This window comes from Kineococcus gypseus (assembly GCF_050871305.1).
GTDB classification, from domain to species: Bacteria; Actinomycetota; Actinomycetes; order Actinomycetales; family Kineococcaceae; genus Kineococcus; species Kineococcus gypseus.
Window position 1 is genome coordinate 1 of the sequence record NZ_JBJLRD010000022.1, and the last position, 57671, is coordinate 57671.

The 57671-nt window shown below is 71.5% G+C and carries 54 protein-coding genes and 1 pseudogene (1 of these 55 running past the window's edge); 35 read left to right on the forward strand and 20 right to left on the reverse strand.

Features of this window, described 5'->3' with window-relative positions; genetic code table 11:
* Positions 1 to 369: 369 nt before the first annotated feature.
* From ACRYMN_RS10270 to ACRYMN_RS10290, 5 genes are all read left to right on the forward strand, one after another.
* On the forward strand, positions 370 to 1458 hold the full coding sequence (locus ACRYMN_RS10270; RefSeq protein ID WP_432494635.1) for a ParA family protein: 1089 nt from the start codon (positions 370 to 372) through the stop codon (positions 1456 to 1458).
* The gene (locus ACRYMN_RS10275) at positions 1455 to 2552 is read left to right on the forward strand and encodes a hypothetical protein (RefSeq protein WP_432494637.1); all 1098 of its coding nucleotides are present in this window, start codon (positions 1455 to 1457) and stop codon (positions 2550 to 2552) included. The genes ACRYMN_RS10270 and ACRYMN_RS10275 overlap by 4 nt, the downstream gene beginning before the upstream one ends.
* A 165-nt stretch (positions 2553 to 2717) precedes the next feature.
* Entirely contained in the window at positions 2718 to 3359 is a 642-nt protein-coding gene (locus ACRYMN_RS10280) for a prepilin peptidase (protein ID WP_432494639.1), read from the forward strand.
* Positions 3360 to 3760: 401 nt separating this feature from the next.
* Positions 3761 to 3997 carry a hypothetical protein gene (locus ACRYMN_RS10285; RefSeq protein ID WP_432494641.1) on the forward strand — a complete coding sequence of 79 codons (237 nt, stop codon included), beginning with the start codon at positions 3761 to 3763 and terminating at the stop codon, positions 3995 to 3997.
* 403 nt (positions 3998 to 4400) lie between these two features.
* Positions 4401 to 5579, forward strand: a complete 1179-nt coding sequence (locus tag ACRYMN_RS10290; RefSeq protein WP_432494643.1) for a helix-turn-helix domain-containing protein — start codon at positions 4401 to 4403, stop codon at positions 5577 to 5579.
* A 259-nt stretch (positions 5580 to 5838) separates the two neighbouring features.
* Here the strand turns inward: ACRYMN_RS10290 and ACRYMN_RS10295 are convergent, their stop codons facing one another.
* On the reverse strand, positions 5839 to 6156 hold the full coding sequence (locus ACRYMN_RS10295; RefSeq protein ID WP_432494645.1) for a hypothetical protein: 318 nt from the start codon (positions 6154 to 6156) through the stop codon (positions 5839 to 5841).
* Positions 6157 to 6648: 492 nt separating this feature from the next.
* Here ACRYMN_RS10295 and ACRYMN_RS10300 point away from each other — a divergent pair, with 492 nt between their 5' ends.
* The 16 genes from ACRYMN_RS10300 (at position 6649) to ACRYMN_RS10375 (ending at position 22707) form a co-directional block, all read left to right on the forward strand.
* Positions 6649 to 7380, forward strand: coding sequence for a hypothetical protein (locus tag ACRYMN_RS10300; RefSeq protein ID WP_432494647.1), 732 nt, complete (start codon positions 6649 to 6651; stop codon positions 7378 to 7380).
* Between the two features lie 128 nt (positions 7381 to 7508).
* Positions 7509 to 8276: an SAF domain-containing protein gene (locus ACRYMN_RS10305; protein ID WP_432494649.1), complete on the forward strand. Its 768-nt coding sequence runs from the start codon at positions 7509 to 7511 to the stop codon at positions 8274 to 8276.
* The gene (locus ACRYMN_RS10310) at positions 8276 to 9178 is read left to right on the forward strand and encodes a CpaE/TadZ family protein (protein ID WP_432494651.1); all 903 of its coding nucleotides are present in this window, start codon (positions 8276 to 8278) and stop codon (positions 9176 to 9178) included. Before ACRYMN_RS10305 ends, ACRYMN_RS10310 begins: the two co-directional genes overlap by 1 nt.
* A complete protein-coding gene (locus tag ACRYMN_RS10315; protein WP_432494653.1) occupies positions 9171 to 12170 on the forward strand; it encodes an ATPase, T2SS/T4P/T4SS family in 3000 nt (999 codons plus the stop codon). Before ACRYMN_RS10310 ends, ACRYMN_RS10315 begins: the two co-directional genes overlap by 8 nt.
* Entirely contained in the window at positions 12167 to 13141 is a 975-nt protein-coding gene (locus tag ACRYMN_RS10320; protein ID WP_432494655.1) for a type II secretion system F family protein, read from the forward strand. Before ACRYMN_RS10315 ends, ACRYMN_RS10320 begins: the two co-directional genes overlap by 4 nt.
* Positions 13142 to 13149: 8 nt before the next feature.
* The gene (locus ACRYMN_RS10325; RefSeq protein ID WP_432494657.1) at positions 13150 to 14049 is read left to right on the forward strand and encodes a type II secretion system F family protein; all 900 of its coding nucleotides are present in this window, start codon (positions 13150 to 13152) and stop codon (positions 14047 to 14049) included.
* Positions 14050 to 14091: 42 nt separating this feature from the next.
* Positions 14092 to 14433, forward strand: a complete 342-nt coding sequence (locus tag ACRYMN_RS10330; RefSeq protein WP_432494659.1) for a hypothetical protein — start codon at positions 14092 to 14094, stop codon at positions 14431 to 14433.
* A 7-nt stretch (positions 14434 to 14440) separates the two neighbouring features.
* Entirely contained in the window at positions 14441 to 14890 is a 450-nt protein-coding gene (locus tag ACRYMN_RS10335; RefSeq protein ID WP_432494661.1) for a TadE family protein, read from the forward strand.
* Positions 14891 to 15034: 144 nt separating this feature from the next.
* A complete protein-coding gene (locus ACRYMN_RS10340) occupies positions 15035 to 15433 on the forward strand; it encodes a TadE/TadG family type IV pilus assembly protein (protein ID WP_432494663.1) in 399 nt (132 codons plus the stop codon).
* 2 nt (positions 15434 to 15435) lie between these two features.
* A complete protein-coding gene (locus tag ACRYMN_RS10345) occupies positions 15436 to 15936 on the forward strand; it encodes a hypothetical protein (RefSeq protein ID WP_432494665.1) in 501 nt (166 codons plus the stop codon).
* 80 nt (positions 15937 to 16016) lie between these two features.
* Positions 16017 to 16157: a hypothetical protein gene (locus tag ACRYMN_RS10350; RefSeq protein WP_432494666.1), complete on the forward strand. Its 141-nt coding sequence runs from the start codon at positions 16017 to 16019 to the stop codon at positions 16155 to 16157.
* Positions 16158 to 16178: 21 nt separating this feature from the next.
* Entirely contained in the window at positions 16179 to 19454 is a 3276-nt protein-coding gene (locus ACRYMN_RS10355) for a LysM peptidoglycan-binding domain-containing protein (protein WP_432494668.1), read from the forward strand.
* Positions 19455 to 19552: 98 nt separating this feature from the next.
* Positions 19553 to 20209 carry a hypothetical protein gene (locus tag ACRYMN_RS10360; protein WP_432494670.1) on the forward strand — a complete coding sequence of 219 codons (657 nt, stop codon included), beginning with the start codon at positions 19553 to 19555 and terminating at the stop codon, positions 20207 to 20209.
* Between the two features lie 131 nt (positions 20210 to 20340).
* Positions 20341 to 21084, forward strand: a complete 744-nt coding sequence (locus ACRYMN_RS10365) for a hypothetical protein (protein ID WP_432494672.1) — start codon at positions 20341 to 20343, stop codon at positions 21082 to 21084.
* An 82-nt stretch (positions 21085 to 21166) separates the two neighbouring features.
* Entirely contained in the window at positions 21167 to 21763 is a 597-nt protein-coding gene (locus ACRYMN_RS10370; RefSeq protein WP_432494674.1) for a prepilin peptidase, read from the forward strand.
* The gene (locus ACRYMN_RS10375) at positions 21760 to 22707 is read left to right on the forward strand and encodes an ABC transporter ATP-binding protein (RefSeq protein ID WP_432494676.1); all 948 of its coding nucleotides are present in this window, start codon (positions 21760 to 21762) and stop codon (positions 22705 to 22707) included. The genes ACRYMN_RS10370 and ACRYMN_RS10375 overlap by 4 nt, the downstream gene beginning before the upstream one ends.
* Positions 22708 to 22774: 67 nt before the next feature.
* Here the strand turns inward: ACRYMN_RS10375 and ACRYMN_RS10380 are convergent, their stop codons facing one another.
* From ACRYMN_RS10380 to ACRYMN_RS10410, 7 genes and pseudogenes are all read right to left on the reverse strand, one after another.
* Positions 22775 to 23869, reverse strand: a complete 1095-nt coding sequence (locus tag ACRYMN_RS10380; protein ID WP_432494678.1) for an LGFP repeat-containing protein — start codon at positions 23867 to 23869, stop codon at positions 22775 to 22777.
* Positions 23870 to 24212: 343 nt separating this feature from the next.
* A complete protein-coding gene (locus tag ACRYMN_RS10385) occupies positions 24213 to 24485 on the reverse strand; it encodes a hypothetical protein (RefSeq protein ID WP_432494680.1) in 273 nt (90 codons plus the stop codon).
* 19 nt (positions 24486 to 24504) lie between these two features.
* A complete protein-coding gene (locus ACRYMN_RS10390; RefSeq protein WP_432494682.1) occupies positions 24505 to 25863 on the reverse strand; it encodes an outer membrane protein assembly factor BamB family protein in 1359 nt (452 codons plus the stop codon).
* Positions 25864 to 26211: 348 nt separating this feature from the next.
* Positions 26212 to 26343 (reverse strand): annotated as a pseudogene (locus ACRYMN_RS10395) (NAD(P)-dependent oxidoreductase); the annotation flags it as partial.
* 83 nt (positions 26344 to 26426) lie between these two features.
* Positions 26427 to 28319 (reverse strand): hypothetical protein, encoded by a 1893-nt coding sequence (locus tag ACRYMN_RS10400; protein WP_432494684.1) that lies wholly within the window; start codon positions 28317 to 28319, stop codon positions 26427 to 26429.
* Positions 28316 to 28792, reverse strand: a complete 477-nt coding sequence (locus ACRYMN_RS10405) for an ABC-three component system middle component 2 (RefSeq protein WP_432494686.1) — start codon at positions 28790 to 28792, stop codon at positions 28316 to 28318. The genes ACRYMN_RS10400 and ACRYMN_RS10405 overlap by 4 nt, the downstream gene beginning before the upstream one ends.
* Positions 28776 to 29924 (reverse strand): ABC-three component system protein, encoded by a 1149-nt coding sequence (locus tag ACRYMN_RS10410; protein ID WP_432494688.1) that lies wholly within the window; start codon positions 29922 to 29924, stop codon positions 28776 to 28778. Before ACRYMN_RS10410 ends, ACRYMN_RS10405 begins: the two co-directional genes overlap by 17 nt.
* A gap of 251 nt (positions 29925 to 30175) precedes the next feature.
* Between ACRYMN_RS10410 and ACRYMN_RS10415 the strand changes: the two genes are divergently transcribed.
* A complete protein-coding gene (locus tag ACRYMN_RS10415) occupies positions 30176 to 31714 on the forward strand; it encodes a competence protein CoiA family protein (RefSeq protein ID WP_432494690.1) in 1539 nt (512 codons plus the stop codon).
* Between the two features lie 187 nt (positions 31715 to 31901).
* Here the strand turns inward: ACRYMN_RS10415 and ACRYMN_RS10420 are convergent, their stop codons facing one another.
* Positions 31902 to 32132 (reverse strand): hypothetical protein, encoded by a 231-nt coding sequence (locus tag ACRYMN_RS10420; RefSeq protein ID WP_432494692.1) that lies wholly within the window; start codon positions 32130 to 32132, stop codon positions 31902 to 31904.
* Between the two features lie 20 nt (positions 32133 to 32152).
* Positions 32153 to 32554 (reverse strand): hypothetical protein, encoded by a 402-nt coding sequence (locus ACRYMN_RS10425; RefSeq protein ID WP_432494694.1) that lies wholly within the window; start codon positions 32552 to 32554, stop codon positions 32153 to 32155.
* A 572-nt stretch (positions 32555 to 33126) separates the two neighbouring features.
* Here ACRYMN_RS10425 and ACRYMN_RS10430 point away from each other — a divergent pair.
* The gene (locus ACRYMN_RS10430; RefSeq protein ID WP_432494696.1) at positions 33127 to 33654 is read left to right on the forward strand and encodes a hypothetical protein; all 528 of its coding nucleotides are present in this window, start codon (positions 33127 to 33129) and stop codon (positions 33652 to 33654) included.
* Here ACRYMN_RS10430 and ACRYMN_RS10435 read toward each other — a convergent pair.
* From ACRYMN_RS10435 to ACRYMN_RS10450, 4 genes are all read right to left on the reverse strand, one after another.
* Positions 33616 to 33999 carry a hypothetical protein gene (locus ACRYMN_RS10435; RefSeq protein WP_432494698.1) on the reverse strand — a complete coding sequence of 128 codons (384 nt, stop codon included), beginning with the start codon at positions 33997 to 33999 and terminating at the stop codon, positions 33616 to 33618. The genes ACRYMN_RS10430 and ACRYMN_RS10435 overlap by 39 nt on opposite strands.
* Positions 34000 to 34275: 276 nt before the next feature.
* Positions 34276 to 35181: a permease-like cell division protein FtsX gene (ftsX, locus tag ACRYMN_RS10440; RefSeq protein WP_432494700.1), complete on the reverse strand. Its 906-nt coding sequence runs from the start codon at positions 35179 to 35181 to the stop codon at positions 34276 to 34278.
* A gap of 216 nt (positions 35182 to 35397) precedes the next feature.
* Positions 35398 to 36168: a hypothetical protein gene (locus ACRYMN_RS10445; protein ID WP_432494702.1), complete on the reverse strand. Its 771-nt coding sequence runs from the start codon at positions 36166 to 36168 to the stop codon at positions 35398 to 35400.
* Positions 36169 to 36416: 248 nt separating this feature from the next.
* Positions 36417 to 36914, reverse strand: a complete 498-nt coding sequence (locus tag ACRYMN_RS10450; protein ID WP_432494704.1) for an RNA polymerase sigma factor — start codon at positions 36912 to 36914, stop codon at positions 36417 to 36419.
* 391 nt (positions 36915 to 37305) lie between these two features.
* Between ACRYMN_RS10450 and ACRYMN_RS10455 the strand changes: the two genes are divergently transcribed.
* The 3 genes from ACRYMN_RS10455 to ACRYMN_RS10465 all read left to right on the forward strand — a co-directional run bounded on the left by ACRYMN_RS10455 (position 37306) and on the right by ACRYMN_RS10465 (position 38609).
* Positions 37306 to 37755, forward strand: a complete 450-nt coding sequence (locus ACRYMN_RS10455) for a hypothetical protein (RefSeq protein ID WP_432494706.1) — start codon at positions 37306 to 37308, stop codon at positions 37753 to 37755.
* 156 nt (positions 37756 to 37911) lie between these two features.
* Complete coding sequence (locus ACRYMN_RS10460) at positions 37912 to 38121, forward strand: hypothetical protein (RefSeq protein WP_432494708.1); 210 nt, start codon at positions 37912 to 37914, stop codon at positions 38119 to 38121.
* 62 nt (positions 38122 to 38183) lie between these two features.
* Entirely contained in the window at positions 38184 to 38609 is a 426-nt protein-coding gene (locus ACRYMN_RS10465; protein ID WP_432494710.1) for a transposase, read from the forward strand.
* A gap of 7 nt (positions 38610 to 38616) precedes the next feature.
* On the opposite strand, the gene uxaC is transcribed toward ACRYMN_RS10465, so the two are convergent.
* The 4 genes from uxaC to ACRYMN_RS10485 form a co-directional block, all read right to left on the reverse strand.
* The gene (uxaC, locus tag ACRYMN_RS10470) at positions 38617 to 40044 is read right to left on the reverse strand and encodes a glucuronate isomerase (protein WP_432494712.1); all 1428 of its coding nucleotides are present in this window, start codon (positions 40042 to 40044) and stop codon (positions 38617 to 38619) included.
* Positions 40045 to 40125: 81 nt separating this feature from the next.
* Positions 40126 to 41217, reverse strand: a complete 1092-nt coding sequence (locus ACRYMN_RS10475) for a Gfo/Idh/MocA family protein (RefSeq protein ID WP_432494714.1) — start codon at positions 41215 to 41217, stop codon at positions 40126 to 40128.
* Positions 41214 to 42443 (reverse strand): Gfo/Idh/MocA family protein, encoded by a 1230-nt coding sequence (locus ACRYMN_RS10480; protein WP_432494716.1) that lies wholly within the window; start codon positions 42441 to 42443, stop codon positions 41214 to 41216. The genes ACRYMN_RS10475 and ACRYMN_RS10480 overlap by 4 nt, the downstream gene beginning before the upstream one ends.
* Before the next feature lie 197 nt (positions 42444 to 42640).
* Complete coding sequence (locus ACRYMN_RS10485; RefSeq protein WP_432494718.1) at positions 42641 to 43738, reverse strand: Gfo/Idh/MocA family oxidoreductase; 1098 nt, start codon at positions 43736 to 43738, stop codon at positions 42641 to 42643.
* A gap of 178 nt (positions 43739 to 43916) precedes the next feature.
* Here ACRYMN_RS10485 and manD point away from each other — a divergent pair, with 178 nt between their 5' ends.
* Genes manD through eda form a run of 4 tightly spaced genes read left to right on the forward strand, consistent with a single transcriptional unit; the run spans position 43917 to position 48221 of the window.
* The gene (manD, locus tag ACRYMN_RS10490) at positions 43917 to 45128 is read left to right on the forward strand and encodes a D-mannonate dehydratase ManD (protein WP_432494720.1); all 1212 of its coding nucleotides are present in this window, start codon (positions 43917 to 43919) and stop codon (positions 45126 to 45128) included.
* Complete coding sequence (locus tag ACRYMN_RS10495) at positions 45125 to 46183, forward strand: PfkB family carbohydrate kinase (RefSeq protein ID WP_432494722.1); 1059 nt, start codon at positions 45125 to 45127, stop codon at positions 46181 to 46183. Before manD ends, ACRYMN_RS10495 begins: the two co-directional genes overlap by 4 nt.
* Positions 46180 to 47601, forward strand: a complete 1422-nt coding sequence (locus ACRYMN_RS10500; RefSeq protein WP_432494724.1) for a mannitol dehydrogenase family protein — start codon at positions 46180 to 46182, stop codon at positions 47599 to 47601. The genes ACRYMN_RS10495 and ACRYMN_RS10500 overlap by 4 nt, the downstream gene beginning before the upstream one ends.
* On the forward strand, positions 47598 to 48221 hold the full coding sequence (eda, locus tag ACRYMN_RS10505; RefSeq protein WP_432494726.1) for a bifunctional 4-hydroxy-2-oxoglutarate aldolase/2-dehydro-3-deoxy-phosphogluconate aldolase: 624 nt from the start codon (positions 47598 to 47600) through the stop codon (positions 48219 to 48221). The genes ACRYMN_RS10500 and eda overlap by 4 nt, the downstream gene beginning before the upstream one ends.
* A gap of 165 nt (positions 48222 to 48386) precedes the next feature.
* Here eda and ACRYMN_RS10510 read toward each other — a convergent pair whose 3' ends face one another.
* A complete protein-coding gene (locus tag ACRYMN_RS10510; protein WP_432494728.1) occupies positions 48387 to 49028 on the reverse strand; it encodes a GntR family transcriptional regulator in 642 nt (213 codons plus the stop codon).
* Between the two features lie 740 nt (positions 49029 to 49768).
* Between ACRYMN_RS10510 and ACRYMN_RS10515 the strand changes: the two genes are divergently transcribed.
* From ACRYMN_RS10515 to ACRYMN_RS10530, 4 genes are all read left to right on the forward strand, one after another.
* On the forward strand, positions 49769 to 50770 hold the full coding sequence (locus ACRYMN_RS10515) for an ABC transporter permease (RefSeq protein ID WP_432494730.1): 1002 nt from the start codon (positions 49769 to 49771) through the stop codon (positions 50768 to 50770).
* The gene (locus ACRYMN_RS10520; protein ID WP_432494732.1) at positions 50767 to 51696 is read left to right on the forward strand and encodes a carbohydrate ABC transporter permease; all 930 of its coding nucleotides are present in this window, start codon (positions 50767 to 50769) and stop codon (positions 51694 to 51696) included. Before ACRYMN_RS10515 ends, ACRYMN_RS10520 begins: the two co-directional genes overlap by 4 nt.
* Positions 51697 to 51750: 54 nt before the next feature.
* Complete coding sequence (locus tag ACRYMN_RS10525) at positions 51751 to 53394, forward strand: ABC transporter substrate-binding protein (protein ID WP_432494734.1); 1644 nt, start codon at positions 51751 to 51753, stop codon at positions 53392 to 53394.
* 240 nt (positions 53395 to 53634) lie between these two features.
* Complete coding sequence (locus ACRYMN_RS10530; RefSeq protein WP_432494736.1) at positions 53635 to 54261, forward strand: glycosyl transferase; 627 nt, start codon at positions 53635 to 53637, stop codon at positions 54259 to 54261.
* Positions 54262 to 54305: 44 nt separating this feature from the next.
* Here ACRYMN_RS10530 and ACRYMN_RS10535 read toward each other — a convergent pair whose 3' ends face one another.
* The gene (locus tag ACRYMN_RS10535; protein ID WP_432494738.1) at positions 54306 to 56372 is read right to left on the reverse strand and encodes an alpha-glucuronidase; all 2067 of its coding nucleotides are present in this window, start codon (positions 56370 to 56372) and stop codon (positions 54306 to 54308) included.
* A 306-nt stretch (positions 56373 to 56678) separates the two neighbouring features.
* On the opposite strand from ACRYMN_RS10535, the gene ACRYMN_RS10540 reads away from it, so the two are divergent.
* Positions 56679 to 57671 carry the 5' portion of an SGNH/GDSL hydrolase family protein gene (locus tag ACRYMN_RS10540; RefSeq protein WP_432494740.1) on the forward strand. It continues 222 nt past the right edge of the window, so 993 of the gene's 1215 nt are visible here — the first part of the coding sequence; its start codon is at positions 56679 to 56681; the stop codon falls past the right edge of the window.

Sequence of the window (57671 nt, forward strand, 5' to 3'; positions counted from 1 at the left end):
CCCGACAGCCGCGCTGATGCACCGACCCGACAGCCGCGCTGATGCACCGACCCGACAGCCGCGCTGATGCACCGACCCGACAGCCGCGCTGATGCACCGACCCGACAGCCGCGCTGATGCACCGACCCGACAGCCGCGCTGATGCACCGACCGGACAGCCGCGCTGATGCACCGACCCGACAGCCGCGCTGATGCACCGACCCGACAGCCGCGCTGATGCACCGCGTTGATGCGCGTGTCGACAGCCAGGTTGGTGCACCAGCTCGCTAGCCTCCAGCACATGCTGGGCAGCCGAGGCCTGTGGACAAACATCCCGACCACCGCCGGAGGTGCCCGTCACGGCACTGACACGGGCGCAACGCTGGCGGAGTGGTCCCGGTGAGGGCTGCTGCTGACGCCATCGACTGGGAGGCCCTCGACCGCGTCGTCGCGGTCATCAACGGCAAAGGCGGGGTGCTCAAGACAGCCCTGACGGCGCACCTGGCCGGCTTGACCGCGCAAGCTCCGGACTACCGCGTGCTGGCCGTCGACCTCGACGTGCAGGGCAACCTGGCGCTCGACTTCGGCGTGCAGTCGAGCAGCGATCAGGGACAGGGCTTGATGCAGTCGGTCTTCCTCGGCAAGCCGTTGGAACCGCTGCGCGAGGTGCGCCCCGACCTAGACCTGGTCACCGGTGGGCGCGAGCTGGGTACGCTGTCGGCCTTCATCGCCCAGCAAGCCATGAGCCAGCGGGACCCCGATCTGCCGCTGCGGGCCCTGGCCACGAGCCTGGCGCCCATCGCCGGCGACTACGACTTCATCTTCATCGACTGCCCTCCCGGTGAGGAGGTACTGCAGCAGATGGCGCTGGGCGCCGCCCGGTGGGTCCTGATCCCGACCCGCACCGACAAGGCGAGCCGGGAGGGGATGGTCGCGGTCGCCGAGCGGTTCATCCGGGCCCGGGAAGGCAAGGCGCCGCAAGCCCTGGATCTGCTGGCTGTGGTCCTAGCCGGGGTCAACCCGTCGGCGAGCGCGTTGCGGGCGAACGCCCTGGCGGCCATGAAGGAAGACCTGGAAGCCTTTGGCGCCGACGCCGAGCGCCTGCTGACGGCGACGATCGTGCGCTACGCCGAGACGGTGGCGGTCGGTGCCCGCGATCGCGGCCTGCTGGTGCCCGAGCTGGTCAACGTCGCCGCCGAGGCGGAGCCGTGGTGGCAGGCGCTGCGCGATGGACGACCGCGATCGGACGTAGGGCGCTACCAGTCGGCCTCCGGCGAAGGGCTGGCGGACGACTACTTCGCCCTGGCCGCCGAGGTCCTCGGGCGCATCGGGGAGGAAGAGGCCGCTCAGCGCGCTGGCGTCCAGGACGAGCAGCTGCAGGATGGCGCTGAGGAGACTGATGGCGAGGCGGGCCCGCGAGCGCCGGAGCACGCCGAGGTGGGGCAGCTGCCCACGCAGACGCAGGGGGTGCGGGCGTGAGTGAGCCGAACCCGACGCTGGTGCGCCGTCCGGCGCCCAGCCGTGAGGAGATGAGGGCTGCCTTCAAGCGCAGCAGCCCGCCGCAGCCGTCGGGGGCGCCGCGTGCTGCGCGGGAGATCCCGGCAGGGATGGCGCGTGCCCGCAGGAGCGCCGGCTCGAGCGCCGCGCAGCAGTCGGGCGCCGGAGAGGCAAAAGAGGTGCTGGACGCGGCCGGCGAGGCTTCGCCGCCCACCGCTCCCACTGCGTCTTCTGCATCGTCTTCCCCATCGTCCGTGCGCGAGGAGCAGGCGTCGCTGGCATCGACGGCGCTGGCGCCGGGGGAGACGGTGCCGCGGGAGACGGTGCTGGGGGAGCGGGGCAGCGCCCCGGCGGCTGAGGCGCCGTCGCGGCCGCCGGCTGATCACCCGGTCGATCACGATGACGAGCGCGCTTCCGCTGGGGCGAAGAGCGCTGTGGACGGCTCGACGGGTGCTGGCGCTGGCGCGCTCGGTGCGGCAGCGGTAGAGGGTGTACCGGTCGATGCGGGGCGCTTCGAGGGGGCGTCTGAGGCCCTGACGGCGCCGGTGCCGGCGGGGCGCGGTGGTGTCCAGGCGCCGCTCGCCTCGGACAGCGAGGTCAGCGCACCCGCGGGCTCGGCTGCGCCGGCGCGCACCACGTCGCGCCCGTCACCGGAGAAGGCGCCGGGCAAGGCGCGAGGGCAGCGGGCGGTGGCGGCACGCACCTCCAGCGCTGCGTCAGCCGGCGAGGGTGCCTCCGGTGGGCACCGGACCGTCAGCAAGCTGCTGGTGAGCACGCACGCGCTGCTCAGCTCGGCGCGCAAGGCGACAGGGCGCACCAACACGGCCCTGGCGCTGCTGGCCATCGACCGCCAGGCCGAGCACCTGGTGCGCCTGCTGCGGGCGAGCCGCCCGACGCGCAGCGGCTCGCTGTTCAAGGAGTTGCCCGCCGAGGTAGAGCCCCGCGTGCGCGTGACCTTGGACTTCACCCCGGCGCAGGTGGAGGTGATCGACGAGCTGGCGCGGCGCCACGGCACTACCCGCCAGCAGCTCATCGACGTCAGCGTGGCCGCCGAGTACGGCGCCTCACCCCGGTGAGCACCAGCGGGCGCTGCCGCCTCGAGCCGGCGGCGCCCGGACGCAGGGGCAGCGCCGGCGGGCACGAGCAGCGGGGGAGTGGCGCGGCGGGGCAGCGGCGCAGGCGGTCAGTGCCGTGTCATGAGGCGCTGCTGTGCTCGTGACTCGGCGCGGCCGGAGGCGTTCGTGACGTCGTTCGCCGCGGCGCTGCCGGTGGCGCTGGCCGCCGCGGCAGCGTCCGTGCTCGTCGACCGGCGCCCCGGCACCGTGCCCGTGCGGCGGGGCCGCTGGTGGGCCCACGGGGCGGGCGCGGTGCTCGCGGGGCTGTTCGCCGCGTGCGCCGCGAGGGTGCTGCTCGAGCCGTGGGCGTGGGTGCCGTTCGCCTACCTGGCGGTGGCTGGTGTGGCGATGGCGCGCATCGACTTGCTCGAGCTGCGCCTGCCGGACCGGCTGGTGCTGCCGGCGTACCCGATCACGGCCCTCTGCTTCGGCGCTGCGGCTGCGGTGGGGGAGGGCTGGGCGGCACTGGCGCGGGCCGTGGGTGGGGCGGTGCTGCTGTGGGCGCTGTACCGCCTGCTGCGGGCGCTGCGCCCCGGTGAGCTCGGTCGCGGTGACGTCAAGCTCGCCGGCGTCCTGGGCGCGCAGCTGGGTTGGCTGGGGTGGGGCACGTGGCAGGCCGGGGCCGTGCTCGGCTTCGTCCTCTTCGTGGTGGGCGCTGTGCCCGCCGTGCGCTCGAAGCGCACCAGCTGGCACGCCAGGCGTGCTTTCGGCCCGTACATGCTCGCCGGCACGTTGGCCGCGGTCTACGGCCTCGCACTGAGCTCCTGACACTGCTCGTGTAACGCGCATCACGTGGTGTCCGCGATGAGGTGTGTCCGGTTCCGCCGCTGAGGCATACCTGGTCGTGGTGTGAAGAGCTACTTCCGTCCGCTGACCGCACGATCGACGACCACGACAGCTGCGCCGACCACGACAGCTGCGCCGACCACGACAGCTGCGCCGACCAGGACGGGTGGGCCGACCAGGACGGGTGGGCCGACGACGCCGACCGAGCCGGCCCAGCCGGCTACGACGCCTGCTGTGCCCAGCGCCGCCCTCAGCAGTGGGGGCGTTCGGTGCAGGAGTGGCTGCGGGGGCGTCGGGCGCGCCGTGTCGCAGAAGATCGACACGCTGCGCGCGTCGCGCGCCACATCCACGATTCGGAGTCGGCGTTGCTGTAGACCATGCGCATGGCTGAACGCAGAAAGCCCGGCCCCGTCCCCCGCGGGGTGCGCGAGCAGGTCACTATCCGCGTCCCCGTCGACCACAAGCGCGCCTACGAGCAGCGCGCCAGGGAGCTCGGCATCCCTCTCACTGACTACTTCACGCTGGTCATGGCGCGCGCGCACGACTTCGGCGACCCGGACTTCATCCGTCCGATCGGCGCCGGCGGCCCACAGCAGCAGGAGCTGCGCATCAGCGCCTAGCCCCACACGCGACGACGGCGGCTTCGCCGGTCGGGAGCGCCAACTCCCGTACTGACCGACTCCGCCGCCGTCCGGCCCCTTGATCGCATTGGCTACCCAGCCGCAATACCACTCAGGAGCTAGTCATGAGCGTAGACGCTCACCCCGCGTTTCGTGTAGTCCGAACCGGGCGACACGCCGTGCCGGAGGCCGAGCGTGGTACGGGCGTGACCTCCCGCGACCGTCCTGCGCACCTGAGTGGCCCGCCCGGTGGCCCCAGATGTGATGGCCGCGCCTCGCCACGACGTGCCGCAGAGCGCCACCTCGGCGCGCGCCTGGCGCCCGCCGGCCGCCTCGCGGCGATGCCGAGCGCAGCCCACACCCGCCTCGGGGACTGCTCGCAGGTGCTGGGCGGTGCCGCCCGATGAGCATCGTCCGCGGCGCCTACGCCGCTCCGCACTGGGCCAACTCCCAACGGGTGGGCGACGTCGGCACCAAGGCGACGCTGATGCTGCTGGCTGCCTACGCCGATGAGGACTTCTCCTGCTTCCCCGGCCAGGAGCGCATCGCCGAGGAGACCGAGCAGTCGGTGCGCACCGTGCGCCGCCAGCTCGACGTCCTCGAGGAGGTCGGTCTAATCTCGCGCGAGCCGCGCTACGTCTTCTCGGAGGCCTCCGGCAAGCGCGTGCGCACCAGCGACCGCTTCGTGCTGCACCTCGATGTCACCGCCACCAAGGCCGACGTCAAGGCCGCCCAGGAGCGCATCGCGGCGGGGGAGCAGACCAAGAAGACGGCCCGGTCGAAGGCCACCGCAGGGTCCGAAGACCTACCGGTCAATCTGGCCGGTAGGTACGAAGTCGACCTACCGGCCAACGTGACCGGTAGGTCGGATGAGGACCTACCGGTCAATCTGGCCGGTAGGTCCGAGCGGGCACCTACCGGCCACAGCGAGCGGACCTACCGGCCAAATTCGACGAGTACACCGGTCACCAGTGACCGGGTAACTCCTAGAAGAACTCCTAAGAAGATCAACACCTACGTCACGTCCACGTCCGCACGTGACGTGACGTCGGCCGCGGATCGAGGGAGAGGGGCAGGTACCCCGGCGCGGGACCTGGTCGAGGTCAGTCCCACCGACAGCAGCCGTGACGCCGTCCGCAGCGGCGGTGCCGTCGGTACCGGTGCTGATGTCGGTGCTGATGTCCTCGTCGACGTCGACGAGGTCGAACGCACGGTGGTGCAGCTGCCGCAGCAGCTGCACCCCACCGTCGGGGACGCCATGCGCCTGGGGCGCCTCGTCGAGCAGCGGATGCGGCGCGGGTGGACGCGCCAGGACATCCTCGACGTGGTGGAGAGCCGGCTGCGTCCGGGCGCCTTGGACAACCCCTGCGGCTTGTTCGCCAAGACGCTCATCCCGCTGGAGGAGGCTCCTCCGCGCCCGCACCAGGCCCAGTTGACCCTGGTCAAGCCCTGGTGCGGGCAGTGCGACGAGAGGACCCGACGCGTACTGGACGAGAGCGGCTTCCCCGACTTCACCGTGCCGCCGTGCATCGAGTGCGAGCAGCTGCTCTTCGCCCAGCACATGGAGCGGGGAGCCTCGTGACCCGGCTGCCGTGCGCGGTGCACGTCATCGACAGCCGTACCTCTGGGGTGGGGACTTCGACCCTCAGGCTCGTGCCGGCCTGCACGCCCGCCGACGGCTCACCGCCGCTCGCGCGCCCTCGTCGAGCGCCCACCCCGCCTCCGCTGCCGTGGCCGCACCCGTCCTGGACCGAGTCGCTGCCTCGCAGGGCGCTCGCACGAGGCAGCGATGCTCCCCGTGCTGGTGCGCGGGTGCAGCACCGGTGCCCCGCCGGCGTCCGTCAGCCGCGGCGCAGGTTGTTGTCGATGGCCAGGAAGCCGATGGCCGGGTCGGGGTCCGGCCCCCTCCAGTCCTTGATGCAGATGACACCATCGCCGTTGCGGTCGATCCGGGCGAAGAAGCCCGGGTCCTGCGGGTTGCTCAGCTGGGTGCTGGCAAACCACGGCGCGTGGCAGGCACCCAGCGGCACCGGCGTCGCTGCCGCCGTCCCGGCCCCGGCGGCGCCCAGCGCGACCACGACCGCCGCTCCCGCCGCTCCCGCCGCCGCCCGCGCGGCGCGCACCTTCCACGATCCCGTCGTCCCGTTGCGCAGCCCCATGGCCGTCCCCCTCGTCGCACCCCCGGTGCACCAGCGCCTCATTGCACTGCCCGGCGGCTCCCGGTGCGCAAACGCTACTGCGCGGACCCTGGCACGCACAGCCCCCGCGGAAGCGAAGCAGCGATAGGGCCCCGCGAGCCGTGCGGATGGGTCGGCGGCCAGGTCCAAGCCGCAGGCGAGGGCACCGGCGCGCGCGAGCAGGTCGCCCGCCCCAGTGACCACCGGCTCTGTGTCCGTACACATCCACACCGGCGGATGGGTCGAAGATTGCCGGTGGGCTGCTCGGGCCAGTCACCGACCGCGCCGGGAGGACTGGTGAGCATCAGCCTCGATGGCGTCGTCAGCCAGGCGATCGCTCGTGAAGTGGTGTGTCCGGTCCTGGATGTTTCGCCTACCTGAGCCGTGGTGAGGAACCCCTGGTTCCTCGAGCGGCTCCGGCGGGCCGCTCCCGCTACGGGCCGGCCGCGTGCCGGAGGAGGATCGGTGGCGAGGATGGGCACCACCCATGAGGAGCGGAACGGCGAAGTTGAGGTTGAGCTGGGGGAGCGGGCGCACGAGCCGGTGAGCTCCTTCGCTGAGGAGCCCGGCGAGCTGCGGCACCGCCGCCAGCACCAGCACCTGCGCGAGCAGCTGCTCGCGCAGGCGGCAGACGACGTGCACGAGCAGGTCGACCTCGACCGGGACGAACGGGGCATCGGCCAGGCGGCCGCTCTGAGCCTGCAGCGGGCCGGTGGCCACCTCGCCTGCCCGGCGTGCGCCGCTGCGCGCGCCGCGAGTGCCCGGCTGGCTGATCGCGCTCGTGTGCGACGCCGGGCCGCCGAGGTCAGGGCCGGGCGGGCCGAGCTCACCCGCCTGCTCTGCGCCTACCGACAGGAGCAGCGGATCGAGGACCGCTTCGAGCTGCGGGGCGTCGTGACGTCGCTGCTCGTCGCCGGCTGGTGCCTGGCCCGCGAGCACGCCTGGTCGCTGCCCGCAGGGTGGCTGGTACTCACCGCCACCCTGCTCAGGGCGGTGGGGCTCTACCGCGCCTGCGAGCCGTGGCTGCTGAACGCCTGCCAGCGCCGCTTCCCCTGGCACGAGCCCTCGCCGCAGGTGCTGCGGCGCTGGCTGCGGTGGCAGCACCGGTGGGGCAGCCACCGCGAGCTCCGCTGGCCCGGTGACGAGCACTGGCCGACGAGCCGCAGCGAGCCGCGCGACACTGCCCGTGTAATCCTGCGGGAGTAGTAACCGTTACTCTTTGCGTGCAACACTGACGCGAAAGGCGCCCTGCGCGAACCCCTGCCGAGCACCGCGACGACACGCAGCGCGACATCAGTCGCAACGACCAGGCCAGCTGCGGGAGGACACCCACCGTGACGGTACCCACCACGCGCCCCCACCAGGGCCCGGCGACGCTGAACGGCAGCTCCCCGCAGGCCGGCGACCCCGGCGGGGGACGGGGCGGCAAGACGAGCGGCCGGCAGAGCGCCAGCCCCACCAGCTCGAGCCGGCGCCCGCAGCTTGCCGCCCGCCCGGCGACCCCCGTGCGCGGGCGCCGTCGCCCCGCCCTCATCGGTGCCGGTGCCCTGCTCATCGTCCTGCCCAGCCTGGCAGCGGCCTGGTTCTTCAACTCCAGCCGCGACGTCAGCTCCGCGCTGGTCATGGCCCAGACCGTCGAAGCCGGAGCGGTCATCGAACGCGACGACCTCAGCGTGGCCGAGCTACCGCAGGACTCCAGCCTGCGCAGCATCGACCCCTCGCGCGCCGAGACGGTCCTCGGCCAGCGCGCCGCCACCGACCTGCCCGTCGGCGCGGTCTTGAACCCGAACTCCACCGTCGCCGAGGTCGTGCCCGCCAAGGAGCGAGCCGTCGTCGGCGTGTTGCTCACCCTGGCGCAGATGCCGCAGGACACCCTGCGCGTAGGAGACAACGTCCGCCTCGTCGACGTCCCCGCCAACGACACCACCTTGAGCCTTCAGAACCCGGCCAGCATCGACGGGGTCATCGCCTCCGTCGGCGCTGCGGACGCCAACGGCGCCACCGTCGTCAACGTCGACGTCCAGGCCGGGCAGGCGGCGCTGCTCGCCTCGCACGCCGCCATCAGCCGCATCACCCTCGTCCTCGACGCCAGGGAACGCTGATGGCCACCATCGCCCTGGTCAGCGCCAAGGGCGCTCCCGGCGTGACCACCACGGCGCTGGCGCTGACCTTGACGTGGCCCAGTCACGTCCTGCTCGCCGAGTGCGACCCGGCCGCCGGCAACGCCATCCTCGCCGGGTACGGACAGCACCTCACCGACGTCAGCCAGGGCCTGATCGGTCTGGCGCTGGCCGAGCGCCACGGTCAGTGGGGCGAGGCGATGCTCTGGGCGCAGACCATGCAGCTGCGCGAGGGCAAGCACCTGCTGCCCGGGCTGGCCGAGAGCGCGCAGGCGGCGAGCATCAACCCGCTGTGGTCACGCCTGGCCAGCACCTTCACCAGCCTTGAGCGCGGGGGAGTGGACGTCGTCATCGACGCCGGCCGCCTTAGCGCCGTCCACTCGCCCATGCCGCTGCTGCGTCAAGCCGATGTCGTCCTGCTGGTCACCCGCAGCAACCTGCCGGCCATCTCCGCCGCCCGAGCACACCTGAACGCCCTGCGCACCGACCTCGCCGAACGCGGCACCGGCGCTGACGGGCTCGGGCTGCTGCTGGTCGGCGAGGGCCAGCCGTACTCCGCCCGCGAGATCGCCACCAGCCTGCAAGCGCCCGTGCTCGCCTCGCTGGCCTGGGACCCGCTGGCCGCTGACGTCTACACCTACGGCGCCACGGCTCACCGCCGCCACGACAACTCCGCCTTCCTGCGCAGCGTGCGCGCCAGCCACGACCCCATCGGCCAGCTGCTCAACCGGCGCGCCGGGCAGCTGCGTGCTCCACACCCCACGCCCGGCGGCACGCCCCCGGCTGCCCCCGCGGCCACCAGCGCCGCCGCGACTCCCCGTCTCCGGGCCGGCGGCCGCCCGGTGACGATCTCCCACACCACCGCGGAGAACGCCCGTGCCTGACCTCGACAACGCAGACCCCGCGCACCCCTCCCTCGACGACGCCCTCGAGCGCCTCACCACCGCACCCACGGCACGGCGCTCGCGGGCAAGAGCCGGTCAGCGTCCCGGCCTGCCCGGCACCCCGGCCGGCACCGACCCCAGCTTCATCGGCGCCACGCCCAGCGCGACCCAGCCGGTACCGGGGGACGACGTCCCCACCTCGGCGACAGGCGGTGCTGGCGAGCGGAACCCGCTGCGCGACGACATCAACTGGGACCTGGTCACGATGCTGCGCCAGCAGGCAGCTGAGCGCTTGACCGTCCGCGAGCTGGCGCGCCCCGAACTCGACCAGGGCGCGCGCGAGGAGATGGGCCGCAGCGTCATCGCCGAAGTCCTGCGCGAGCACGCCGACAGCGCCATCGGCGTCGGGGACAACTTCACCCCCGACCAGGAGCAGCAGGTCGCCAAGGCGCTGTTCGACATGCTCTACCGCGCCGGGCGCCTGCAGCCCCTGCTGGACATCCCTGGAGTGGAGAACATCCGCATCCAGGGCTGCGACAACGTCATGGTCCGCGTCAGCGGCAGCCAGTGGCAGCTCGCCCCGCCGGTTGCGCGCAGTGACCAGGAGCTCATCGAGACGCTGCAGTTCCTGGCCACCCGCAGCGGGCAGAGCGAGCGCGCCTTCACCGCCGCCAGCCCGCACCTGCACATGGTGCTGCCCGGTGGTGCGCGCCTGGCCGCCAACAGCTGGACGACCCCTCGCCCGGTGGTCACCATCCGCATCCACCGCCACGTCGACGTCGACCTCGACGACCTCGTCGGGCTCGGCATGCTGGACGAGGCGATCGCGCAGTTCCTGCGCGCCTGCGTCAGCGCCCGCAAGAGCATCATGGTCGCCGGTGACCAGTCCGCGGGCAAAGCCTTGGCCTTGGACACCGAAGTCCCCACCCCAGCGGGATGGACCACCATGGGGGCGTTGAACGCCGGTGATCAGGTGTTCGCCGAGGACGGCACGCCGTGCACCGTGCTGGCGGCCCACGACGTCCAGCTGCAGCGGGAATGCTACGAGGTCGTCTTCGACGACGGCACGAGCGTCACCGCCGATGGTGATCACCTGTGGCGGGTCAGCCGACGCACCGCGCGCATAGCTGCGTACAAGAAGACGCTCAAGGGTCCTAGCCACTACGTCGACGAGGTCGAGCGTGCTCGCCTGTGGGCCTTCGCCGAACGGGCCGCCGCCGAGCCCGACCGCCAAGTCACGGTGAGCGAGTTCTGCGCCGAGGTCGGAGCTGCGCACCGCGAGATCGCCCACCGCGAGGCGCTGCGCATGGGGCCCGGCGGACACACCTACGTCTCCTGGGTCCGTCACGACGGGCGTCGCGGCGGGCGACCGATGCACACCTACTCGCGCCAGGCGCTGGCCAAGGCCCTGGCGGTCGCGCGCGACACCCCGACCCGCGGGCGCGTCCCCCGCCCCGAGACCCAGGTGCTCACCACCCGGCAGATGCTCGAAGCTGGCGTGTGGAGCCACGGGGAGAGCACGTGGCGCACCCGCGACTTCGTCATCGACCTGAGCGGGCCCGTGCAGTACGCACCGACCGCTCAACCCGTCGACGCCTACGTCCTGGGCATCTGGCTGGGCGACGGAGCCACCTCGGGGGCGCGGATCACCACCGCCGACCCGGAAGTGCTCGACGAACTCGCGCAGGCGGGCTACGCCCACGCGAAGGTCGCACGCAGCAAGTACGACTACTCCATCGCCGGCAACCTGCACAGCCGCCTGCGTGCCCTGCACCTGCTCGGCGACAAGCACATCCCCACGGTGTACCTGCGTGGTTCCGTCGAGCAGCGCCTCGCCCTCTTGCAAGGACTCATGGACTCCGACGGGACCGCGACGAAGAGCGGTGCCTGTGAGTTCGCCTCGACCCTGCGCATCCTCGCTGAGCAGACGCACGAGCTGGTGTGCAGCCTGGGGTACAAGGCGCACCTGCGCTCCAAGCCCGTCATCTGGAAGGGACAGCCCACCGGCACCTGCTGGACGGTCTCGTGGACCACGACGAACCCCATGTTCCGCCTGCCGCGCAAGCTCGAGCGCCAGGAACGACGCAAGAGCGCCGGCCCGCGCGCCCGCGCCATCGTCGACATCCGCCCGGTCGCCTCGGTCCCCGTGCGGTGCATCACGGTCGACTCGCCGTCATCGCTCTTCCTGATCACCCGCGCCTTCGTCCCCACGCACAACACCACGCTGCTGCGCGCGCTGGCCAACGAGCTGGACCCGTGGGAGTCGATCGCGACGATCGAAACCGAGTACGAGCTCTTCCTCCACCTCTCACCCGAGCGCCACCGCCTGATCCTGGCGATGGAAGCACGACCGGGAACCGGCGAGCGGCAGGCCGACGGCACGCGCAGCGGCGAGGTGACCTTGACCGACCACCTGGAAAGCTCCCTGCGCCACTCCCTGAACCGCATCATCGTCGGCGAGTGCCGCGGTCCCGAGGTCGGCCCCATGCTGCAGGCGATGCAGGCCGGCGCTGGTGCGATGTCCACCGTGCACGCCGTCAGCGCCGAGAAGACCGTGCAGCGCCTGGTCACCATGCTGGCCAACTACATGCCGGGCGCCACCCCCAACTTCGCGCTGCTGCAGATCGCCAGCAGCATCGACGTCATCGTGCAGTTGCGCGTGATGCCCACCAGGACCGGCGGCGGCTACCGCTACGTCTCCGAGGTCATCCAGCTGAACGGGCTGGCCGACGGCGCCACCGGCATGGCCGACACCACCCACGTCTTCGCCCCCGGTGAGGACCGCCGGGCGCTCCCAGCTCACCAGCCGACGTGGCTGAGCGACCTGGAGGACGTCGGCTTCGATGCGGGCTGGCTCACCCCAGGTGTCGGGTACTGGCCCGAGCTGGAGCCGCTGCTCGGCTTCGAGGGGGAGCTCGACGACGCGGACGACCGGGATGAAGTTGCATCCGAGCAGTACGAGCACGCGCCGGCCGCTGGCGGTGCGCGGTGACCGGCACGGTCGGCGCGCTGATCGGCGCCACTGCCGGCCTGGGAGTCTTGCTGCTCATCCTCGGGCTGAAGCGCAGCGAACCCACCGATGCGCACCTGATGCTCTCCCAGCGCCGGCGGCTGAGCCTGCGGCGGATGCGGCGCGCAGTGAGCACCGAGCCGACCAACCCCAAGCGCCTGCGCGTGTACCTCGTCATCGTCGCCGCGCTGGCCGGCGCGCTCGTGTGGCTGCTCAGCGGCTGGATCATCGCCGTCCTCGTGCTGCCCATCGCCGCGCTGGTGCTGCCCGTGGTGCTCGCCGGCCTGCTGGGCAAGTCCCCGCAGGTCGGAGTCATCGAACGCCTCGAAGCCATGGAGGAGTGGACGCGCAACCTCGCCGGGGTCCTCGGTGTCGGCGGCGCCGGCCTGGAGGCAGCCATCACCGCCTCCCGCGCCTCGTGCCCCAAGGCTCTGCACCCGCACGTGGCCCTGCTCGTCGCGCGCCTGGCCGCCCGCACGCCCACGGACCTGGCGTTGCGCCAGTTCGCCGACGACGTCGACGACGCCACCGGCGACCTGATCGCCAGCGCGCTGATCCTGGCCGCTCAACGCCGCGGCGAGGGCGTGGTGAAGGTGCTGGAGAACCTGGCCGAGACGGTCTCCGACGAGGTGCGCATGCGCCGCGACATCGAAGCCGACCGGGCCAAGCCGCGCACCACCGCCAGGCTGGTGACCCTGCTGACCCTGGCGGCGCTGTTGTACCTCTTCGCCAGCGGCACCTACCTGGGCCCTTACAAGGACGGTGTCGGCCAGGTCATCCTGCTGGCGCTGCTCAGCGCCTACGTCTGCTGCCTGCTGTGGATGCAGCGCCTGGCACGGGTGCGCCCCAGCCCGCGCTTCCTGTCCGCCGACCACGCCGTGGGCCTGCGCCCCGACGGCGGCACCTCGCGCGCGGACCGGCCGGCGCTCGCAGTGAGGGCAGGCGCGCGGTGATCCCCCTCGTGGTGCTTCTGGGCGCCCTCGTCGGCGCCGGCCTGCTCGTGCTCGCGCGCGAGTTCATCCCGCAGCAGGCGCGACTGTCGGACGCCCTGCAGCGCCTGGACACCTCCCCGACGCTGTCCTACCGCTACCGGCCCGAGGCCGTGGAGAGCGGCGCGCAGGCCAAGGTGGGGCACTGGCTGGAGAAGCGGATGCCTCCCGGGTTGCGCGGGCAGGTGCTCGGATCCGACCTGGCCCTGCTGGGTCGCTCGAGCGCGAACTTCCTCGGCGAGAAGGCGCTCACGGCACTCGTCGGCTTCATGCTCCCCATCGTCGGCACGATGACGATGACGATCGCCGGCTCGCTGATGGGCGCTCCGCTCTCCCTGCCCTTCATGCTCCCCGCCGGCGCGGCGGTCGGCCTGGCCGTCATCGGGTTCCTGCTGCCCGACGCGCAGCTGAAGCAGCGCGCCGCCATCGCCCGCTTGGAGTTCTCCCGCGCCGTGGGCGCCTACATCGAGCTGGTGGCACTGGAGCGCAAGGCGTCCTCCGGACCGGTGCAGGCGCTGGAACGGGCCGCTGAGGTCAGCGACTCGTGGGTCTTCCGCCGCATCCGCGAGGAGCTTCGCCTGGCCAAGATCTCCGGCGTGCCGGCCTGGGACAACCTGCAGGTCTTCGCGACCGAGATCGGTGTCAGCGAGCTGTCCGACCTCGCCGACATCATGCGCCTGGCCGGTACGCAGAACGCCGCGGTCGCCGAGAACCTGCACGCTCGCTCGCGCAGCCTGCGAGGCGCCCTGCTCAGCCACGAGAAGGCGCAAGCAGCTGCCGACTCCACGCGTACGACCTTCCCCATCGCGACGCTGGGCCTGATCTTCCTGGCGCTCCTGATCATCCCCGCCGGCCTCACCATCTACGGCTGACGAGGAACCGTTCCACCGCCCGCGCAGAAGGACCCCGACCCCATGACCAGCCCCACGACGAACGCCGCGACCAGCCCCGCGACCAGCCCCACGACGTCCATGGAGGAGCTCGACATGACCACGACCAAGATCGCTCAGCCGATCGCCAAGCGCGTGCGCGCGAGTCTCCTGCGCGATCAGCAGGTGCTGGCCGCCCTCCTGCTCTTCAGCGCCCTCACCGGCTGGTCGCGAGGCAAGCACCTGCAGGAGCAGCAGGAGGACCGCGAAGCTGGTGTGACGACGCTGGAGATCGCGGTCATCGCGCTGGGGTTGTTCCTGCTCGCCGGCGTCGTCGTCGCGGCCATCACCGCGGCCGTCAACAACAACCTCGGCCAGATCGGCTGAGTCGACGATGAGGAGGGCTGCTCGACACCGCTTCCACGTGGCGGCACCCGCTGCCGCCGTTGGGGCCCAGTGCGCTGCGGATGAGGACGAGGTCGACGGCGGCGTTGCCACGCTCGAGATCAGCATCCTCATGAGTGCAGTCCTCCTCGTCGTCTTCGCCCTCATCCAGGGCGGTTTCTGGTACCACGCCCGCACGGTCGCTCTGGGAGCCGCCGAGGAGGCCGTGCGCGCCGAGCGCTACGACGGTTCCGGAGGGGGAGGAGCTCAGGTGGCCATGGACTTCATCACCCGTGTCGGTGGCGACCGCGTGCTGCAGGCCCCGGGCGTCAACGTCCAACGCAGCCCTCTGCAGGTCAGCGTCACGGTCACCGGCCGCTCCATGCAGTTGGTTCCCGGCTTGACCATCGAGGTCAGCCAGAGCGCAGCGGGCCCCGTTGAACGCTTCACCAGCTCCTGAACCAGTTGCCGCCGAACGACACGAAGGAGCAGTGAGCCGATGGCCCGCCGCACCGCCCTCCGCGCGCTCCGAAGCCTGCCGTCCGCGCGGTCAGGCTCGACGGGCTGCCAGGCACGCGAGGCCCGCGAGGAGCGTGAGCGTGGCATGGCCACCGTGGAACTGGCCATCGTCGCCGTCGGCCTGCTCCTGCTGCTGTCCCTGCTCGCCGCGGCAGGGCGCGTCTCGCAGGCACAGGGCGCGGTGAACCAGGCCGCCGCCGACGCCGCCCGCCAGGCCTCGCTGGCTCGCAGCGCCGCAGCCGCCGCCACCAGCGCGCGCAGCGGTGCCCTGAGCACGCTGGCCCGGCAAGGACTGCGGTGCGCAGGCGCCCAGGTGAGCATCGACACCGCCGCCTTCTCCACCGCGGTGGGAACCGACGCCAACGTCTCAGCCACCGTCACCTGCCCCGTGGCCCTGGGGGACATCGCCCTGCCCGGGTTGCCGGGCACGAAGGTCGTCACCGCTACCTGGGTCTCCCCGCTCGACACCATCCGGGAGCGCTGACCGTGACGTTCACCGAGCCCGACGCTCATCCGGCCGTTCTCACCGAAGGCGGATCCGGCGACGGGACCTGCCGTGGCAGTCGGGTTGAGCGCGCCGACGAGGGAAACCTGTCACTGTTCGTCGCCGTCATCGCCGTGGCCCTGCTCGCTGTCATCGGGCTGGCCTACGACGGTGCGGCCAAGGTGCAGGCCACCCAGCAAGCCGACCTGGCGGCCGCGGAAGCCGCACGGGCAGCGGGGCAGGAGCTGAACGTCGGCACAGCGATCCTGACCAGCGGACGGTCCACCCCCATCGACCCAGCCGCCGCAGCGGCCGCGGCGAACCGCTACCTCGCCGCGGCGGGGATGAACGGATCCGCCGCTGTCACGGGGGAGACCGTTACTGTGACAACGAGGGTGCAGTGGAGGCCCGTGCTGCTGACCGTGGTCGGAGTCGGGCCACAAGCAGTCGAAGGCCACGCCACTGCCCGGGCCGCGAACGGCATCACCGAGGAGACGCCATGACCCAGCTGCGAGGCGTTCCGGTGACCGCGCCCGCACCGGCAAGCCGACGGGGCGTCTACACGCGCGCGCTCCTGGCTGCGGTGGCAGGTCTCCTGCTGGTGGTCGGTGCGCCCGTCGCGCTGGTGGTGTTCGCGGGTAACCCGCTGCCCGAGGACGTGTCCTGGACGGCGATGCAACGGGTCCTCAGCGAGCCGGACATCGACGGCGGTGTCTTCCTCTAGACCCTCGCCGTCGTCGGCTGGTTGGGATGGGCGAGCCTGTTCATGTCCATCGTCGTCGAGGTCATCGCCTTCGCCAGGCACCGGCCCGCGCCTCGACTGGGCGCGGCCTTCAGCGTGCAGCAGCAGTTCGCCGCAGGCCTCATCGGAGCCATCACGCTTCTCTTCCTCGCGCCGGCCAGCGTCGCGGCGGCCGCCGGCCCCAGTGCTGCGGGCGCAGTACGTGCGCAGTCCTCGGTCAGCGTCGCGCCGGCTCAGGCGTCCACGCCGACCACCGCGGGCACGAGCTCGGCAACTTCCACGGCACGCACGCCCAAGGCAGAACCCGTCCTGTACACGGTGCAGCCTGGCGACAGCCTGTGGTCGGTGGCGGAGGCGCACTTGGGTGACGGCAACCGGTACAGCGAGCTCGCCGCGCTGAACAGCGCCCGCGTGCAGCCCGACGGCGACCACCTCGACGACAGCCACTGGCTGCGCCCTGGTTGGGTCCTCGAGCTGCCGGCCGACGCGGGCGCAAAGGTCGCCCCGGCCGGTGGCTCCAGAGTCGTGGCGGCGGGGGAGAGCTTGTGGTCGATCGCCGACGGGATGGCCGGGCCTGGCGCGACCAACCAGGAGGTCGCTGACCTCGCCGAGCAGATCGTCGAGCACTCCCGCGGCCTCCAGCAGCCCGGTGGAGCGCGCCTGCAGGACCCCAACGTGATCTTGCCCGGGTGGACGCTCGCGGCCGCCGACACCACCGCCGACACCACCGCCGTCACTCCGGCGGCGCCTGCTCCGGCGGCGCCTGCGCCCTCGAGCGCGGCGCCCTCCAGCGCATCCACCACCACTCCGCAGCCTTCGAGCTCCACGGCCGCGAACGCGCCAGGATCGCCGACAGCACCGCAAGCAACCGCCTCGGCTCCAGCACCCACCACGGGGGCAACGACGTCGGCGCCTGTGACGGCAGCCAGCGGCGCCGCGTCCACGACCGACCCGGCCGAGGAGGCCGCCTGGCCCCTTCGCACCGTCGGTGGAGTCGGTGCCCTCCTGGCGGCCGGTGTGCTGAGCTTGCTGGCAGCACGGCGAGCACGTCAGCAGCGTCGCCGCCGACCGGGCCAGCGCATCGCCATGCCCAGCCCGCAGGATGAGATCACCGAGCTGGAGCTGCGCGCCGTGGAGAACCCGCACGCCGTGCAGCAGGTCGACACCGCACTGCGCGGGCTGGCGCTGTGGCTGCACGAGAACGACCGGCCGCTGCCGGCGCTGAACCTCGCACGCCTGGCCGCGGACCGCTTCCAGCTGCACCTGGCCGAGCCCACGCAGCTGCCGGCGCCGTGGAGGGCCACGGGGGACCCCACGGTCTGGGCGCTGGCGTGCGACCCGGAGGACCCCGACGCGCTCTACGTGCCGCAGCGCAGCGACGGCACGGCTGTGGACGCGGACCTGGTGGCCCAGGTGCCCGCGCCCTACCCGAGCCTCGTTGTCATCGGCCAGGACCTCGACGGCACCCACGTCCTGCTCGACCTCGAGCAGCTGGTCGCCATCAGCATCAACGGGGATGTCACCCGCAGCGAGCAGGTTCTGCGAGCGCTCGCGGTCGAGCTGGCCACCAGCACGTGGGCCGACGACCTGCGCGTGAGCCTGGTCGACTGCTGCGAGGAGCTCCCGGAGGCGTTGGGGTCGCTGCGGGTGCGGCACCTGCGCGATGTCGAGGAGCTGCTGCGTGACCTGGAGGCGCACAGCCGTTCCACCGCGCAGCTGTTGCAGCGCGACGGCGTTAAGGACGTGGCGCAAGCTCGCGCTCAGCACGTGGCCACCGAGGCCGCGGCACCGGAGATCGTGCTGCTGGCCACGCCCATCAGCGACGAGCAGCGCGACCGACTGGACCGGGTGCTGGGCGAGCACCCGCGCCTGGGCATCGCAGCCGTCACCGCCGGTGCCGCTGCCGACATCGACAGCTGGACGCTGACGCTCGACGACCCGGCCTTCAACCTCGACCCGGCGGCGGGTGGGGCGAGCGAGGAGGTTAGCAGCGAGATCGAAGGCTCCGGCACTGCGACGCTGGAGGAGTTGTCGCTGCGCATCGTGCCCCAGCGCATCGACGACGCCGAGTACGCCAGCATCCTCAACCTGCTGCGCGCCACCACGGCCAGCTCCACGGACGAAGAGGTCGACGCGATGCCGGCCGAGCGCCACGTGGACGACCTTCCCCCCGTCATCGTGCTGCCCCTCGCGGACTTCTACAGCGACCTTCCGCACGCCAGCATCGACCTGCGCGAGATCCCCGCCCACGCCGGCGCATCACCCACCGGCCACGAGGCAGCAGCGACCGCACCACTGCCTGCCGGCACCGAGCAGGACGTCGAGCACGACGTCCTCGGCGACGTCACTGCCCACGGCCAGGAGGTCACGGAGCCCCCCCAGAAGCAGCAGGAGGCCGGGACGACGCACCTAGCCGACGCTGATCCCGCGAGCGCTGATCCCGCGAGCGCTGACCCCGCGAGCGCTGACCCCGCGAGCGCGGCGCTGACCCCGGCCAGTGACCTCGGTGAGGACACGCCCGGAGCCACGGTGCAGCGTCTGCACCCGCCGCTGCTGCGGGTGCTGGGCACCGTCGACGTCATCAACACCCACGGCCAGGTGCCCGACGACCGCGGCCGGCTGGGTCGAGGGCTCGAACTGGCGATCCTGCTGGCCTTCTTCCCCGGCTTGGACCACCGGGGCGTGGACGCCAAGCTCTCCCCGAACAGGCCCATCGCCACCGCCACTCGCAACAAGTGGTCCTGGGCCATCCGCAAGCTGCTGGGCACCGACGAGAACGGCGACGACTACATCCCCAAGTTCTCAGAGTCGACCGGCTTCCGCTACCACCTGCACCCGGCGGTGCGCACCGACTGGGACGTCTTCAGCGAGCTTGCCGCCGACCGCTCCACCGCCTCGAAGGTCAAGGCCCTGCGCCTGGTGCGCGGCGCGCCGTTCAGCGGCATCGACCCACGCCGCTACACCTGGTCCGAGGGCCTGCACCAGGAGATCGTCAGCACCATCGTCGACGTGGCCTTCGAGGTGGCCGAGCGGGCGCTGGCCTCCGGCAACCCCGAGCTCGCCCGTGAGGCATCGGCCATCGGGCGCCTGGCCGAGCCGGGCTCGCAGGTCCTGTGGCGCGCGACGCTGCGCGCGGACTACCTGCTCGGCGAGCTCGACGCGCTCGCCGAGCACGCCGAGCGCCTCAGCGAGAGCAACGACGACGACCTGGAGCCCGAGACGACCCAGCTGCTCGGCGAGCTCCTGCAGGGGCCCGCAGCCCGTGCGAGCGCCCAGTGACGCGCACCCTCAGACCCACAGCGAGAGGACTGATCGAGATGGACACCACCACCCAGCGTGAGCAGACTCGGGACCACCCGTTAGAGGAGCTGCGCACCATGGCACTGAGCAACGAGACCGACTCTCAGCAGGGCACCCCCAGCCCGGCCGTCAAGCGGTCCGGACGCCGTGGCCTCCTCTGGGCTGTCGCGGCGCTCGCGGTGCTGCTCCTCGTGGCCGTGGTCGGCTTCCTCGTCACCGGCCGCGACCAGGAGCCCACAGTGGCCCCGAGCGCTGCCGCCACCGTGGACGCGGCCGCCAGCCAGGCCGCGATGGACGCCTCCTGGCAAGCCACGCAGGACTACTACGCCGCCTTCGACCGCGCCTCGCAGGCCGCCAGCCTCGAGGGCATCGACATGGCGGCTTCGGCGTGGCCCGCGGAGGTGGACACGGTTGCACGATGGATTCAAGGACTTGCGAGCGCCGCCCAGCACCAGACCGGCGACTCGGTCGTCTTCTTGACCTCGCAGGAGTTCGTGCCGTCCAAGGACCCGGCCACCGCCGGCGACCCTGCCTACGGGCAGGTCGTGCAGCAAGTCTGCTTGGACACCAGCGGTGTGGACCTCGTCGACGACGCCACCGGGCAGAGCGTGCGCGCCCCGGCTCCGGGCAATACCGAGATCATCACGCGGTCCCCGGCCACGATCACTGTCGAGCGCACCGGTGGCGTCTGGAAGGTGCGCAGTAAGAACGTCGACTACGAGACGACGTGCTGACCTGGGCGCGACAGGCACTGGCCGCCGCCTCGCTCGCCTTGACGGCGGGGCTCGCGCTCGCCCCCGCGGGTCATGCCGCCGCCCCCGCGGGCGGCGGCGCTGTCGAGTGTGAGAACGGTCAGTGCAGAGTTGTGGTCACCACTCCCGGCAACGCCGGCTCCTCCAGGCCGGGCACCGGCGGCGGGGGACGCAAGACCATCCAGCCGGTGGGGCAGCGCAAGGCGCCGACCATCCCCGACGACCCGACCGGACAGCGGGTGCGCACGGTGGAGTGCTCCACGGTGCCGGGGTACTCGTGCCTGGTCGCCGACGACGGCACCGACTTCTTCACCAACCTGCCGTACACCCCGCCGGCTGATGCTGCGCCCGGCGCCGCTCCTGCACCGGTGATCATCGACCCGGCGCAGGTGGCCGCGCTGGCCGTGGCGCGCCTGCAAATCCAAGCCCCGGACGTGCAACTGGTGCCCAAGCCCGAGCCAGGCGGGTTCGGCTTCATCGGCCTGCCGGTGTGGCTGTGGACCCCGCAGGCGCAGTGGCAGCCCATCAGCGCCACCGCCTCCATCGCCGGGGTGACGGTGACCGCCACCGCGCAGCTGTCCACCATCGACTTCGACATGGGCGACGGCGCGGTGGTGCGCTGCGAGAGCCCGGGGCTGCCGTACCAGGCGTCCTTCGGCGACCGTGACTCGCCCACCTGCGGGCACCGCTATAGCAAGACCTCCGCGCACGAGCCGAACCAGGAGTACACGATCACGGCGACCGCCAACTACGACGTCACGTGGGCCGGCGCCGCCACCGGCTCGACGACGTTGGACGCGACCTCTAACACGGCGCTGGCCATGGGCGAGCGCCAGATCCTGGTCACCGTCGGCTGACGCCCGCCGACCCATCACCGACCTGCCACCCGGGAGCAGCGTGACGACCACCGCCGCCATGATCGCTACGAGCAGCACCGCTGTGCCTGCCGACCTGCTCGCGGGCCTGCTGGGGGCCGTGGCGGCCAGCTTCGCCGCCCTGGTGGCCGCCCGCCTGCCCGCTGGCCTGTCGCTGGCTGAGCCCTCGTACTGCGACAGTTGCCAGCGCCGGCTGCGCTCGCAAGAACGCGTACCGGTCGCCAGCTGGCTGCTGCTGCACGGGCGCTGCCGCAGCTGCCGTGCGGCGGTACCCGCGCGCTACGTCCTGGCCGAGGTCGCCTGCGCCGCGGCCTGGGCGGTGCTCGCCTACGTGCTGCCCGGCGGGGCAGCGCTCGCCGCGGCCCTGCTGACCACCTGGCTGGTCCTGCTCGCCCTGCTCGTGCGCATCGAGCACCCCGCTGGCACCTCGGTGCGCTCGCGGCCGCCGGCGCAGCTGCTGGCTGCGGTGCTGCCGGCGGCCGGGGTGGTGGCACTGCTGCAGTCGCTGCTCGCTCAGCTGCACGTGCAGCGGGGGCCGGCCCTAGCGTGGGCCCTGCTCGGCGTTGGGGCCTTGCTGCTCGGTGCCCTGCTGTCCACCCGGACGACCGAGCCTGCCCGCTCCACCGCGTCCGCCCGGTCCACGCTCAGAAGCTTCCGGTGATCGAAGTCGCGGGCCTGCGCAAGGTCTACCGCGCCGCCCACCGCGACGTCGTCGCCGTGGACGAGCTCACCTTCAGCGTGCGCCCGGGCGCGGTCACCGGCTTCCTCGGCCCCAACGGCGCCGGCAAGTCCACCACCATGCGGATGATCGCCGGGCTGGAGGCACCCAGCGCCGGGCACGCCCTCGTCGCCGGTCGGCCCTTCACCGAGCACTCCCGGCCGATGTCGGCGCTGGGAGTGCTGCTGGAGGCCAAGGCCATGCACCCTGGACGCACCGCGCGCCGCCACCTGCAGGTCCTGGCCGCCACCAACGGCCTGGCGGTCCGCCAGGTCGACACGGTCCTCGAGCTCGTCGGACTGGCCGACGCCGCCGAGCGCCGCGTCGGCGCCTTCTCCATGGGCATGGGCCAGCGCCTGGGCCTGGCCGCGGCCCTGCTGGGGGATCCAGCCGGCGTGATGCTGGATGAGCCACTCAACGGCCTGGACCCCGACGGCATCGTGTGGATGCGCGAGCTGCTGCAGCAGATGGCCGCACAGGGCCGCACCGTCTTCCTCTCCTCGCACCTGATGAGCGAGATGGCCCTGACCGCCGACCACCTCATCGTCGTCGCCGGCGGCCGGCTGCTGGCCGACGAGAGCATGAGCGACTTCCTCGCGCGAACCCCCAGCGGCGTGCGCGTCGCCTCCCCGCAAGCCGCGCAGCTGCGCGAGGCGCTCGAGCAGCTTGTAGCGCACCGGCGGGCAGCGGGTCACCCCGCAGCACTCACCGCCGGACCGCCCGCGCCCGCCGGGTCCCTGATCGTCCAGGGGGTGACCGCAGTGGAGATCGGGCGGGCCGCCCAAAACGCCAGCGTTGTCCTCAGCGAGCTGGTCACCGTACAGCCGTCCCTGGAGGAGGCGTTCATGAAGATGACCACCGCACGCGTGAGCGCGCACACGCAGTGAGGGCTTCGCGGGATGACCCCGCGAAGCCCTCACTGCAGCAGCTGTCGCCAGGCAGCTTCGGTGCGCGTCACACGGCGATGAACTCCACGTCCTCCACGAACCAGCCGTCCAGGCGCTCGGCCATGCCCAGCACCAGGTAGGAGGACTCGTAGGGCCCGTAGAGGCGCTCGTAGGTGAAGTAGCACTCCATGCCCGCGGCGGACTCCACGTAACCGCTGAAGTCGGAGCGCTCGCAGCTGGAGAAGTTGAACCGCCACTCCGGGTCGTCCTCGACGCCCCACATCTCGCTGGTTGCCCGCATCGAGGCGTAGTCCGCGCTGACGTCGGGGCTGTCCTGCTCCCAGCCGCGAACGAAGCACTGCGCGGCCTGCGAAATGGAGGCCGTCTGGTGCGGCACGGGGCAGCCCGGGATGCCAGAGTCGGTGAGGGTTCGGTTGACCCGCGCTCCGGTGCCCGCGCTCCACTCGATGAAGCCGCGCTCGAAGTTGACGCGCTTGCCGCCTGGGATGTCGAACTCGCTGGAGGTGGGGAAGCCCAGCTGTCCGCTCTCCCAGCCGGTGGCTGCCCACGCGTCGCGGATCGCGCCCCACACCACGTGCGCGCCGATGCCCGGTCCCCAGTAGATCGAGCCGCCCTGGAAGACGTTATAGGCCCCGCGCCCGTTGGGGGTGGGGATCTGGCTGGTGGTGGGAAAGCCCAGACGGCCGTTCTCCCAGCCGGCCCAGGCGTACGCGTCACGAATCAAGCCGCGCACCGCGTGCGCTCCGGTGACGGGGGAGAAGTAGATCGAACCGCCCTCGAAGGCGTTGTAGGCGCCGCGCCCGTTGGGGGTGGTGATCTCGTTGGTGATGGGAAAGCCCAAGTAGCCGTTCTCCCACCCCAGCCGGCCCCAACCTGCGCGGATCTCCCCGTGCGTCTCCCACGCGCCCGTCCACGGGGACCAGTAGATGGAGCCGCGGTCGAAGGCGACGTAGGCGCCCTTACCGTTGGGGGTGCGGATCTCCGGCGAGCGCGGGGCACCGAGTAGGCCGGCTTCCCCGCCCAGGGCGTCGTAGCGCACCCCGATCTCCCCGCCGACTCGAGTGTCGGCCTGCGCCGGCGCCGCCAGCACCAACGAGGCCACGGCGGCGGCCACGCCGCCGAGCACACGTCCCAGTCTCATAGTTGCCTCCCAGCAATCACCGGCACCCTAGCGAGCACGCGTGCTGGCGGAGGCTCGATGAGCAAGGTGCCGGCGATCTGGTCGGGCACCGGCCGCCGGCACGGCCGCGCCGCGCGCACGACGGAGGCGGCACAGCGACGTGCGCACGGCGTGAGGCGCGCTGCGCGCATCAAGCGGCCGGTTCACCGGCGGCGACGTCGGCGTCCGGCAGCAGCAGGCCCCGAAGCAGCATCGCCCGTCGCGCGTCCACACGCAGCACGTGCCAGCGCTTGCTGCTGCTCTATGGGCCGCACAGGTACTCGAGGTGCTCGGCGGGCGGCTGAGTGCGGCCACTGCTGTCCGCTTAGTGCAGCTCCCGTATCCACTGCAGCAACTTGCACGCCACCGGCGGGATCTCGTAGCCCTCCGGCTCGCCGTCGACGGGGGAACGGCCGATGGGCATCACGGTCACCCCGGCCATCGCCAGCCCCTGCTGCATGTCCGCGGGCAGGAGGTCGTCCTCACGCAGCCGCAGCGCCCGGTTGCGGGTGGTCTGGTCCGCATCGGCCCACCAGGAGCGCACCGCCTCCGCCTGCGTCATGCCGCCAGCTTCCCGGGCGAGCAGCTGGACGCTCAACTCGACCGCTGCTCCATGCTCAGCCGATGGGGGTGTAGGCGCTGACGCTGCCCTCGCTGTCCACGGCGATGCCCACCCGGTCGTTGACGAGCACGGGTGCGGCGCCGGGGGAAACCTCCCGGTCCGCGCCGGTCTTGGCGTCCAGCACGACGGGGCCGTTGGTGGTGGTGCCGTATACCGCGCCGTGCCAGGCGGTCCTCAGCGCCGGCGCGACCCGCCGGGAGCCGTCCTGCGGCAGGTTCCACAGGCGGGTGCCGGCGGTGCCGTCGTAGGCGATGACGGCCGAGGCGGCGGCGCCGGCGTTCGTGCTGCATACCCCGGTGCCGGCGCCGTCGTCGTGGCAGGCCAGCGTGATGCCGGTGCGCCCGGTGGGGATGGTGTCGGTGACCGTGCCGGTGCCGGCGTTGAGCACTTGGAAGACGTTCTCGCCGGAGGCGTAGTCGTTGACGTTGACCCCGGCCAGGGTGGGGCTGACGGCCGAGGCGCTGACCAGGCTGGTGCCGGTGGGCGCCTGCCAGCGCAGCGTGCCGTCGGCGGCGTTCAGCGCGCTCAGCAGCCCGTTGTCGCGGCGGGGGTCCTGTTCGTTGGCCTGGTTGCCCAGGACGACGTCGCCGATGCGGGTGGCCTGCAGCAGGTCCTCGTGCTGCCAGCGCTGCTGTCCGTCCTCAGGAATCAGGGCCCAGGTGATCGCCTGCTTGAAGCCGCCGTCGACGGTGACGACCACCTCGCCGCCGGGGGCCTCGGTGGCACTCGTCCCAGCCTCACCTGCGGCGCTGCTGGTGCTCGAGGCGGCTAGGACCTTCACCACGGGCGCGGAGGCGGTCTCCTCCTGCGCCCACTGCGGCAGCTCCAGCGTTGCCTGCCACGCCTGCTCGCCGGTGGCGGTGTCCACGGCGAGCACCTCGACGACGCGGTGCTCCGGGGTGGTCCCGGACGCCGGCTGCGTGACGACGAAGGCGGCCACGGCCAGGGAGGTGGTGCCCGTGCGCACCAGCGCCGGCGCGCTGAGCGGGCTAGGACTGCCGGAGGCGGGCACCACGGGCGCGGTGGGGGAGTGCAGGTCGCCGGCCTTCCCGCTGACCAGGTCCATCACCTGCAGGCCCTGCTCGGTGCTCAGGTAGCCGGTGAGGTCTTGCATGCTCAGGGCCAGGTCGTCCACGAGTTGCCCGCCGAGGGAGACCTTCCCGGCCGCGGCCTGCTCGGGCAGGGCGATGCCGGTGGGGTCGAAGCGCACCGGCGGGTCGAAGGAGGCCCGCTGCACGCTGGGTTCACCGCTGGGCTCGCCGGTGGGGGAGGGGGCGCCGGACGGCTCTTCGCCGCTGGACGACGAGCAGCCGGCCGCGGCCAGGCTGAGAGCTGCTGCTGCGGCCAACGCCATCGACCACCGCATCGAGCCACGCGCCGGCCGGCGCGGTGTCCTGACGTGCACGTGGTGCATCCTGCCGCCTCTCCGACGTCCCTCGGCGGCACCACACCGGCGCTGGGCGGGCCGTGCCTGCCCCGTGGAGCGGTACCTCGATCAGACTGCAGTGTGTCAGCGGGTGCCGACGTGGTGCCTCACGCGTCGGCGGGCGCGCCCCGGTCGACCCACCGTTACGGGCATGGCCTGCCCTCCCTGTGCCGGTGCACCATTTCAGATGTGGCTAGCTACGGGTGGAGCATCGAGATCGGCGGGGCTATGGAGTCGGGCGCGCGGTACACGCGAGGACCGACGCTGTAGCGGCGGTCAGGTCAGGCGCCAGCTGTGCTCTGGTTCGAAGCCGAGGAGACGACGAACCTTGTCGATGGACAGCAAGGTGTCATTGGAGCCGGGGATGGGGGTATAGAGAACTTTGGGGTAAACTTCCGCGACGAGCTCATACCTCGCCGGTGCTCCTGCTGCGTTCTGCTCAGCATGGTCATCAAGCCAAACATGAAGCGTTCGCCGCGTCACTCGCACCCTTACAAGGGGTAGAAACCTGATCGGCCGCTGTCCGAACTGCCGGAGAAGTAGATAGTGGCGCAGCCGGGAGCACTCACCGGTGGGGGCGTCTGGTTTTCGATGACGATGCACTGCCCGGTGTGGATGGTGGACAGGTAGCGGTAGAAGGCGCGGGCGACTGATCCGCTGAGCAACTCATCGTCCTGCGTGGACAGCGGGTCGGTGCCGCTCAGTTGATCGGCGGATTGAGCCACGACCTGTTCCGATGCGGACGCCGATCCCTGCTCCGCGTCCCGGTAGGTCAGGACCGGGGTGTCCAAAGCTACGAATCCCGGGTGCGGAAGGTCACGCTCGGTGCAGAACTCGCTGAGCGCGATGCTGAAGGCCGCGTGCAGGACAGAGCGCATGCCCTTGCCGCGCGATTCCCGGCTGCGCTGCTGCATCGTGATGGCCGGCGCGGTGGTGAAGGTGAAGCTGGCATCCGACGCACCGGGAACTTCCCACTGCGTCAGGACGCTGCGCAGTGTGCGGGACAGGTCCTGCTGGGTGGCGCTGGTGATGCCATGCCCGACCGCATCGCTCGCTGTTGGGCGCTCCTGGGCGACGCTGGCGCGCAGTGCCTCCAGATCGCCGACGCGCGCCCACAAGCCCGACCACTGCTCCAGCTGCGAGCGTCGCTCGATCAGCTGGTGCAGCGAGGTTTGTGCTGGCTGCAGGGCTTGGTCTAGGTCGCTGGCCTCGCGGATGCTGGACTCCAGCTGCGGTGCGAGCCCGAGAAGGCGTTCTTCAGCCTCGAGCAGCTGAGCGCGCAGGCCCGCGAGTGTCTCGGCCAGGTCGTCCTGCAGAGCCTGCGTCTTCGCCGTCTCCGCATCGACGGCGCTGGCCAGCTGCACGGTCTCGTAGATGGCGTGCTCACGGCGCTGGTGGCGGGTGTCGGCACCGCAGAAGACGCACGACTCGGTGTCGAAGTACCCCAGCAGCGTGCCCGTCTCCTTCACCAACTGCAGCCGCGCCAAGTCCGCGGCGTACTGCTGCGCCAGCAGCGAGAATCGACCCAGCAAGGCGCCCGCCTCCGCAGCACGCTCCTGGGCCGTGGCCTGCTCCTGGCGCAGTCTCCTGCTGCGCTCCACGGCACGTTCACGCTGCGCCAGCACACCGGCTATGGACTCCGAAGTGGCCTCGATGGCGTTGTTAACGCGGGTGAGCGACTGCCGGCCCTCCTCGGCGTCGGGTGCTCCTTGCAGCTGAGCGCGGAACTGCTCGACGGCACGCTCGAGGACCTGCAGCTGTGCTCGGTTGACCCGCCGGAAGGCGGTCGCGTCCTCGCCGGCGACCAGGTTAGAGTCGTCCTGGCCCTCCAGGAGCAACTTCAGGGCGGACCACTCCACGGGGCGCTGGATCGGTTGGCCGCTCTCCACCGGTGAGGTCACCGACTGCATGCGTTCCTCGTCGATGAGCACGAGGTGAGCGATTTGGCGAAAGCTCATCGGTTGCAACACGTTCCGCTTGTTCTTGCGCAGCTGCGCGCCGGCGATGCCGAGCTCGTCGAGCAGGAAGCGCGAGATGTTGGCCGGGTTGTTGCCGTTGTGCTTGCCGATGAGCACCTGATCGGCCGGGCGCTGGGGGAGACTGCGCAAGTCTTCCTGGAAGACGCTGATGCGTCCTCCGCGCAGCTCACGAGCCAGCGTCACCACGGCGCCGTCGGCGAACTCAATCCCCAGAAGCATAGTGCGGTACCCCTGGTCTTGAGGCACCGAGCGCAACTCGCGCTTGCCCAGTACGAAGTCGACGGCGTCCAGCACGTAGCTCTTGCCGGTCTCGGAGGCGCCGTAGATGACCGTCAGGCGCGGCGCGAACTCCACGACGGCGGTCGGGCGCCCGGGACCCACGGCACTCAGGTGCAGCAGTCTCATGCGTGCTCCGCCTTGTCGTCAGGGGTCAGCGCGAACTCCTCGGCCCACTGCTGAGACACCGTGCGCATCCGAGTGCGGATCTGCTCGGTGCTGAGGTCGGCGAACTCCGCCACGGCCCACTCGGCGATGGCGGACAAAGACCGCATCATCGGTGACGAGATCAGGCGCAGGAACGGGGCCGCCTCCTCGCCGGCACGAAAAGTCAACCCCTTTTCGCTGGTCACCACCTCCACCATGCCGGCCCGGGCCATCAGCTGCGCACCGTGCTCGAGCACGGTGCGCTTCAAGCCCAGCTCACCGCTGCGCGTGGAGACCGCGGGCAGCAAGCTGGGCGGGCCACCTAGGTCGGCGCTGTGCAGCAGGCAGTGGTCCATCAAGACCAGCTGGTCTAGGTCCAGGGTCCGCGGGAAGCACGCGGTCAAGACGACCAGGACGCGCACCCCCAGCTCCAGGGGGCTATTGAGCGGCTGCATGGCGCCACCTCAGCCGGTGCTCGTTGGCCAGCTGGTGACAGATGCCGGTGCGATCTCGCACCTCGACCACCGGCAGGAGCCCGTTAGCGGTCAAGGACAGCTGGCGGGCGGCCGTGGCGACCTCGTGCAGGCGCTGCAGCCCGTCGCGGTGCTCCTGGTCGTGCACGTCGACCACGCCGTCGAAGATTTCCTGCTGCAGCGCGCCGAAAGTGCCCTCGGGAACGGAGTCGCGGGCGAAGACCCGCAGCGCTTCAGCGCTGTAGAAGGCCGCACGATGGCGCAGGTAGTGGGCGCTGACCTGCTGGTGATCCATCGCCTGCCGGTGGGTGAAGCTCTGACCGTGCCGCTCGGCGTAGGCGGCCAGTAGCTCGGCGAGGTAGCGCTGCTCATGGGCAGAGGGGTCGACGCTGGGGCTCGGGGGAGCGGGGCGGGCAGGCAGGGGCACCCCGAAGCGGGCGGTGTGCCAGCGGGTGCGCGAGTGCTGCTCGACCAGTTCGTGCAGCTCGATGGTGCCGAACACGGTGAAGTCGGCCTCGGCGATGAAGGCGAGGACCTCATCGCAGGAGTGCTCGCCGAGCTGCTTGGCCAGGGCGCTGCGCTCCTTCGTGATCTCCTGGCGCAGCCCCCGCTTCAGTCGTGAGGCTGAGTGCAGCAGGTTGGCCAATGTGGTGCCGTACCCCTTGGGCGCTACGAAGCGGTAGCGGCGCGGCCAGGCGTAGTACCCGGCCAAGGCGCCCAGCACGATTTTCAAGATCTCCGGGTAGGCGTCACTGGGCAGCAACGCCCTGCTGTAGTGCTTGCACTGGTAGCAGTCCCACTCGCCCTCAAAGCCGGAGTCGTCGAGGAAGCCGGCGACATCCACGCCGTGGTCGTTGGCGCCTCCGCTGCGCATCACCTGCCGGTAAGGCAAGGTGGTAGCCCACTCCACGACGAACTCCTCCCACTGCACGTCGTCGTAGATGGAGATGCGCTGAGCGGGGAGCAGCAGCGGTTGGCTCGGCGGGGGAGCCGGCGCGGGCCGGCCCAGCGAGTGCTGACCCACCGGGGCCGGGGCGCGCAGCGGCTGCAGCGCGACGCCCTCGCTCACACCACCCTCACCCGCGACGTCGTCGTCGGACAACTGCTCGGTCACTGGCCCTCCCCGGGGCACAGCCTGTCACAAGCGCCGCCGTGAGCAGGTGCAGGGGCGCAAGTTCAGCCGCGGCCTGCCGCATCTCGTCGGCGACTCGGCCGCCACCGGGCGCGCGAGGCCCCGGCACGCGCTTCGCACCGGCACCCGCGCGCGCCGACGACGCCGTCAGCGCCGCACCACCGGGCGCCGGTGCGTGCCGCGCCCGGACCGCGACGGCGGACAGTGTCGGTGCTCAGCGCCACGCTGGCGCGGTGATCGAGCCGTCGAGGGAGAAGAGCGCAGTGAGCATGGAGCGTGGACGGCCCCGCTACGCCGTCGTCGACGGACCGGCCGGCCAGGTCACGGTCCCAGTGCCCGGCAACCGTGCTGCAGGCGTGCGGCTGCGCACGCAGCACCCAGGAGGCTTCTGGTGTAGCACCAGCGCAGGTGGTTGCGGGCGCCGGCTGCTGGTGGTCGCCGGTGCAGTGCGCGCCCCCCACTTCCGCCACGAGCGCGATCGAGCCGACGGCTGCCTGTCGGCACACAATGCCCAGGCGCTCGAGCGCGGCTACGCGCACCTGGCCATCCAGCGGCAGCTGCAGCATTGGCTCAGCGCCCAGGGATACGAGGCGCGCCTGGAGCGCCGCTTCAGCGACGGCACCCGCGCTGACGTCTACGTGCGCCCGGCCACCGCGGAGCCCGGCGTTGAGGAGCGCATGCGGTGGAGCGTGCGCGACCCCGGCGCCGGCTTCGACCTCGCCCTCCTTCCACAGGCCCTCGAGGCGCCGTCGATGGCCTCACCGGCCTCACCGGCCTCACCGGCCTCACCGGCCTCACCGGCCTCACCGGCCTCAGTGGCACACGCACGGCCAGCGGTGGGCACGCAGACGCTGGAGGTACAGCTGTCCGCCCTGCCATGGGCGCGGGTGCTGGAGCGCGATGCTGGCTACCGCCGCCACGTCGCCGTCGTCACCTGGATTTTTGGGGAGCAGCGTGAGCGCGAGGCGCTAAGCATGCGCCAGCAGCGCGGGGTCAGCTTCCAGGTGCGCACCCGCACGCGCACCCCAAGCCAGCCGCCTGCCCCGCCGGGCGCAGTGAGCACGCCCGCAACAGCTCAGAGCACCTCGACGCACGGAATCCAAGGTGGACCGGGTAGCGACCCGGCCCCCGAGGAGCTGTTCGGGGTGGAGATCGGCACCCACCATCCTGGCCGGGTGAGCTGGCACCCCCTGAGCGAGTGCCACCTGGATGGGCAGGGCGTGTGGACGCCCACCCGCGAGGAGGCACTGGCCGAGCACCAACAGGCGGAAGCCGCCCACCGAGCCGACGACGAAGCCACGCGCACCGCGTCCGCAGGGCGGCACCTAGAGCTCCGGCGGGCTGAGCAGGCGCGTCGACTGGTGCGCGCCGCCCGCCGCGGCGCTGCCTCGACCGCGGACCCGGAAGCTGAGCGCGGTGACGGGCGCGATACAGAGCGCCGTCGATGGCGATCCCTGCCCCCAGTGCCGCCGAGCCGGCCGAGCCCCACCCGCACGGTGCAGGGCTTCGCCAACGTCCACCCCGAAGCCGGTGACTTCATCCCTCCGCAAGGTTGGGCGTGGCTGCAGCAGCTGCCCGGAAGGATGCACCCTGCGGCGCGTCTGATGGCCTACCGCGCCGTCGTCCTGATCGACAGCGGTCCGGTGAGCGACCTGTCCTTCGACGACGTCGATGACCCGCACGGCTTGATCGTCGCTGCGCTGGAGCAGGCAGAGTTCATCGAGCGCACCGCGCGCGGTTGGAGGCGCGCCGACCCGACGCGGAATCGGTGACGCTGGTGGGCCTCCGCAGAGATTCACCGCGCCAAGAGAGGCTCGGCGCCGAGAAACGGGGCGGTACCGAGGAACAGGGCGGTACCGAGGAACAGCGATTCGATCGGTGGGCTACAGCAGGTCAAGCACGCCCCGTATGTGCTGTGGCTCAGTCAGCAGGGGAGTGGCCTCGGCCTTCGAGCCGGTTTCAGTGCTCGGTGACCTCGTCGCCAGTGTGCGTGTGATCTACGGCGGGAAGCTGCTCGGCCAGGGGAGCGGTACGCGAGTCCACCGCGGCGTCCTGGCTGACGTCGGCGGGCACCGGGTCCCCGGCACGTTGCAGCATCGCCTGCAGTGCGCGCGCGGCCAGGACGTCGGCGTAGGTGAGCTCAGCGGGGGTGCCTACCTCGCCGGGCGCCAAAGCGTGTGCTCGTGCCATCAGTGACCCTCCCGTCCCGCTCAGTCCCGTGCCGCCCGACGGCGGCGCTGCTGCTCACGCATCGTCGCCATCACCGCCGCCATCATCCTCGCATCCGCCGCATCAGTAGACCCGTCGGCGGCCAGCTGCTGCAAGAGGGCCCACCCGGGTGCCGCCCGTGCCTCGTCACCGCTGTTGATCTCCGCGCACGCCCACTCAAAGCGCTGCCACAGCTCCGACCGGCGGGCGGAGCGGTCGGTGTCGGCATGGCTGGCGCGAGCCTGCTGGAGCTGCTCACGTGCTTGATCACGGGCCTGCTGAAGCTGGCGCTGAGCTTGCTCACGGGTCCAGCGCAGCGTCCGGGCGTTCTGTACCCCCTGAGTGATCAAGGCGGCGACGGCGACCACCGCGGTGATCAAGGTGCCGATCAGGTCGCCATCCACACGGGTACGTCTACCAGTCGCGCGTCTGTATCCAAACCGCGGGGCGTGCGTCGGCGAGGTGCCCGTGGAGAGCTGGTCGCCTCGACGGCGACGCTGGCAAGCACCCGCCGAGGCGTCCGCTCGAGATGCAGGCTCAGGCTCATCTGGAGGGCGTGGTCGTGATCGCGGGCGGCGTTCTGTTCACAAGGGCGCGCCCATCCTCGGCGTGGGTGGCTACGTCGATGCTGGCTAAGGCATGACCGGCCGGTACCGATCCGCCGCGCGCAGGTTGCGCGTGCGAGTTCTAGTGAGGTCGGCGACGGGAGCCAGTGCTGGGCCGTCGGCGGAGCTGCCGAGGACCTGCCCGAAGGAGTTAAGAAGGGGTCGGGGTCCTTCTCCACAGCCGTAATGAGCATAACCGGCAATATGATTTAGCAACGTTCAAGCGGAGTTCAGGATTGCTCGTGTGCCGATTGGTACCCGCTCGTACGGGGCGCAGGGTGCGCTCCGGTAGAACAGGTACCCACGCGCTGCACACTGCGCGCGGTGGCCCCGACGGCGGGTGGAACGAGAAATCGCGCGAGGAGGTAGTGGTGGCGGCGCTGGCGTTGCGCGTGGACCCGATCGCCGACGCCGGTGAGCTGGCGCGGTTCTGGGCCAAGGTCGTCAAGGGCCCGGGCAGCGGGGACTGCTGGCTGTGGACGGGGGCCATCTCCGATGACGACTACGGGCGCTTCTACCTCAAGCGCGAGGGGCGGGCGCGCTGCGTGCGGCCCAACCGTTACGTCCTGGCGGCGGTGCTGGGTATGGACCCGGCGAACGTGGCGGTGGCCGAGCACGCGGTGTGCGACGTGCCGCTGTGCGTGCGCGTGGCAGGCGATGCCACCGGTCACGTCTGGCCCTCCACGCAAGCGCTGAACCTGGCGCGCATGGCGATGCGCTCTCGCGGCGGTGGGCCCTGGTGGAACTGGCGCTGGCGCGGCGGGGACCGCGCCTCGACCGCTGCGCGGTCCAGGGCCCTGCGCAGCGCGGTGGCTAACGGTTGGGATGCCACTGCGGTGCGGGCGGTGCTCGATGCCCCGCTACCGGGGCAGGGTGTGCTGCAACTCTTCGACGACTGACCTCGGCTTCAGCGCACCTGTGATCACCCGGGCATCCTGTGGTGGCCGCCCGGGGTCAGTGCTGGGCGGGTGGTCGTGAGCGTGCAGGTGGGTTGGCGCGTGGTCGCCGAACCCGGTGGAGGCGACGGTGTGCGCGGCACTGCTCGCAGCTGGCGCTTGGCGCGGTGCCGGTGGTGTCCAGCCGGCGACGGCGCCCAGCAGCAGCGCCACCGGCACGGCGGCCATCAGCAACGTGAGCCGCTCGGTGCGTCCGGCGGGGGCGAGCAGGGGGACCAACGTCAAGGTCGCCAGGGAGGCGGCGCTGATGCCCAACGCCTTGCGGGTGTGGAACCGCGACACCGTCACCTGCCTCCTCATGCCTCGTGCAAGGACGTCAGTGTCGCCTACTTCGTGGGTGCCGTCACCACCTCGCGCGTGGTGGCCCACTCGGATCCACTGCCGAGCAGCACCTACTGTGCGCAGCCGGGCGAGCCGGTCCTGGGCGCAGGTGCCCTGCCCAGCACCACTCAGGTGCAGCGCTGGACGCCACTCCGGTGCTGGCTCGTGCTTGAACCGCTTCGATGTGCTCGTCGTGCCACGGGTGGGGCCGAGGCGCGGCGGGTAACTGCGGGAGCAGGCCGCTCACACCTGCAGCCAGCGCCGCAGGCTGGCCAGGGAGGCGACCGCGGCGATGAGGACACCCACGGCGAGCATGACGGGCAGGGCATGGCGCAGGACGTCCTCGCCGGCGACGAGGCGGATGGTGAAGTCCGGGCGGGCGCTCAGGCGGCTGACGCCGAAGCGCACCGCGGCGTACAAGGTGGCGGCGGCCAGCAGCGCGCCGGTGACGGTGGCCACGACCGCCTCGAGGACGAAGGGCAGCTGGATCATCACCCGGGAGGCGCCGATCAGGCGCATGATGCCCACCTCGCGGCGCCGGCTGAAGGCGGTCAGGCGGATCGCGGTGGAGACCAGCAGCACCATGCACACCAGCATGAACCCCGACAGGGCCAGCGCGAGAGCGGTGATCGCGTCGAACGCGGCGAACAGCGGGGCGAGCACCGCGCGCTGGTCGGGCACGTCCTCCACCCCGGGCGCCCCGGCGAAGGCGGCGCGCACCTGCTCGTAGCGATCGGGCTCGGCCAGGCGCACCCGGAAGGACTCCGGCAGCACCTCGGGGGTGACGTCGGCGGTCAGGGAGGTGTCGTACATGCGCAGGAAGTTGCGGTACGCCTGCTCCTGCGACTCGTAGAAGACTTCCTGCACCAGCGGTGAGGCTTCCAGCTGGGCGCGGATCGCGTCGCGCTGCTCGCTGGTGAAGGCGCCGGTCGGGCACGCTTCAGCGGGGCTGGCCTGCCCGCACAGGAAGAGGGAGACCTGCACCCGGTCGTACCACTGGCCCTTGAGGATGCCCACCTGCTGCTGCAGCAGCAGCCCGGCGCCGAGGAAGAACAGTGAGATGGTGCTCACCATCACCACCGCGATGCTCATGGTGAGGTTGCGGCGCAGCCCCGCGCCCATCTCGCGCGCGATGAACCCCGCCCGCATCAGTGCACCCCCCAGGCACTCGTCACACGGATCTCGAGAGCTCGCGCAGCAGGTGCCGGCGCACCCGGCGCCTCGCCCGGGGTGGACAGCGGACGCGGCGCGGTGCTCACGACGCGGCGCCCACGGTGCTCACGGTGTGGTGCCCATGGTGCTCACGATGCGGTGCCCACGGTGCCCACGGTGCCCACGGTGCCCACGGTGCTTACAGCACGCTGCTCACGGTGCGGTGCTGCCGGTGGCGACCTGCTCGCCGGCGGCGTCGACGGCGCGCCAGGTCACGGGCTCGTCCATGGTCTCGATGCGCGGGGTGGCCCACCAGATGCCGCCCTGCACGACGGCCTCGAAGGTGTACCCGGCGGCGGTGGTCAGGTTCACGGCCGTGATGCGCCCGCCGGTGACGCCCTTGACGTCCAGCAGGTAGGTGCCGTCCGGCGCACCGATCGGCAAGGACCCCCAGGCGCGCTCCAGGGTGCCGGCCGCCTCGAACTGCTCCATGCCCGTCACGCCCGCACCCGTCCCGGCGACTTCGGTGCACATCCACGTCTGGCCCGTGCCGGTGTGCTGCAGCGCCACAGCCTGGGAGAGCTCACCGGCCGCGGCGAAGACGGTGCGGTACTCACTCAGGGCCTGCTCACCGGCGCCGGCGGCCAGGGCCGCCTCGCGCTGGGCGGGATCGGTGTCCGCCCCCGCCTCGGCGTCGTAGGCGCACCCCGGTGCCATCGCGGCCAGCTCCGGCGGCAGCGCGGCGGGGTCCTCGGGGTGCACCTGCGCGCTCTCGTCCCCGGGACCGGCGTCGAGCTGGCCGGGGGCGGCGGACACGACGCGCACACTGGAACCCTGCTGCGACAGGTGCGGCCAGGCCACCGTGGCGGTGACGAGCACGGCCGCGGCCACCAGGGCGCTGAAGCCCCACACCCGCCGCGCCCGGCGCCGCTGGTGCACCCGCACCCAGTGCTGCTGACGCTGCCAGTCCAGCTCACTGGCCAAGGAGTACCCCAGACCTTGTCCCAACCCCTGCCTCAGGCCTTGTCCCGACCCTTGTCCCAGCCCCTGCCGGCGGGCTCGGGCGGCCACGTCCTCCAGCTGCTGCTGCACCCGCACCGCACGCGCGTCCCCTGCGGCATCGCCGCGGGCAGCGTTGACCCCAGGGGTGTCGGCATCCTGGGAGTTATGGGAGCCCTGGGAGTCGTCGGGGTCCTGCGAGTCGCGGGGGTCTCGGGGGTCTCGGGGGTGGCTCATGCCAGCTCCTCCAGGTCGGCGGCCAGCGCGCTTTGGGCGCGTGAGATGGTCGACTTCACGGTGCCGATGGGCACCTGCAGCGCCTCGGCGACCTCGGCCACGGACAGGTCCAGCCAGTAGCGCAGCACCAGCGCCTGGCGCTGGCGCACCGGCAGGCGGCGCACCGCGGCCAGCAGGTGGTCCACCCGCTCAGCGGCCAGCACCACCTCCTCGGCCGAAGCCGGCGCCGCGCTGCTCTCACCGGGGGTGCGGCGCACCACGCGCAGGTGCCGCAGCCGCGAGGTGGTCAAGTTCACCGCGGTGCGCCGCACGTACGCCAGCGCCGCCGCCGGCTCGTGCAGGCGGGCGTGGTGCTGGTGCAGGCGAGCGAAGGCCTCCTGCGCGATGTCCTCAGGATCGTCCGCGCCCAGCAGCGCGGCCAGGCGCACCGTGGCCCGGAAGTGGTGCACGAACAGCACCCGGTGCGCCTCGCCGGCACCGGCACTGACCCGCACCCCGCCCGCGTCAGCGCCCTGCCCGGTGCCGGCGTGCGCGCCGTCGGCCTGTGGGCCGCTGCAGGCCTGACCGCGCGCAGCTGCGAGGGCATCGCCCGACGTCCACCGGCGCCCACGGCCACGCCCGGCATGGACCGGTCCACCCGCCCCGTCGGGGCGGTCGTCCCAGCCGCTGCCGGCGGCCGCGTCAGCTCTCACACCCTCTAGACGCCCCACTGACCCGAACGTTCCACACCGATCCGCACCACTCTTGAGCGGTTGCGACCGCACTCAGGGCTGCGTTGACCGGTTGAGACCGCCACCGTTTCTGAGACGGTCAGGACCAGCCAGACAGCCATATCAGCACGCGTTGGCGCAGCGTTCGCCGAGCGTCGGCGGGCATGCTGCCGCGGTGACCACCCACAGCTCCAGTGGTGCCGCCGACTGGGACGCCCCCCGGCTGGCACGACTGGCCGACCACGTCGAGGAGCGCTTCGGCGCTGCTGTCGAGGTTGGCCGCTCCGCCGACGACGCCTCCGTGGACTTCACCCCTCGCCAGGGCGCGTGCCCGCTGCACTGGACGCAGTTCGGCGATGAGCTGATCCTCGGGATCGGCTCAAGGTCGTGCCGCTGGGAGCTGGGCACGGGGGACGACGACCTCGCCTTCATCGAGGTCGTCGTCGAGGCCGTGGCGGCCGGCAGGGTCTTCGAGCTTTTCGGTCCTGCCCGCTGGCAGGTGACGGTGCGCTTGGCCGACGGCAGCCGGGCGCGCACCAGCTCCGGCATGGGGCTGCGCGGGTGCTTGCCCGTGCCGGGGTGGACCCGCCGGGCCCGCCGGGTCGACTACCTGCCGTACGCGTAAAGCGCGGGGCCGACCCTGGCGACGTCCCGGTCCTCGATGTGAGGGCGCACCTCACCGGCCGGCTGCTCCGTCGCAGAAGCGACCAGTCTTGAGATGAGGGTGCCGCATCGACGGTAGAGCGAAGGTGCGACAAGCCTGGACGGCGCGACCGATGGCGTGGTGCTCGACCGGGTCACGGAGCTGGTGTCGGACGAGCTGTGGCAGTGGGTGCAGCCGTTGCTACCCCAGCGACCGCCGCGCCGCTTTCGCCACCCCGGGCGCCTGCCGCGCGATGAGTGCGCCGCGCCGGCCGGCATCATCCACGTCCTGATCACCGACGGCACCTGGGCCAAGTACCGACCGAGCAGTTGGGCTGCTGCAGGGTGACGTGCCAGCGACGGCTGAGGGACTAGACCGAGACGGGCGTGTGGCCCCAGCTTCACCAAGTCGTGCTCGATGAGCTGCGCGCCGCGGGGAAGCTGGGCCTGGACACGGTGGTGGTCGGCGGCTCGCACATGCGCGCGCTCACAGGGGGGGCTCACGACGACCTTCGGCCGGTAAACCGCGCTCGTCACACCTCCAAGCACCACCTCCTCACCGACTCCCGCGGCGATCCGCTGGTCGTGACGCTCGCCGGCGGCCACCGCCACGACATGACGCAGCTGTTACCGCTGGTGGATGTCCTCCCCGTTATGCGTCGTGTCCGCGTCCAGCCACGCCTGCGTCCGCACTACCTCTACGCCGATCGCGGCTGCGACTGCGACGTCTACCGTCGCGCCCTTCGTGAGCTGGGTATCATCCCGCCCATCGCCCGCCGCGGCGTCGTCCACGGGTCGGGACTGGATCACACCCGCTGGGTGGTCGAGCGCCGCTGACGAAGAATCACAGGGTGTAGGCCTCGAGCTTGAAAGCGTGCACGGGAATCTCCGACACGAGTCGCCGGGCGATATCGATCGCCTCATCTTCGGGCAACTGATGGGTTACAACGAGGTGAGCGAGGTGGGCGGCGTCGGCTCGCCGGGACATGTCGTGCCGAGCGGGGATGGAGCAGAAGGCCCGGGTGTCGTCGATGAAGCCGGACGTCTTCGTGAAGCTGGCGGAGTCGGTGACTGCGGCGCGGAAGCGAGCGATAGCGGCCGGGGAGTCCAGGAACCACCAGGGGGCTCCGGCGTAGACGGTGGGGTAGAAACCAGCCAGCGGTGCGATGTCGCGCGAGAAAGTTGTCTCGTCCACCGTGAACAGGATCAGGCGCAGCTGGGGATGCGTCCCGAAGGCGTTGAGCAGCGGCGCCAAGGGGCGGGTGAAAGAGGTGGCATCGGGCAGGTCGTGGCCGGTGTTGGGTCCGTGGGCGCGCAGCGTGGGCAAGTGGTGGTTGCGGATGACCCCCGGGTGCAGTTGCATCACCAGGCCGTCCTCGCAGGACATCTCCGCCATGCGGAACAGCATGTTGTGACGGTAGGCGGTCGCGTCAGCGACGCTGACCTGACCGGTCAAAGCGCTGCGATGAATGCGCTCGGCCTCCGCAGCAGTGAGCGGTGTGGAGCCGGCATCCGGAACGCCCATGTCTGAGGCCGTGGCTCCATGCGCTGCGAACACCGCCCGCCGTTTGCGCAGGGCCTCCAGCAGTCCGGAGTAGGTTTCGCAAGACGTGTCGCTGCTGGCGGCCAGGTCTGCCAGTGCTGCTGTCCAGCCGACGGCGGTGGGGTCGAAGTACCGGTCGGGGCGGAAGGTGGGCACGACGTGCCCCGAAAAGCTCGGATCGGCTCGCAGGGCCCGATGGGCGCTCAAGTCATCGGCTGGGTCGTCGGTGGTCGCCAGGAGCTTCAACCCGAAGCGGGCGAACAACGCCCGGGGGCGGAAGGCGTCGGATGAGAGCATCTGACACAGGTGGTCGTAGATCCTGTCAGCCGTGGCAGCCGAGGGTGTCTCGCGCACCCCGAACAGTTCGCTCAGCTCGGTCTCCAGCCACCAGCGCACGGGAGTTCCAGCGAACACTGGCCAGTGCGTGCACAGGAGGCGCCAGATGGCGCGGGCGGACGTCTCTCCCGGCCGGCCCTCCTCCTCGCAACCCAGGTCGCGCAAGGACACGCCGTGGGCGTGCAACAGGCGCGTGACGTAGTGGTCAGGGGTGATGAACAAGGCGGCGGGGTCACTGAAGGGCTCGTCGTCGACCAGCATCGACGGGTCGACGTGGCTGTGTGGAGAGTAGATGGCGGTGCCCGCCACGGACTGGTACAGCCGGCGGGCGACCGATCGCGTGGCCGGATCGGCAGGCAGGAGCCGGTCGGGGGACAGGACCAAGTCAGTCATGGATCACTCCGAAGGGACGCGATGACGTCGGGCTCGAGGCGGTGAGCTCCGGGTGGACGTGCGCTCACGGGACGGGGGTGGTCAGGCGACGGGGCGCGTGGGTGTGAGGTCGACCGCGTTCTCCTGGGCGTGCAGGGCCACCTCGATCGCCGTGAAGGCGTGCTCCTGGGTCATCGCCGTCTCGGTGCCGGTCAAGCAGTCGCGCACCAGTTGACCGAAGAAGGGGTACCCCACCTTCCCGGTCACCTCGTAGTGCGTCTCCTGCTGCCCGTTGGCGAGGAACAGGTGCCCGGGGCCCTCCGATGTCCCGATGTTGAGGTACTTGCGCTGCTCGATGAACCCTTCGGTGCCCAGGATGAAGGTTCGCCCGTCGCCCCAGGTCTGCAGACCATCGGGGGTGAACCAGTCGCAGCGGAAGTAGCCGGTGGCGCCGGTATCGGTGACGAGGTTCGCATCGCCGAAGTCGTCCAGGCCCGGGTGTTGCGGGTGGGCGTAGTTGGCGATCTGGCTGGTGGCGACGCGGGCGGATCGAGCGCCGGTGTAGTGCAGGATCTGGTCGACGTTGTGGCTGCCGATGTCGACCAGGATGCCGCCGTACTTGTCCTTGTCGAAGAACCACGCCGGTCGGGCAGGAGCGTTGAGCCGGTGCGGACCCAGCCCGATGACCTGAAGGACTCGACCGATGGCGCCCTGCTCGATGAGCTGGCCGGCGAAGACGGCAGTCTCGACGTGGACGCGCTCGGAGTAGTAGACGGCGTACTTGCGTCCGGTGCGCGTCACCGCCTGGCGGGCAGCGGTGAGCTGCTCCTTCGTGGTCAGCGGCGCCTTGTCGGTGAAGTAGTCCTTGCCGGCATCCATGACCCGCAGGCCCAGGGCGCATCGTTCGCTCGGTACGGCGGCACCGGCCACCAGCCGGACGCGTGGGTCGCAGAGAATCTCCTCCTCCGAGCGGGCGACCCGTACCTGGGGGAATCGTTCCCGGAAAGTGGTGACCCTCGCCGGATCAGGGTCGTACACCCACGTCAAGGTCGCCCCGGCCCCCAGCAGGCCCGCGCACATGCCGTAGATGTGGCCGTGGGCCAGGCCGATGGCGGCGAACTCGAACTCACCGGCTCCCACGACAGGGTCTGGCAGTGGGGCGGGGGCGTACGCGCCACCGTCAGCAGCGCTCACCGGTCCGCCGCCTGCGAGCGGGTCAGGACCGCGGTCGGGCCTGCTGTGGCACCTGGAGCGCCGGCCGGAGTGCGAGGGTCCCCGGGAACGGTGATGGTTCCGGAGGTGCTGGCCACCGAGGTCGACTTTTCGAAGAAGCGCGGTGCCCGCTCGGTGAGGATTCCGGGCCGGTAGTACGGGTCGACGCCCGCCAGCGGCAGGTCGACCGTGCGCCGCTCGATACCGGCCTGGTAGATCGCGCTGATCAGCTCGATCGTGCGCCGACCGTCGTGCCCGTCGATGCTGGGGCGCCGCCGCGTCTCCAGTGCTGTGAGCACGTCATCGACCTGCCCCTCGTGGCCGGTGTGCGCCAGTGGCTCGCGCGAGGTGGCCAGCGCGCGCAGGTCCTGGGCGAGGGCGACGTCGCCGCCGGGGACGGGGAAGCCGTTGGGCTGTGCGATCTCGGCGATCACCTCCCCGTCCAGGCTGACGCTGGCGTTGCGGCCGTGCACGACGATCCGCTGGTGCTCGCCGTGGGAGACGACTGAGCTCGTGAGGGTCGCCAGTGCTCGTCGGTAGGCCAGGACGGCGACCGAGAGGTCCTCCACCTCGGAGTTCTCGTGGGCGGCGTTGGTCAACACGGCCGTGACCGCCTCCGGGGCGCCCAGCAGCCACAGCAGCAGGTCGACGTGGTGCACGGCGTGGTTGAGGGTGCACCCACCGCCTTCCTGCGCCCAGGTACCGCGCCAGGACAGGTCGTAGTAGCTCAGCCCGCGCCACCATGCCGAGTCGACCTGCACGTGGGTGACGGGCCCCATCAGCCCGGAGTCGAGCGCAGCCTTCAAACCCACCACGTCGTCGCGGAAACGGTTCTGCGCCACCGAGGAGAAGAACGCCCCGCTGCGCTCCTCCGCGCTCAAGATGGCGTCGCACGCCGCCAGTGACGGTGCCATGGGCTTCTCACACAGCACGTTCACGCCAGCGTGCAGGCAGGCGACGCTGACCTCCTCGTGGGTCGAGGGGGGAGTGCAGATGCTCACCAGGTCCACCTGCTCGCGGGTCAGCAGGTCCTGGTGGGAGCGGTAGACACTGGCCTGGTCCAGACCCAGCTCTCGCCTGCAGGCCTCAGCCCTCTCGGGCAGGACGTCGACGAGGGCGACGACGGTGCATCGTCGTGGGAAGGCGAGGTAGGCGCGCAGGTGGGACAGGGCGATGTTGCCGGTGCCGATGACGGCGACTTTGATCACGGTTGCTCCTGGGTGGGTGCGCGAGCTGCAGGTCGAGGTCGGAACCGGGCGAGCGGCCCAGTACCACTAGTGCCACTAGGACCCGGCCTGGTCCGCGCGGTGCTGGACGGGCGCGGGGCGGGGTGGGTAGCCGGGGATCGCTCATGGGACCCCAGGGCGCTGCCCGGTGTGCCGGGCGTCGGTGGCGCTGAGCCGGGTCACCTGCCGACTGAGCCCGCCCACGCCTCGCACGAGGTCACCACCTCCCGGCCCGTGCTCACCGCCGACTCGATGGCCGAGCTCAGCAGCTGGTCCTGGGCGGCATCGGCCAGCGAGTAGGGCCCGGCGGCCTCCTGACGAGACCAGGCGCCGACGCGTTGCAGCAAGGTGGCCATGGCGATCTCCTCGTCGGAGAGTCGGCACCCGGGGAAGGGGTTGCGGAACACCACCTGCCCCTCGACGGAGATCTGATCGATGTCCGCGCCCTGCACGTCCTGGTGGTGCCCGGTCTGGCGGCGCTCCAGGGAGGAGCTCAGGACGGTCGCGGCATCCGCCAAGCGCACGAGGCGGTCGTCGACGAGCTCGCCGACGCTGCCCCGCACGATCAACCGGCGCGTCCGCAGCGGATTGCGGGTCTGCGTCTCGGTGAAGTCGTACAGCCCGCAGCGCCCGTCGCCGAAGTCGAACGTGGCCACCGTGGTGGTCAGCGGGTGAGGCTGGGCGTCGCCGGTCCAGCCACTGCGCGAGATGGGGTTCGCCAGGGGGGCGGTGCTGGCGCTGGCGAGCACGCGCGCCCGTCGCGCACCGACACCCAGGAAGCCGCGGATGATCGACGTGGCGTGGTACAGCTGCGTGGAGGAGACCTGCACCGACGTCGGAGTGCCCAGCAAGCCGTTGCGAACCACCTGCAAGCGGGCGGCGTTGTGCGGGAACAGGAGGTACTGCTCCGCCACCTGCACCCGTTCGGCACTGCCGACCTCGTTCCACAAGGTCCTCAGTTCACCCATATCCGCCGCCGGCGGCGTCTCGGTGAGGACGGCCGCGCCCCGCCGCACCAGCTCGACCACGAGTCGAGCGGCAGCCAGCGCAGGCACCAGCACCATGACCAGGCTCGGTGACGTCTGCAGCAGGGCAGGGAGGTCGCGGTGGACGCGCAGCCCGCGCCGGGCGATCGGCACCGCGGCTCGTTCACTGCGGACCATCACCCCCGTCACCTCTAAGAGGTGGGGCAGTCGTCGCACGAGGTCCAGGTACAAGCCCGCCCGGTAGCCGCCACCCACCACGGCGATGCGGAGAGGATTCACGTCGGTACCCATCATCGTGACCTTAGGGGGAGATCGTGGGGGCGAGGGAGCCGGGCCGGTGCGACTTCGTGGTCGCGACCGGGTCTCGCGGTCTGCGCACGATCGTCGATCAAGTTCGAGCGGTCAGTCGAGCCTAGCGTGCGCCCCCTTCGTACACTAGTATGGCAGCAATCCACCGCGGGAGCGCTCAATGAAGATCACCGATGCACGAGTCGTCGTGACGTCGCCCGGCCGCAACTACGCGACCCTCGTGGTCGAAACCTCGGACGGTCTCGTGGGGGTGGGCGATGCCACCCTCAACGGCCGTGAGCTCGCCGTGGCGACCTACTTGCGGGATCACGTCTGCCCCTTGCTGGTCGGCCGCGACCCGGCCCGCATCGAGGACACCTGGCAGTACCTCTACAAGGGCGCCTACTGGCGTCGCGGTCCGGTGGCGATGACCGCCATCGCCGCCGTCGACACCGCGTTGTGGGACATCAAGGGCAAGACTGCCGGCCTGCCGGTGTACGAGTTGCTCGGCGGCGCCAGCCGCGACGGGGTGATGGTCTACGGCCACGCCGACGGGCGCGACGTGCCCGAACTGCTCGACTCCGTCGCTGAGTACCTCCAGCTCGGCTACAAGGCGGTGCGCATCCAGGCCGCCGTCCCCGGGATGGCCAAGACGTACGGGGTGTCGACCGGGGACGGGCAGGTCTACGAGCCGGCCAACGCCCACCTGCCCGAGGAGGGCTCGTGGGAGTCCTCGACCTACCTCGACTTCGCCCCCACTGTCTTCGAGGCCGTGCGTGAGCGCTTCGGCTTCGCGGTGCACCTGCTGCACGACGTGCACCACCGGCTGACCCCCATCGAGGCTGCGCGTCTCGGCAAGGCGCTGGAGCCCTACCGGCCGTTCTGGATCGAGGACGCCACCCCGGCCGAGGACCAGTCCGCGTTCCGGGTCATCCGCGCGCACACCACGACACCGCTGGCGGTGGGGGAGGTGTTGACCTCCATCTGGGACGTGCAGACCCTCATCACCGAACGGCTCATCGACTACGTGCGCACCTCGGTGGCCCACACCGGTGGCATCTCCCACCTGCGCAAGCTCTACGCCCTGGGCGAGCTGTACGGAGTGCGGTCCGGGGCGCACGGCGCTGGAGACCTCTCGCCGGTCGCGCACGCAGCTGCGCTGCACCTGGACCTGACCATCCCCAACTTCGGCATCCAGGAGTACATGGGGCACCGCGACCCGGCCGCGGAGGTCTTCCGCTCCTCCTACACCTTCACCGACGGGTACATGCACCCCGGCAACGCCCCGGGCCTGGGCGTGGAGTTCGACGAGGCTGCTGCGGCTCGCTTTCCCTACCAGCCGCGTTACCTTCCGGTCAACCGTCGCTTGGACGGGACGGTGCACGACTGGTGAGCGGGTACGACGTGCTCGTCCTGGGTGAAGTGCTCCTGGAGATCAGCACCGAGGTTCCTCTCGGCGACGGGGTGTCCGCGCGGGTGGGGGCTTCAGGCGATGCCCTCAACGCCGCCGCGGCCGCCGCGGCCGCCGGCGCCCGAGTCGGTTTGATCGCCGTGCTGGCCGCGGACGACAGTGGCCTGGCCATCCGCCGCAGGATCGCCGAGCTGGGGATCAGCACCGACCTGCTGCGCACCGGACGCGGGCAGCAGGGCGTGTACTTCTCCCACGCCGACCCGCAAGGACAGCGCCACTTCGTTTACTCGCGCACCGGCAGCGTCGGCTCCACGATGTCGCCCGCCGATCTGCCGGCGACGCAGATCGCCGGGGCCGGGCTCGTCCTGGCCAGCGGGATCGCCTGCGCCGTGTCGGCGTCGGCTCGGGCCGCGGTGCACCGAGCGGCCGAACTGGCGCCGGGCCGGCTGGTGTACGACCCCAACCACCGACCGCAGCTGCGTGCAGGGACGCAGGCGTTGCGCGACCTGCTCGACCTCGCCCCGGCCTGCGCGTTGATCACCCCCTCGCACCCCGCCGAGACCGCACTGCTGGGCAGCGCCCTTCCTGCTGACGTCGCCGGCGGCCTCCCCAGCGACGCCTCCAGGGACGCCTCCAGGGACGCCTCCAGGGACGCCTCCAGGGACGCCTCCCGTGCCGCCGCCGTCCTGCACCGCCGCGGTGCCCGCGCAGTCGCAGTGACCTGCGGAGCCAGCGGTGTGCACTACGAAGGAGCTCTCGGAAGCGGATGGGTCCCGGCTGCGCCTGCACCGAGCGTCGTGGACCAGACCGGAGCCGGAGACTGCTTCGTCGGCTCCACCGCCGCCCGCTTGGCCCTGGGTGACGACCTGCGCACCGCCGTCGGCTACGGCGTGGCTGCGGCCTCCTTGTCGGTGGGCGGGCGCGGGGGAAGCGGCCTGGTCCCCACTCGCGCGCAAGTGCTGGCTCACGCCTCAGCCCAGTCCCACGCGCACGGCCCGGTGACCCCGGCGCAGCAGGCGTCCGGGACGCCGTCGTGAGCCGGCTGACGCTGGACGCCGCCCGGCGCAGCGGCCTCCTCCCGATCGAACCGGACCGGCTGCACACCGGGATCGTCCACCTCGGCCTGGGGGCCTTCCACCGCGCCCACCAGGCCGTCCACACCCTCGACGCGGTCCTGGCTCGAGGCGATGATCGCTGGGGGATCTGCGGAGTCAGCCTGCGCAGCGATGAGGTCCGGCGCCGGCTGGTCCCCCAAGACCTGCTGTACTCCTTCAGCGAGCGCGGCCCGGACGCGCGGCCGGCGCGGATCATCCCACTGCTGCGGCAGGTGCTGCTGGCCGGCCAGGACTCCGGAGCCGTCGTCCAGCAGATCGCCCAGCCCGGCGTTCACCTGGTGACGCTGACGGTGACCGAGAAGGGCTACCACCTGCGTCGAGGGCGGCTCGACCTGAGTGATCCAGCGGTGCTCGCCGACCTCACGGCACCCGCTCCCCGCACCCCGGTCGGGCTGCTGGCTCGAGGCCTGCAAGCTCGCCACGCTGCCGGGCTGCCGCCGGTCACCGTGCTGTCCTGCGACAACGTGCCGCACAACGGCGCCCTGCTTCGCGGGCTGGTGGGGCAGTTCCTCACCGCGGCAGGGCACGAGAGCACCTGGTTGAGCGCAACCGCGTTCCCCGACAGCATGGTCGACCGCATCACCCCGGCCACCAGTCCCGCCGACCTCGACGCCGTCGAAGCCGAGCTCGGGATGCGCGACGAGGCGGCCGTCGTCGCCGAGCCGTTCACCCAGTGGGTGGTCCAAGACGCTTTCAGCGGTCCGCGCCCCGGCTGGGAGGATGCCGGCGTCCGCATCGTGCCCGACGTCGCTCCCTTCGAGCAGGCGAAGCTGCGCATCCTCAACGCCACGCACTCCCTGCTGGCCTACACCGGTCCCCTGGTCGGCGCCGACACCATCGCCGCCGCCGTGCAGCACCCGGTGCTGCGCGCCGCTGCTGAACGCATGATCGATGAGGACGTCCGGCCGACCCTCGGCGTGCTGGTCGGGCTCGACCTGACCGACTACGCCGCGCAGGTGCTGAGGCGCTTTAAGAACCCGGCTCTCGCGCACACCACTGCCCAGGTCGGCTCCGATGGTTCGCAGAAGCTGCCCCCGCGCGTACTGGAGGTGGTGCGTCAGCGGCTCGCCGGCGGACACCTGCCGCGCTGGTCGACACTGGCCGTGGCGGCCTGGGCGCTGCACGTGCAGGCGCTGACCGAGCGGGGGCAGGTTCTGGCCGACCCGCTGGCCGAACGCCTGCAGGCGCGCGCTAGGGAGGGCATCGATGCGCTGTCCTCCTTCGAGGACGTCTTCGGTGACCTGTCCGGCCACAGCGCATTCACGGCGAAGGTCAGGAGCTGGTACGAACGTCTGCGCGCCGACGGCGTGGGCGCGATCGAGGACGAGTTGCAGCGGTGAGCGTGCTGGACGTCTCCCCGGTCATCCCGGTGGTGGTCCTGGAGGAGGCCGAGTCGGCTGTGCAGCTCGCCCGGGCGCTCGTGGACGGTGGAGTGCCGATCATCGAGATCACCTTGCGCACCCCCGCGGCCTTGGAGGCCGTTCGAGCCGTGGCGGCCGAGGTCCCGGACATCCTGCTGGGGGTGGGGACCGTGGTGAGTCCTGCGGACGTCCAGCGTGCTGTGCGGGCCGGGGCCGGCTTCCTGGTCGCTCCTGGCACGACGCCCACCCTGCTGAAGGCCACTGGTGACATCGGCATCCCCCTTCTGCCGGGAGTCAGCACTGTGTCGGAGGTACTCACCGCGCTGGAGCACGGGATCAGCGAGCTGAAGTTCTTCCCAGCCCAGCAGTGCGGGGGAGCGCCGTTCCTGGCCGCACTGCGCTCCCCGCTGCCGCAGGTGCGCTTCTGTCCTACCGGGGGCATCTCAGCGGCCAACGCCCTGGACTACCTGGCTCTGTCGAACGTCGGCTGCGTCGGCGGCAGCTGGCTCACTCCGACCGATGCTGTGCGGCGTCGGGACTTCGCCCGGATCCAGGCGTTGGCGGCTGAAGCGGCAGCGCTGAGACGACGTGCACGGTGATGAGCACCTCGACCGCTTCCAAGACGTGGTCGGTGACTGCTCGCCAGCCGCGGTGTCGAGGCGCCGGGATCGATGTCCGCTGTGACCTGCTGTGACTCGCGGTGGTCGCTCAGGTTCGTCCGGTACGGCGTCCACGGGCGTGCGCGTGTGCCGACACCACGACCGTCAGGCGTCGGCGAAGAACTGCGGGTGCTGAGCGCGGATCACTGCGATGTCGTCGAACACTTTGCGCAGGTGCTTGCGCAGGGCCTCGATACCACGATCGACATCGCGCGCAGCCATCGCGTCGACGACCTCCTCGTGCTGGTCGATGAGCACGTCCAGCTGGTCCGGAAGGGGGAGGGACAGCCGTCGGGCCCGGTCCAGGTGCGCCTTGGCCTGGCTGACCGACCGCCACGCCGAGGCGTGCCCGGAGACTGCCATCAGCCGCAGGTGGAACTCCTCATCGAGGACGAAGAACCGGTTCTGATCGCTGCGGGCCGCGGCGCGGCGCTGCGCCGCCAGCCCTGACCGCAGGTCCTCGACGTCCTCGTCGGTCAGCCTGGGCACGGCTTGGTCCAAGGAGGCCAGCTCGAGCGCCTCGCGCACGAACTGTGCGGTGGCGATGTCGGCCTCGCGCATGGGGGCCACGAACGTGCCGACCTGCGGAACGACGTTGACCAGACCCTCTCCTACAAGCAGGATGAGGCTCTCACGCACCGGAGTGCGGCTGACGCCGAGCGTGGCGGCCAGTTCGTTCTCCGACAGTGGTGTCCCTGGTGGGTACTGCAAGTTGATGATGCGCTGGCGGACCACCTCGTGCACCACCGCGCGCGTGCCTCCGGGGCCCGCGGGACGCTGGCGGAGGCGGGCAGTGCGCGGGGGCGACCCGGCCGGAGAGCTCATGGGTCCAGTGTGCCAGGATGTTGTTAACATACTTGTATGGTAGTACGCTGCGGACGTCGGGATCATCGGGGACCACCGATCCGCTGCAGCGAGGGAGCGCAGGATGAGCACATCACGGACGGACGCGTCGAGCAGGCGACACCGAGTCGCTCCGCACCGCACGGCTCCGCACTGCACGGCCGCCCGTGGTGCGGCGCAGCGTCGCAGGCAGCGGCTCGGTCCGCCGTGACGGCAGAGGCCGCGGCGCAGCCCGTCGAGGGGTGGCGTGGCACCGAGGACCGGATGCGCGCGGCGGTCTGCGGCGACCCGGGCACGAGCGATCACCTGCCGATCCCTCGGTCATGGTGCCAGGCCTCCGCCTCGCCTCGTCGCCGAGCACTCCGGACTGCGTCTGCGGACCCGGCGCGCTGCGCTGCGCCGGCGCGGCTCGTCCACGTGGCCGAGCTGAGTCGGTCCCACCTCGATCGACCTGGCGCCGTGCAGCGGTGCGTGGCCCGGTCCAGCGCCGATGGGCACGCCGTCCTCCACCTGGAGCCGGCCGGCCTCCGGCGTCGCGCAGGTCACGGGCCCCGGGACCGCACCGCCGTCACCGTCGAAGCGCTCGCGCACGCTCCCGCCACCCGCACGGCACTCGCGCCGACCTGGAGAAAGGGGATCACCGCATGAGCACCGCTTCACCCAGCGGAACCACGGCCGGCGAGGGACTTGCCGCGCCCGAGTCGCTGGCTGCGCTCGAGGGCGCCTCGCCCCACCGGTCTCCGCGCACCACCTGGCGCACCGCCCTGCGCCGCGACTGGCGGCTGTACACCTTCGTCGCCCTGCCGCTGCTGTTCTTCCTCGTCTTCCGCTACGCCCCGATGCTCGGCAACGTCATCGCGTTCCGGCGCTTTCGGCCCGGGGGCAGCATCTTCGGAGAAGAGTGGGTGGGCCTGCGCTACGTCGAGCTGTTCATCAATGACCCGGCGTTCTGGAACGTCTTCCAGAACACGCTGATCCTGGGGCTGCTCACGCTGGCCGTCGCGTTCCCGCTGCCCATCGTGCTCGCCCTGCTCCTCAATGAGCTGCGCTCCAGGCGCTTCAAGCGGTTTGTGCAGACGGTGTCCTACCTGCCGCACTTCATGTCGATCGTCATCATCGCCGGCATGGTGCTGCAGATCATGTCCGTTCAGGGCACCGCCAACCAGATCGTCCGGGCGCTGGGCGGAGACACCATCCCGTTCATGCAGCGGGCCGAGTGGTTCCCCGTCGTCTACGTCGGCTCGGAGGTGTGGCAGACCGTGGGCTGGGGGACGATCCTCTACCTAGCCGCGCTCACCCAGATCGACGACAACCTCTACGAGGCCGCCCGCATCGACGGCGCCAACCGGTGGAAGCAGACGTTGCACGTCACCCTGCCCGGCATCCGGCCCACGATGGTGACCTTGCTGATCCTCAACATCGGGACGTTCATGGCCGTGGGCTTCGAGAAGGTGCTGCTGCTGTACAACCCTCTGCTGTACCCCAGCGCCGATGTCATCTCGACCTACCTGTACCGCGTCGGGATCCTCTCCAGCAACTTCTCCTACGCCGCGGCCATCGGCCTCTTCGAGGCGCTCATCGGCCTGACGCTGATCCTGTCCGCAAACGCGATCTCGCGCCGAGCAGTAGGGACGAGCCTGTGGTGAGCGCCGACCCGACAACCGCGAGCCGTCGCCTCGCGCGGCCGCCCGCCGCGCGCGGCATCCAGGAGTCACGCACCTACCGCGTCTTCCGCGTCGCCAACGCGGTCGTCCTGCTGGGTGTCGTCGCGGTGACCCTGTACCCGTTCGTCAACATCGTGGCCCAGTCGTTCTCCTCCGAGGGCGCCATCAACGCCGGCGAGGTCAACCTGTGGCCACGCGGCTTCAACGTCGACACCTACCGGGTCGTCCTGGGCGATGACTTGTTCTGGACCAACTACAAGAACACCGTGGTCTACACCGTGGTCGCCACGGCGATCGCCATGGTCCTCACGACCTCCTTCGCCTACGCCATCTCCAAGAAACACCTGAAGGGCCGTGGCATCCTCATCGGCACCGCGGTCTTCACGATGTTCTTCAACGGCGGGCTCATCCCGAACTACGTGCTCATCAACGAGCTCGGTATGAAGAACACGCTGTGGGCGATCGTGCTGCCCAACGCGATCAGCGTCTTCAACCTGCTGGTCATGAAGGCGTTCTTCGAGAACCTGCCCGAGGAGCTGGAGGAAGCCGCCGCGATCGACGGCCTCACGACGTACGGCATCTTCTTCCGGATCGTCCTGCCGCTGAGCAAGGCGGTGTTGGCGACCATGGTGCTCTTCTACGCCGTCTCGTTCTGGAACTCGTGGTTCTCCGCCTTCTTGTTCCTCGACCGCGCGGAGCTGTACCCGGTGACCGTCTACCTTCGCAACATGATCGCCGGTGCCACGACGGCGACGTCGATCGGCGGCGGCGCCGGCGAACTCGCGCAGGTCGCCGCCAACATCCAGGCCGTGACGATGGTGCTCACCGTGTTGCCCATCGTCACCCTCTACCCGTTCATCCAGAAGTACTTCGTGTCCGGCGTGATGCTCGGCGCGGTCAAGGGCTGACCGCGCGGCACCACCTGGCTCCCGACGCAGGCCGACGACGCTCAAAAGGGGAACATGATGATCATCCAGAGGAGAACCACCATCGGCGTTGCCGCGGCCATGTGCCTGGCCGTGGGCCTCGGCGCCTGCTCCGGCGACAGCGGCGAGGACGCCGAGGAGGTCATCTCCGAGAAGAACGTCGGCGCCATGCAGGACTACGGCGTCGGCGACACCTTCAAGGCGAGCGAGCCGGTGTCCTTCTCGCTGCTCTACCGCGACCACCCGAACTACCCGAACAACCCCGAGTGGCTCTTCTACCAGACGTTGGCCGAGCAGCAGGGCGTCACCCTTGAGCCCACCTTGGCCCCGCTCAGCGACTGGGAGCAGCGGCGCAGCCTCGTCATCGGCGCCGGCGACGCGCCGGACTTCATCCCGGTGACGTACCCGGGGCAGGAGACTCCGTACGTGGCCTCCGGCGCCATCCTGGCCGTGAGCGACTACCTCGACCTCATGCCGAACTTCCAGGACAAGGTCGCCAAGTGGGACTTGGAGGACGAGCTCGACACGCTGCGCCAGGAGGACGGCAAGTTCTACCTGCTGCCCGGGTTGCTGGAGAACCTGCGCCCGGACTACACGCCCGCGTTGCGCACCGACGTGCTGCAAGAGCTGGGCCTGCAGCAACCCACGACGTGGGACGAGTTCCGTGACGTGCTGCGCGCCATCAAGCAGGCGCACCCCGACGCCTACCCGTTCTCCGACCGCTGGGAGGGCAAGGCGCTGCTCAACTACCTCGACGCCTCGTTCGGCACCGAAGCAGGGGAGTGGGGCTTCAACGACGGCGTCACGTGGGATGAGGACGCCGGCGAGTTCGTCTTCACGGCGACGACGGACGAGTACAAGGCGATGGTCGAGTACCTGCGCGGGCTGGTCGAGGAGGGCCTCATGGACCCCGAGAGCTTCACCCAGTCCGATGAGGCGGCCTTGGCGAAGCTGGCCAACGAGCAGTCCTACGGCATCAGCACCAATTCGCAGGAGGTGCTCAGCGCCCGCACCGCTCTCGACCAGACGCTCGGGGCAGGCAACTACGGCCTGTCGAAGATCGTGATGCCCGCGGGCCCGGCGGGAGACATCGTCGGGGGAACCCAGCTCGAGAACGGCCTCATGATCTCCTCCGACGCAGTGGAGAACGAGGATTTCGTCGCGATGATGCAGTTCATCGACTGGCTGTACTACTCCGACGAGGGTATGGAGTTCGCCAAGTGGGGCGTCGAGGGAACCACCTACGACGTCGTCGACGGCAAGCGTGCTCCCGCCGCGGACGTGACGTTCACCGGCCTCAACCCGGGCGCGCCGAAGTCCATGCAGAAGGACTTCGGCTTCTTCAACGGCGTGTACATGTTCGCGTCGGGCTCGACGCAGGAGCTGGTGCTCTCCAACCTCTACGAGGAGGAGGCGAACTGGCAGCTGGCAATGGCGGAGAAGCAGCCCGAGCCGGTCGCGCCGCCGGCCCCGCTGAACGAGGGTGAGCGTGAGCAGGCCTCGCTGTACCAGACGGCGCTGACCGACCTCACCTTGCAGGCCACGCTGCAGTTCATCCTCGGCCAGCGCGACATCGCCGACTGGGACGCGTTCGAGGCCGAGCTCGAGGCCGCCAACGTCGGTGCATACGTGGATCTCGTCAACACCGCTCAGCAGCGGTTCGCCGAGAACAACGGTTGATTCCCGGCACGGCCCGGTGGCACCTTCGGGTGCCACCGGGTCGTCGTCGCCCCCCGGCCCTGACAGCCCTGGCAGCCCCGACAGCCCTCAGCGAATGGCGACTCCCGTGAGCCCTGCCCGCACCGAGCCCACCGCCCGCGGCACCCTCCTCGCCGGGGTCCGGTGAGCGCGCCCGTGCCGCCGCCCGCCGGAGGTGCACGCGCTTTCGGCGAAGGGCCGCTCTCGCAGGTCACCCAGGTCGTGCACTGGTTCGTCGTCGTCGAGGTTCTGCTCGCCCTCGCGACCGCGCCCGGCCTGGCCGGCGCCCTGCTGCTCGCGCCGGACGCCAGCAACTTGCCCCTGTACGCCCTGTGCGCTGTACCGGCCGGCCCGGCACTAGCGGCGTCCGTCTTCGCCTGGCGCGCCTTCCTCGTCGACCACGACGCCGCCCCGGCGCGGGAGTTCCTGCGCGGCTACCGGCTCGACGCGCTGGACGCCCTGCGCACGTGGGTCCCGGCCTTGGCGGTCCTGACGGTCCTCGCGGTCAACATGGCGCACCGCGATGTCGTGGGTGCGGCGGCCGTCTTCACGCCCCTGTACGCCGTCCTCGGTGCGGCGGTGCTGCTGTGGGCCGTGCGTGTGCTGGTCCTCACCGCGGTGTTCACCTTCCGCTGGCGCGACGCGGCCCGACTCGGCGTGCTCACGCTCCTGACCCGCCCGCGCTCGACCCTCGCTCTGCTCTCGCTGCTCGTCCTGGCGATCGGGACGGCCTGGGTCACGTTCGACGCCGTCGTCGTCCTCCTGGCGTCGGTGCTGACCTTCCTCCTCGCCCACAGTGAGGGCACCGTGCTGCGCGAGGTCCGCGAGCGGTTCGTGGCCTCCTACTAGGCGCGGGCGGCCCGGCGCCCGTGCAAGCGCCGGGCCGCACGGCTTCAGAAGATGGTCCGCCCGTGGGCGTCGGGGATACCGGAGTGGCGCAGGAAGTACGTGTTGAGCTGGTCGCGCCACTCCCGCGCGCTGCGCGCCTGTTCCTCGAGCAGCTCGCGCACCCGCGCCCAGGTCCGCTCCTCGACGCGGCCGCGCGCGCCCTCCCACAGCTCGACGAGCTCGCCCGCCGCCCGCGCACCGCGGAAGTGCGTGTCGTAGACGTGCTGGACGACCGTCGTGCCGTCGGAGAGGACGTGCCCGTAGGGCACGTGGTGGAAGAACAGCAGCAGCTCGTCGGGGCACGTCTCGAGCGACTCATAGACGTCGCGCCACGGGGCGGGGTACTGACCGGTGTACCCCGTGCCCGTCGCACGCGTGCGGTCCACGCCGATGCCGTCGCGGTCGGCGAAGTGGTACGTGCCCCACGGGGTGTACTCGTAGCCGTCCACGTCAGGGCCGTAGTGGTGCCCTGGCCGCACCATGAACCCCACGCCCAGCGGGGCGGTGTAGTCCTCGTACGTCCGCCACGAGCCGTCCATCACGCGGTGCAGCAGCCCGGCGAGCGCTCCGTCCGGCCCGAACGTGAGGCGGATCCACTCGTCGAGGACCGCCAGCGGGTCCAGCTCCGGTGCCCAGGCGAGGCGGCCGAGGGCGTACAGGTTGGCCTGCGCCAGCGGGTGCCCCGTCCAGAACTCGTCGTCGCCGGCGTTGGAGACCGCGACCACGCCGCCCGGGCGGGCGCCGGGGCCGCGACCGGCCACGACATCGGCGACGGTGGCACCGCCCTCGCCCCACAGCGGGAACCGCAGGACCTGCGACCACAGGGGCCCGAGGTAGCACACGTGCTTCTGCTGCCCGGTGTACTCCTGCGTCACCTGCAGCTCCACCGCCAGTCGCGTACCCGGGAGCGCGGCGATCACCGGGGAGACCGGCTCGCGCACCTGGAAGTCCATCGGGCCGTGCTTGACCTGCAGCACGACCGCGTCGTCGAAGCGGCCGTCGAGCGGTGCGAAGTGGTCGTGCGCGGCGCGCGCGCGGTCGGTGGAGCGGTCGCGCCAGTCCTGGCGGTGGTCGTAGACGAACGCGCGCCAGAACACCGTGCCCCCGTGCGGGGCCACCGCGCGGGCGAGGAGGTTCGCCCCGTCGGCGTGGTCCCTGCCGTAGGCGAACGGCCCCGGCTGCCCCTCGGAGTCGGCCTTGACGACGAACCCGCCGAAGTCGGGGATCCGTGCCCACACCCGCGCCGCGGCCTCGGCCCACCAGCGCTGCACGTGCGCGTCGAGAGGGTCGGCGGTGCTCAGCCCGCCCACGGTCATCGGCGCGGCGAACGAGACGGACAGGTGCGTGCGGATCGCGTGGCGGCGGAACACCTGTGCCAGGCGGGCGAGGTCATCAAGGCCGTCGGTGAGCAGGCGCGCCTCGGCTTCGTGCACGTTGACGTTGTTCACCGCGATCCGGTTGATGCCCGTGGAGGCCAGCAGGCGTGCGTACCCCTCGACGCGGGTCAGGTCCTCGCGCAGGCGTCCTGCGGACCAGAACAGCGACCCGCCGGAGTAGCCCCGCTCCACCTGACCCATCACGGGGTGCGGGAGCAGGTTGTCCCAGTGGTCGAGCATGCGGATCGGCTGCACGGGCTCGTGCACCTCGTCGAGGGTCCCTTCGCCGGAGGGCGCCGACCCGACGCGCAGCAGTGCGTGCAGCCCGTAGAGCAGGCCCGCGCCGGTGCGCGCGACGACCACGGTCGTCCCAGCCGTGCGCACGAGGTGGAAACCCTCCGCGGACAGCTCCGGGGCTCTCTCCGCGGCCACGCGCACGGCCCGCGGTGCACCGTCCGCGCCGGCCAGGTCCGTGAGCCCCGCCGGGGTGGTGAGCACGACGGAGGCGGGCGCGGAGGGGTCGTGAGCCCGCAGAGATCGCCCGCCGTGGTGGGAGGCGGCGAGTTCCACCTCCGCGACGACGGTGTCGAGCACCGGGTCGTCATCGAGGCCGGGCGCGAGGAGCAGCACCGTCCCGGCGCCCAGCGGGGCCAGGGCCGCATCGGGCAGCCAAGCGGGGGAGACGTGCGTCGTCATGGTGGACCTTCGTCGTCGGAGGCGTCGGTGAGGCGCAGCGCGCCGGCGGCCCCGGCGGGTTCGCCGGCGACCCCGGGAAGTCCCGGACCCGCGCGGTGTTCCCTCTTTCCCACCGGCGAGGGTGCATCCCAACCCTACGAGGCCGGTGTGCGTGCCGCAATCACTGACGTGACCGTCGCGGCAAACCCTCGCGTGCGTCGCGCTAGGGTTGCCGGTGGAATTCCGGGTCGCCGGGACTCCCAGTTCCCGGGGGGTGGGTGCGGTGCGTGGAGTCGCTGCGGTCGTCGGCGCGGCCCGGTGGTGCCGGTGACCGAGCGCTGGATCCACACCTGGGCGGCGGCGCAGCAACGTGCTCAGCCCGCCGACCTGCCGCCCGTGGACGGTCCGGGCTGGGCATTAGCGGGAGCGACGCTGCGCCAGACGGTGCGCTGCTCCCTCGGCGGCCCGCGCGTTCGGCTGCGGGTGTCCAACGCCTTCGGCGATGCCCCGCTGCCGGTGGTGCGTGCCAGCGTCGCCGCACCGGAGGGTGGGCGCGCCGGTGCCCGTGCGGTGGACAGCGATCCGGTGCCGGTGACGTTCGGAGGCCGCCCCGGCACCGAGGTCCCGCCCGGCGCGCTCGTCGTCTCCGACCCCGTGGAGGTGCCGGTCGCTGCCGGCGCCCACCTCAGCGCCACGCTCGCGTTCGCCGCCGGCGCCGACCCCGGCGGCACGACGACCCACCCGGGTTCGCGCACCACGTCCCACGTCGTGCCGGGCGACCGGGTCGACGAGCTCGACCTGCCCGGCGCCGCGCCGATCGAGCACTGGTACGTCCTCACCGGCGTCGAGGTGCCCGCAGGCGAGGACGCCGGTGCGGTGGTGCTGCTGGGCGACTCCCTGACCGACGGGCGCGGCTCCACCACCGATGGGGCCGACCGCTGGTCCGACCGGCTGCTCGAGCGCCTGCTCGCTGTAGGCGCGACGGGCACCGCGGTGCTCAACCAGGGGATCGGCGGCAACCGGGTGCTGGGCGACGGCGTCGGCCCCTCAGCCCTGGCCCGCCTCGACCGCGACGTCCTGGCGCTCGGCGGGGTCCGCACCCTCGTGGTCCTGGAAGGCGTCAACGACCTCGGCACCACCGCGGGGACGCCGGACGCCCAGCGCGGCGCTGCCGCCGATCTGCTCGCCGGCTACGAGCAGATCGCGCTGCGCTGCCGAGCGCGCGGGATCGCCGTGATCGGTGCGACGCTGCTGCCGTTCGGCGGCCACGACGGCTACGACGATCCCGGTGGCCTGCGCGAGGGGAGCCGGCAGGAGGTC

Coding starts and splice junctions, on each gene's coding strand:
- ACRYMN_RS10300 (WP_432494647.1), top strand. CDS start 6,649: ATGGGCACCACCCATGAGGAGCGGAACGGCGAAGTTGAGGTTGAGCTG.
- ACRYMN_RS10340 (WP_432494663.1), top strand. CDS start 15,035: ATGGCCACCGTGGAACTGGCCATCGTCGCCGTCGGCCTGCTCCTGCTG.
- ftsX (WP_432494700.1), bottom strand. CDS start 35,181: ATGCGGGCGGGGTTCATCGCGCGCGAGATGGGCGCGGGGCTGCGCCGC.
- manD (WP_432494720.1), top strand. CDS start 43,917: ATGAAGATCACCGATGCACGAGTCGTCGTGACGTCGCCCGGCCGCAAC.
- ACRYMN_RS10285 (WP_432494641.1), top strand. CDS start 3,761: ATGGCTGAACGCAGAAAGCCCGGCCCCGTCCCCCGCGGGGTGCGCGAG.
- ACRYMN_RS10525 (WP_432494734.1), top strand. CDS start 51,751: ATGATGATCATCCAGAGGAGAACCACCATCGGCGTTGCCGCGGCCATG.
- ACRYMN_RS10485 (WP_432494718.1), bottom strand. CDS start 43,738: ATGGGTACCGACGTGAATCCTCTCCGCATCGCCGTGGTGGGTGGCGGC.
- ACRYMN_RS10330 (WP_432494659.1), top strand. CDS start 14,092: ATGACCAGCCCCACGACGAACGCCGCGACCAGCCCCGCGACCAGCCCC.
- ACRYMN_RS10420 (WP_432494692.1), bottom strand. CDS start 32,132: ATGGCACGAGCACACGCTTTGGCGCCCGGCGAGGTAGGCACCCCCGCT.
- ACRYMN_RS10400 (WP_432494684.1), bottom strand. CDS start 28,319: ATGAGACTGCTGCACCTGAGTGCCGTGGGTCCCGGGCGCCCGACCGCC.
- ACRYMN_RS10380 (WP_432494678.1), bottom strand. CDS start 23,869: ATGAGACTGGGACGTGTGCTCGGCGGCGTGGCCGCCGCCGTGGCCTCG.
- uxaC (WP_432494712.1), bottom strand. CDS start 40,044: ATGACTGACTTGGTCCTGTCCCCCGACCGGCTCCTGCCTGCCGATCCG.
- ACRYMN_RS10535 (WP_432494738.1), bottom strand. CDS start 56,372: ATGACGACGCACGTCTCCCCCGCTTGGCTGCCCGATGCGGCCCTGGCC.
- ACRYMN_RS10405 (WP_432494686.1), bottom strand. CDS start 28,792: ATGCAGCCGCTCAATAGCCCCCTGGAGCTGGGGGTGCGCGTCCTGGTC.
- ACRYMN_RS10335 (WP_432494661.1), top strand. CDS start 14,441: ATGAGGAGGGCTGCTCGACACCGCTTCCACGTGGCGGCACCCGCTGCC.
- ACRYMN_RS10360 (WP_432494670.1), top strand. CDS start 19,553: ATGGCACTGAGCAACGAGACCGACTCTCAGCAGGGCACCCCCAGCCCG.
- ACRYMN_RS10515 (WP_432494730.1), top strand. CDS start 49,769: ATGAGCACCGCTTCACCCAGCGGAACCACGGCCGGCGAGGGACTTGCC.
- ACRYMN_RS10295 (WP_432494645.1), bottom strand. CDS start 6,156: ATGGGGCTGCGCAACGGGACGACGGGATCGTGGAAGGTGCGCGCCGCG.
- ACRYMN_RS10290 (WP_432494643.1), top strand. CDS start 4,401: ATGAGCATCGTCCGCGGCGCCTACGCCGCTCCGCACTGGGCCAACTCC.
- ACRYMN_RS10390 (WP_432494682.1), bottom strand. CDS start 25,863: ATGGCGTTGGCCGCAGCAGCAGCTCTCAGCCTGGCCGCGGCCGGCTGC.
- ACRYMN_RS10310 (WP_432494651.1), top strand. CDS start 8,276: ATGGCCACCATCGCCCTGGTCAGCGCCAAGGGCGCTCCCGGCGTGACC.